This is a genomic window from Mameliella sp. MMSF_3455 (genome assembly GCF_030733205.1).
Taxonomy (GTDB): Bacteria; Pseudomonadota; Alphaproteobacteria; order Rhodobacterales; family Rhodobacteraceae; genus Antarctobacter.
The window spans coordinates 1-54,806 of record NZ_JASHJL010000024.1 but is presented as its reverse complement, the minus strand read 5'-3'; the positions used below and the strand labels follow the sequence as shown (position 1 = coordinate 54,806).

55 protein-coding genes, 1 pseudogene and 1 riboswitch (1 of these 57 running past the window's edge) are annotated in these 54,806 nt (G+C 66.2%); of the genes and pseudogenes, 35 read left to right on the top strand and 21 right to left on the bottom strand.

The window, feature by feature from the left end:
• The 7 genes from cbiE to RBB42_RS17310 all read left to right on the top strand — a co-directional run.
• Positions 1-926 carry the 3' portion of a precorrin-6y C5,15-methyltransferase (decarboxylating) subunit CbiE gene (cbiE, locus tag RBB42_RS17340; RefSeq protein ID WP_305970629.1) on the top strand. It extends 274 nt beyond the left edge of the window, so only the last 926 of its 1,200 coding nucleotides appear in the window; its start codon lies off the left edge, out of view; the stop codon is at positions 924-926.
• The gene (locus tag RBB42_RS17335) at positions 923-1,291 is read left to right on the top strand and encodes a cobalamin biosynthesis protein (RefSeq protein ID WP_305970658.1); all 369 of its coding nucleotides are present in this window, start codon (positions 923-925) and stop codon (positions 1,289-1,291) included. The genes cbiE and RBB42_RS17335 overlap by 4 nt, the downstream gene beginning before the upstream one ends.
• Positions 1,288-2,082 carry a precorrin-4 C(11)-methyltransferase gene (cobM, locus tag RBB42_RS17330; protein WP_305970628.1) on the top strand — a complete coding sequence of 265 codons (795 nt, stop codon included), beginning with the start codon at positions 1,288-1,290 and terminating at the stop codon, positions 2,080-2,082. The genes RBB42_RS17335 and cobM overlap by 4 nt, the downstream gene beginning before the upstream one ends.
• Entirely contained in the window at positions 2,075-3,433 is a 1,359-nt protein-coding gene (locus RBB42_RS17325) for a cobyrinic acid a,c-diamide synthase CobB (RefSeq protein WP_305970627.1), read from the top strand. The genes cobM and RBB42_RS17325 overlap by 8 nt, the downstream gene beginning before the upstream one ends.
• Positions 3,430-4,164: a uroporphyrinogen-III C-methyltransferase gene (gene cobA, locus RBB42_RS17320; RefSeq protein ID WP_305970626.1), complete on the top strand. Its 735-nt coding sequence runs from the start codon at positions 3,430-3,432 to the stop codon at positions 4,162-4,164. The genes RBB42_RS17325 and cobA overlap by 4 nt, the downstream gene beginning before the upstream one ends.
• Entirely contained in the window at positions 4,157-4,897 is a 741-nt protein-coding gene (gene cobF / locus RBB42_RS17315) for a precorrin-6A synthase (deacetylating) (protein ID WP_305970625.1), read from the top strand. Before cobA ends, cobF begins: the two co-directional genes overlap by 8 nt.
• A 183-nt stretch (positions 4,898-5,080) precedes the next feature.
• Positions 5,081-6,640 carry a trypsin-like peptidase domain-containing protein gene (locus RBB42_RS17310; protein ID WP_305970624.1) on the top strand — a complete coding sequence of 520 codons (1,560 nt, stop codon included), beginning with the start codon at positions 5,081-5,083 and terminating at the stop codon, positions 6,638-6,640.
• A 20-nt stretch (positions 6,641-6,660) separates the two neighbouring features.
• Here the strand turns inward: RBB42_RS17310 and RBB42_RS17305 are convergent, their stop codons facing one another.
• Genes RBB42_RS17305 through RBB42_RS17285 form a run of 5 tightly spaced genes read right to left on the bottom strand, consistent with a single transcriptional unit; the run spans position 6,661 to position 10,090 of the window.
• Positions 6,661-7,305 (bottom strand): energy-coupling factor ABC transporter ATP-binding protein, encoded by a 645-nt coding sequence (locus RBB42_RS17305; protein WP_305970623.1) that lies wholly within the window; start codon positions 7,303-7,305, stop codon positions 6,661-6,663.
• Positions 7,302-8,090: a cobalt ECF transporter T component CbiQ gene (gene cbiQ, locus RBB42_RS17300; RefSeq protein ID WP_371931757.1), complete on the bottom strand. Its 789-nt coding sequence runs from the start codon at positions 8,088-8,090 to the stop codon at positions 7,302-7,304. The genes RBB42_RS17305 and cbiQ overlap by 4 nt, the downstream gene beginning before the upstream one ends.
• Complete coding sequence (locus tag RBB42_RS17295) at positions 8,087-8,668, bottom strand: NikL family nickel/cobalt ECF transporter subunit (RefSeq protein ID WP_305970622.1); 582 nt, start codon at positions 8,666-8,668, stop codon at positions 8,087-8,089. Before RBB42_RS17295 ends, cbiQ begins: the two co-directional genes overlap by 4 nt.
• Positions 8,665-9,282, bottom strand: coding sequence for a cobalt transporter CbiM (cbiM, locus tag RBB42_RS17290; protein WP_305970621.1), 618 nt, complete (start codon positions 9,280-9,282; stop codon positions 8,665-8,667). Before cbiM ends, RBB42_RS17295 begins: the two co-directional genes overlap by 4 nt.
• A 4-nt stretch (positions 9,283-9,286) precedes the next feature.
• Positions 9,287-10,090, bottom strand: coding sequence for a DUF4198 domain-containing protein (locus RBB42_RS17285; RefSeq protein WP_305970620.1), 804 nt, complete (start codon positions 10,088-10,090; stop codon positions 9,287-9,289).
• Positions 10,091-10,214: 124 nt separating this feature from the next.
• Positions 10,215-10,417, bottom strand: a riboswitch (cobalamin riboswitch).
• Between the two features lie 129 nt (positions 10,418-10,546).
• Here RBB42_RS17285 and RBB42_RS17280 point away from each other — a divergent pair.
• From RBB42_RS17280 to RBB42_RS17270, 3 genes are all read left to right on the top strand, one after another.
• Entirely contained in the window at positions 10,547-11,236 is a 690-nt protein-coding gene (locus tag RBB42_RS17280) for a D-lyxose/D-mannose family sugar isomerase (RefSeq protein ID WP_305970619.1), read from the top strand.
• Positions 11,237-11,301: 65 nt separating this feature from the next.
• On the top strand, positions 11,302-12,306 hold the full coding sequence (locus RBB42_RS17275; protein WP_305970618.1) for an aldo/keto reductase: 1,005 nt from the start codon (positions 11,302-11,304) through the stop codon (positions 12,304-12,306).
• Positions 12,307-12,337: 31 nt separating this feature from the next.
• The gene (locus RBB42_RS17270) at positions 12,338-13,033 is read left to right on the top strand and encodes a fumarylacetoacetate hydrolase family protein (RefSeq protein WP_305970617.1); all 696 of its coding nucleotides are present in this window, start codon (positions 12,338-12,340) and stop codon (positions 13,031-13,033) included.
• Between the two features lie 21 nt (positions 13,034-13,054).
• On the opposite strand, the gene RBB42_RS17265 is transcribed toward RBB42_RS17270, so the two are convergent.
• From RBB42_RS17265 to RBB42_RS17250, 4 genes are all read right to left on the bottom strand, one after another.
• On the bottom strand, positions 13,055-13,492 hold the full coding sequence (locus RBB42_RS17265; RefSeq protein WP_305970616.1) for a PACE efflux transporter: 438 nt from the start codon (positions 13,490-13,492) through the stop codon (positions 13,055-13,057).
• Positions 13,493-13,649: 157 nt separating this feature from the next.
• Positions 13,650-15,005: an oxygen-independent coproporphyrinogen III oxidase gene (gene hemN / locus RBB42_RS17260; protein ID WP_305970615.1), complete on the bottom strand. Its 1,356-nt coding sequence runs from the start codon at positions 15,003-15,005 to the stop codon at positions 13,650-13,652.
• Positions 15,006-15,056: 51 nt separating this feature from the next.
• Complete coding sequence (locus RBB42_RS17255; RefSeq protein WP_305970614.1) at positions 15,057-15,749, bottom strand: NnrU family protein; 693 nt, start codon at positions 15,747-15,749, stop codon at positions 15,057-15,059.
• A gap of 613 nt (positions 15,750-16,362) precedes the next feature.
• Positions 16,363-17,250: a LysR family transcriptional regulator gene (locus RBB42_RS17250; protein ID WP_305970613.1), complete on the bottom strand. Its 888-nt coding sequence runs from the start codon at positions 17,248-17,250 to the stop codon at positions 16,363-16,365.
• Between the two features lie 100 nt (positions 17,251-17,350).
• Here RBB42_RS17250 and RBB42_RS17245 point away from each other — a divergent pair, with 100 nt between their 5' ends.
• Positions 17,351-17,668, top strand: coding sequence for an SDR family NAD(P)-dependent oxidoreductase (locus RBB42_RS17245; protein WP_305970612.1), 318 nt, complete (start codon positions 17,351-17,353; stop codon positions 17,666-17,668).
• A complete protein-coding gene (locus tag RBB42_RS17240; RefSeq protein WP_305970611.1) occupies positions 17,634-18,092 on the top strand; it encodes an SDR family oxidoreductase in 459 nt (152 codons plus the stop codon). Before RBB42_RS17245 ends, RBB42_RS17240 begins: the two co-directional genes overlap by 35 nt.
• A gap of 162 nt (positions 18,093-18,254) precedes the next feature.
• Here the strand turns inward: RBB42_RS17240 and RBB42_RS17235 are convergent, their stop codons facing one another.
• Genes RBB42_RS17235 through RBB42_RS17225 form a run of 3 tightly spaced genes read right to left on the bottom strand, consistent with a single transcriptional unit; the run spans position 18,255 to position 22,740 of the window.
• Positions 18,255-19,622 carry a class-II fumarase/aspartase family protein gene (locus RBB42_RS17235; RefSeq protein ID WP_305970610.1) on the bottom strand — a complete coding sequence of 456 codons (1,368 nt, stop codon included), beginning with the start codon at positions 19,620-19,622 and terminating at the stop codon, positions 18,255-18,257.
• A gap of 5 nt (positions 19,623-19,627) precedes the next feature.
• Positions 19,628-20,608, bottom strand: coding sequence for a TAXI family TRAP transporter solute-binding subunit (locus RBB42_RS17230; protein WP_305970609.1), 981 nt, complete (start codon positions 20,606-20,608; stop codon positions 19,628-19,630).
• A 38-nt stretch (positions 20,609-20,646) separates the two neighbouring features.
• Complete coding sequence (locus RBB42_RS17225; protein ID WP_305970608.1) at positions 20,647-22,740, bottom strand: TRAP transporter permease; 2,094 nt, start codon at positions 22,738-22,740, stop codon at positions 20,647-20,649.
• A 126-nt stretch (positions 22,741-22,866) separates the two neighbouring features.
• Between RBB42_RS17225 and RBB42_RS17220 the strand changes: the two genes are divergently transcribed.
• The 4 genes from RBB42_RS17220 (at position 22,867) to RBB42_RS17205 (ending at position 26,847) form a co-directional block, all read left to right on the top strand.
• Complete coding sequence (locus tag RBB42_RS17220; RefSeq protein WP_305970607.1) at positions 22,867-23,589, top strand: GntR family transcriptional regulator; 723 nt, start codon at positions 22,867-22,869, stop codon at positions 23,587-23,589.
• A 650-nt stretch (positions 23,590-24,239) separates the two neighbouring features.
• The gene (dusA, locus tag RBB42_RS17215) at positions 24,240-25,259 is read left to right on the top strand and encodes a tRNA dihydrouridine(20/20a) synthase DusA (RefSeq protein ID WP_305970606.1); all 1,020 of its coding nucleotides are present in this window, start codon (positions 24,240-24,242) and stop codon (positions 25,257-25,259) included.
• A 5-nt stretch (positions 25,260-25,264) separates the two neighbouring features.
• Positions 25,265-26,080: a sulfite exporter TauE/SafE family protein gene (locus RBB42_RS17210; RefSeq protein ID WP_305970605.1), complete on the top strand. Its 816-nt coding sequence runs from the start codon at positions 25,265-25,267 to the stop codon at positions 26,078-26,080.
• The gene (locus RBB42_RS17205; protein ID WP_371931759.1) at positions 26,077-26,847 is read left to right on the top strand and encodes a phytanoyl-CoA dioxygenase family protein; all 771 of its coding nucleotides are present in this window, start codon (positions 26,077-26,079) and stop codon (positions 26,845-26,847) included. The genes RBB42_RS17210 and RBB42_RS17205 overlap by 4 nt, the downstream gene beginning before the upstream one ends.
• Positions 26,848-26,982: 135 nt before the next feature.
• Here RBB42_RS17205 and RBB42_RS17200 read toward each other — a convergent pair whose 3' ends face one another.
• The 3 genes from RBB42_RS17200 to ccmI form a co-directional block, all read right to left on the bottom strand.
• Positions 26,983-27,219, bottom strand: a complete 237-nt coding sequence (locus RBB42_RS17200; RefSeq protein WP_305970603.1) for a DUF1289 domain-containing protein — start codon at positions 27,217-27,219, stop codon at positions 26,983-26,985.
• A 16-nt stretch (positions 27,220-27,235) separates the two neighbouring features.
• Entirely contained in the window at positions 27,236-27,736 is a 501-nt protein-coding gene (gene ruvX / locus RBB42_RS17195; RefSeq protein ID WP_305970602.1) for a Holliday junction resolvase RuvX, read from the bottom strand.
• A 187-nt stretch (positions 27,737-27,923) separates the two neighbouring features.
• The gene (ccmI, locus tag RBB42_RS17190) at positions 27,924-29,159 is read right to left on the bottom strand and encodes a c-type cytochrome biogenesis protein CcmI (protein ID WP_305970601.1); all 1,236 of its coding nucleotides are present in this window, start codon (positions 29,157-29,159) and stop codon (positions 27,924-27,926) included.
• Positions 29,160-29,328: 169 nt separating this feature from the next.
• Between ccmI and RBB42_RS17185 the strand changes: the two genes are divergently transcribed.
• The 9 genes from RBB42_RS17185 to rarD all read left to right on the top strand — a co-directional run bounded on the left by RBB42_RS17185 (position 29,329) and on the right by rarD (position 37,993).
• Positions 29,329-30,573 (top strand): sarcosine oxidase subunit beta family protein, encoded by a 1,245-nt coding sequence (locus tag RBB42_RS17185; RefSeq protein WP_305970600.1) that lies wholly within the window; start codon positions 29,329-29,331, stop codon positions 30,571-30,573.
• A 106-nt stretch (positions 30,574-30,679) separates the two neighbouring features.
• On the top strand, positions 30,680-30,922 hold the full coding sequence (locus tag RBB42_RS17180) for a hypothetical protein (protein WP_305970599.1): 243 nt from the start codon (positions 30,680-30,682) through the stop codon (positions 30,920-30,922).
• A gap of 117 nt (positions 30,923-31,039) precedes the next feature.
• The gene (locus tag RBB42_RS17175; RefSeq protein WP_306043734.1) at positions 31,040-31,369 is read left to right on the top strand and encodes a sarcosine oxidase subunit delta; all 330 of its coding nucleotides are present in this window, start codon (positions 31,040-31,042) and stop codon (positions 31,367-31,369) included.
• 61 nt (positions 31,370-31,430) lie between these two features.
• Positions 31,431-34,451, top strand: a complete 3,021-nt coding sequence (locus RBB42_RS17170) for a sarcosine oxidase subunit alpha family protein (protein ID WP_305970597.1) — start codon at positions 31,431-31,433, stop codon at positions 34,449-34,451.
• A complete protein-coding gene (locus RBB42_RS17165; protein WP_305970596.1) occupies positions 34,444-35,016 on the top strand; it encodes a sarcosine oxidase subunit gamma in 573 nt (190 codons plus the stop codon). Before RBB42_RS17170 ends, RBB42_RS17165 begins: the two co-directional genes overlap by 8 nt.
• A 72-nt stretch (positions 35,017-35,088) precedes the next feature.
• Positions 35,089-35,505 carry a hypothetical protein gene (locus tag RBB42_RS17160; protein ID WP_305970595.1) on the top strand — a complete coding sequence of 139 codons (417 nt, stop codon included), beginning with the start codon at positions 35,089-35,091 and terminating at the stop codon, positions 35,503-35,505.
• A 93-nt stretch (positions 35,506-35,598) separates the two neighbouring features.
• Positions 35,599-36,198: a superoxide dismutase gene (locus RBB42_RS17155; protein ID WP_305970594.1), complete on the top strand. Its 600-nt coding sequence runs from the start codon at positions 35,599-35,601 to the stop codon at positions 36,196-36,198.
• A gap of 273 nt (positions 36,199-36,471) precedes the next feature.
• Entirely contained in the window at positions 36,472-36,996 is a 525-nt protein-coding gene (locus RBB42_RS17150; RefSeq protein ID WP_305970593.1) for a DUF3592 domain-containing protein, read from the top strand.
• An 82-nt stretch (positions 36,997-37,078) separates the two neighbouring features.
• Complete coding sequence (gene rarD / locus RBB42_RS17145) at positions 37,079-37,993, top strand: EamA family transporter RarD (RefSeq protein WP_305970592.1); 915 nt, start codon at positions 37,079-37,081, stop codon at positions 37,991-37,993.
• On the opposite strand, the gene RBB42_RS17140 is transcribed toward rarD, so the two are convergent.
• Complete coding sequence (locus tag RBB42_RS17140; protein ID WP_305970591.1) at positions 37,936-38,487, bottom strand: LOG family protein; 552 nt, start codon at positions 38,485-38,487, stop codon at positions 37,936-37,938. The genes rarD and RBB42_RS17140 overlap by 58 nt on opposite strands.
• 128 nt (positions 38,488-38,615) lie before the next feature.
• Here RBB42_RS17140 and RBB42_RS17135 point away from each other — a divergent pair, with 128 nt between their 5' ends.
• Together RBB42_RS17135 and RBB42_RS17130 are read left to right on the top strand one after the other, a co-directional pair.
• Positions 38,616-40,616, top strand: a complete 2,001-nt coding sequence (locus RBB42_RS17135; protein ID WP_305970590.1) for a LysM peptidoglycan-binding domain-containing protein — start codon at positions 38,616-38,618, stop codon at positions 40,614-40,616.
• Between the two features lie 236 nt (positions 40,617-40,852).
• Entirely contained in the window at positions 40,853-42,670 is a 1,818-nt protein-coding gene (locus RBB42_RS17130) for an ABCB family ABC transporter ATP-binding protein/permease (RefSeq protein WP_305970589.1), read from the top strand.
• Positions 42,671-42,711: 41 nt separating this feature from the next.
• On the opposite strand, the gene RBB42_RS17125 is transcribed toward RBB42_RS17130, so the two are convergent.
• Positions 42,712-43,341, bottom strand: a complete 630-nt coding sequence (locus RBB42_RS17125) for a chloramphenicol acetyltransferase (RefSeq protein ID WP_305970588.1) — start codon at positions 43,339-43,341, stop codon at positions 42,712-42,714.
• A 155-nt stretch (positions 43,342-43,496) separates the two neighbouring features.
• Between RBB42_RS17125 and RBB42_RS17120 the strand changes: the two genes are divergently transcribed.
• The 3 genes from RBB42_RS17120 to RBB42_RS17110 all read left to right on the top strand — a co-directional run bounded on the left by RBB42_RS17120 (position 43,497) and on the right by RBB42_RS17110 (position 47,152).
• The gene (locus RBB42_RS17120; protein ID WP_305970587.1) at positions 43,497-45,647 is read left to right on the top strand and encodes a malate synthase G; all 2,151 of its coding nucleotides are present in this window, start codon (positions 43,497-43,499) and stop codon (positions 45,645-45,647) included.
• Between the two features lie 97 nt (positions 45,648-45,744).
• On the top strand, positions 45,745-46,170 hold the full coding sequence (locus RBB42_RS17115) for a GlcG/HbpS family heme-binding protein (RefSeq protein WP_305970586.1): 426 nt from the start codon (positions 45,745-45,747) through the stop codon (positions 46,168-46,170).
• Positions 46,171-46,375: 205 nt separating this feature from the next.
• A complete protein-coding gene (locus RBB42_RS17110) occupies positions 46,376-47,152 on the top strand; it encodes a gamma-glutamyl-gamma-aminobutyrate hydrolase family protein (RefSeq protein ID WP_305970585.1) in 777 nt (258 codons plus the stop codon).
• A 235-nt stretch (positions 47,153-47,387) separates the two neighbouring features.
• Here the strand turns inward: RBB42_RS17110 and RBB42_RS17105 are convergent, their stop codons facing one another.
• Positions 47,388-49,625 (bottom strand): xanthine dehydrogenase family protein molybdopterin-binding subunit, encoded by a 2,238-nt coding sequence (locus RBB42_RS17105; RefSeq protein ID WP_305970584.1) that lies wholly within the window; start codon positions 49,623-49,625, stop codon positions 47,388-47,390.
• 3 nt (positions 49,626-49,628) lie between these two features.
• Complete coding sequence (locus RBB42_RS17100) at positions 49,629-50,084, bottom strand: (2Fe-2S)-binding protein (protein ID WP_305970583.1); 456 nt, start codon at positions 50,082-50,084, stop codon at positions 49,629-49,631.
• Between the two features lie 90 nt (positions 50,085-50,174).
• Here RBB42_RS17100 and RBB42_RS17095 point away from each other — a divergent pair, with 90 nt between their 5' ends.
• Positions 50,175-50,756 carry a TetR/AcrR family transcriptional regulator gene (locus RBB42_RS17095; RefSeq protein ID WP_305970582.1) on the top strand — a complete coding sequence of 194 codons (582 nt, stop codon included), beginning with the start codon at positions 50,175-50,177 and terminating at the stop codon, positions 50,754-50,756.
• Positions 50,757-50,770: 14 nt separating this feature from the next.
• Here the strand turns inward: RBB42_RS17095 and RBB42_RS17090 are convergent, their stop codons facing one another.
• Complete coding sequence (locus RBB42_RS17090) at positions 50,771-51,595, bottom strand: GNAT family N-acetyltransferase (RefSeq protein WP_305970581.1); 825 nt, start codon at positions 51,593-51,595, stop codon at positions 50,771-50,773.
• A 91-nt stretch (positions 51,596-51,686) separates the two neighbouring features.
• Entirely contained in the window at positions 51,687-52,436 is a 750-nt protein-coding gene (locus RBB42_RS17085) for an SDR family NAD(P)-dependent oxidoreductase (RefSeq protein ID WP_305970580.1), read from the bottom strand.
• A 123-nt stretch (positions 52,437-52,559) separates the two neighbouring features.
• Between RBB42_RS17085 and RBB42_RS17080 the strand changes: the two genes are divergently transcribed.
• The 4 genes and pseudogenes from RBB42_RS17080 to RBB42_RS17065 form a co-directional block, all read left to right on the top strand.
• Complete coding sequence (locus RBB42_RS17080; protein WP_305970579.1) at positions 52,560-53,513, top strand: MBL fold metallo-hydrolase; 954 nt, start codon at positions 52,560-52,562, stop codon at positions 53,511-53,513.
• 32 nt (positions 53,514-53,545) lie between these two features.
• On the top strand, positions 53,546-53,710 hold the full coding sequence (locus RBB42_RS17075) for a hypothetical protein (protein ID WP_305970578.1): 165 nt from the start codon (positions 53,546-53,548) through the stop codon (positions 53,708-53,710).
• 108 nt (positions 53,711-53,818) lie between these two features.
• Complete coding sequence (locus RBB42_RS17070; RefSeq protein WP_305970577.1) at positions 53,819-54,268, top strand: methyltransferase family protein; 450 nt, start codon at positions 53,819-53,821, stop codon at positions 54,266-54,268.
• Positions 54,269-54,630: 362 nt separating this feature from the next.
• Positions 54,631-54,806 (top strand): annotated as a pseudogene (locus RBB42_RS17065) (Re/Si-specific NAD(P)(+) transhydrogenase subunit alpha); the annotation flags it as partial.

Here is a 54,806-nt window from a genome sequence, read left to right as displayed (position 1 = left end):
CGAGACGGTTTGGGCCGGGTGAATGGCGGGCGCTTCCGGGGGTATCCTGTTTTGCGCTGGCCGCGGCGCGGCTGGGCTGGGCATTGGACAGGACGCTGTGTCTTGGGCATCACGCGGCGCCGTTGACACGGCTGCGCCCCTATCTGGCCCCGGGTGTCCGGATGATCCTCACCCTGCGTGATGGCGAGGCTGCGGCGGATCTGGGCAGATACCTGGCCGGGGTAGGTTTCGGTACCTCGCATATTTGGGTGATGGAGGCCTTGGGCGGTCCGCGGGAACGTGTGACCAAGGTGCGGGCCGAGGCTGTGTCCGGGGAATTCTCACACCCGGTGGTGGTGGCTGTCGAGGTCGCCGGAGAAGGGGCGGCACTGTCCCGTGCCTCGGGTATCGATGATACGTTTTTCGACAGCGATGGCGTGATGACCAAGCGCCCTGTGCGGGCATTGACGCTGTCGGCCCTGGCGCCGAAACCCGGGGAACGGCTTTGGGACATCGGCGGTGGGTCCGGCAGCATCGGGATCGAGTGGTTGCTGAGCCATCCGTCGACCCAAGCCGTCGCGATCGAGCCGCGCGCGGATCGGATTGCGCTGATCACTGCCAATGCGGCGGCTCTGGGCGTGGACCGGTTGCAGGTGGTCGCGGGCCATGCGCCGCAAGCTCTGGCAGGACTGGATGCGCCGGACGTGGTCTTTGTCGGCGGCGGACTGAGCGCGGCGCTGCTGGACTGGTTGTTCACTCATCTGCCCGGGGGAACGCGGTTGGTGGCCAACGCGGTGACACTGGAAAGCGAGGCGCAGCTGATCGCGGCCCATGCGGAACGAGGAGGGGACCTTTTGCGGATCGAATTGGCACAGGCGGCAGCTCTGGGGCCGCGCCGGGGCTGGAAAGCGGCCTACCCGGTTGTGCAGTGGAGTGTGACACTGTGATCGTCGCGGGGTTCGGTTTCCGCAGCGCGGTCTCGGTACAGGCGCTCGCCGAGGCGTTGTCCCTGGCGGGGTCCGGGCAGACGGTCTCGGCGCTGGCCACGGCAGCGGACAAGGCGACATCGCCGGCATTCGCGGCCTTTGCGCGGCAAGTTGGGTTGCCGGTGATCGGGATTGACGCCGCCACGCTCTCAGCGCAGGAGGTGCAGACGCAATCGGAGGCCAGCACGGCGGCGCGCGGCACAGGTAGCCTGGCCGAGGCGGCGGCGCTGGCCGCGGCCGGGCCGGGGGCGCGGCTGATCGGGCGCCGGGTGGTCTCGACCGACCGCATGGCCACCTGTGCGCTGGCAGAAGGAGAGGGCGCATGACAGTACATTTCATCGGGGCAGGGCCGGGTGCGGCCGACCTGCTGACCCTGCGCGGGCGCGGCCTGATCGCGGCCTGCCCGGTCTGTCTCTATGCCGGGTCACTGGTGCCCGAGGCGGTTCTGGCGCATTGTCCGCCGGGCGCGAGGATCGTGAACACGGCGCCGATGGACCTTGATGCCATCGTTGCGGAAATCGCTGCGGCCCATGCCGAGGGCAAAGACGTGGCGCGGCTGCATTCCGGCGACCTCTCGGTCTGGTCGGCAATGGGCGAGCAATTGCGGCGGCTGGATGCCTTGGAGATTCCCTATGACGTGACGCCGGGCGTGCCCTCCTTTTCGGCGGCGGCGGCGGCGTTGGCGGTGGAGCTGACGGTGCCGGAACTGGCGCAATCGCTGGTGCTGACGCGCACGCAGGGCCGCGCCTCGCCCATGCCCGAGGGGGAGAGCCTTGCGAATTTCGCCCGCACGGGGGCGACACTGGCGCTGCATCTGTCGGTGGGGCAACTGGAAAAGGTCCAGGCAGAGTTGCTGCCGGGCTATGGCGCGGAGTGTCCCGTGGCCGTCGTCTATCGTGCCAGCTGGCCCGACCAACGGGTGATCCGTTGTACGCTGGGCACCCTAACAGAGGCTGTGGATGAGGGGATTTCGCGCACTGCGCTGATCCTCGTCGGCGCGGCCCTGGGCGAGGGACCGCGGGCGGAAAGCCGGCTTTATGCGGCGGATTATGACAGGCGCTACAGACCGCAGAGCGCCGAAAGTCCCTGGGCGGAGTGGCAACATGGCGATGACTGATCTTCCCCCCGGCCTGATGATCTCGGCCCCTGCGTCGGGCACCGGCAAGACGACCGTCATGCTGGGGCTGCTGCGTGCCTTGCGCGACGAGGGGCTTGCGGTGCAGCCCTTCAAGTCCGGCCCCGACTATATCGACCCGGCCTTTCACCTTGCGGCCAGCGGGCGGGCGTCTTTCAACCTGGATACCTGGGCGATGGATTGCGGTCTGCTGGATGCGGTCGCGACGCAGGCGGATGGCGCGGATATCTGCATCGGCGAGGGGTCGATGGGGCTCTACGACGGGGTGGCGACGCGCGGGCAGAGCGGGTTCGGGTCCTCGGCAGAGACCGCCCGGCGCATGGGCTGGCCCGTGGTGCTGGTGGTCGACGTCGGCGGACAGGCGCAATCGGCGGCGGCCACAGCAATGGGGTTCCGGGACTACATGCCCGATCTGCCCTTTGCCGGGGTGATCCTGAACCGCTGCGCCTCTCCGCGGCATGAGCGGCTGACGCGCCTGGGCATGGAAAAGACCGGGATCACGGTGCTGGGCGTGTTGCCCCGGCGCGGCGATCTGACCTTGCCGGAACGGCACCTTGGCCTGATCCAGGCGGTCGAACACCCTGACCTAGAGGCGGCGATCGCGGGTTATGCCGATTTCCTGCGCGAACATGTCGATCTTGCGGCGATCCGTGCGGTGGCGGATGGGCAGTCGGACGCCCCGGCCGCCGGGCTGCGCCCGGCAGCGGCCCGCCCGCCAGCCACATCCGATTTGGCCCGCCCACCAGGGCAGCGCATCGCGCTGGCCCGCGATGCGGCTTTTTCCTTTACCTATCCGCATTTGCTGGAAGGGTGGCGGACTGCGGGGGCCGAGATCCTGCCGTTTTCGCCCCTCGCCGACGAGGTCCCGGACGAAAGCGCCGACTTGGTCTGGTTGCCGGGCGGCTACCCAGAGTTGCACGCCGAGCGGCTGGCCGCGGCAGAGCGGTTTCGGGCGGGATTGCGGGCCTTCGCCGAGACGCGGCCCGTGCATGGCGAATGCGGCGGGTACATGGCGCTTGGCGCGGCATTGGTGGACAAGGAGGGCGTTTCGCATCAGATGGCGGGCCTTTTGGGACTGGTGACCTCTTACGAGAAGCGCAAGTTCCACTTGGGATATCGCCGCGCGGTGCTGGAGGGGGAGATGACGGGCTTTGCACCGGGGACCGCCCTGCGCGGGCATGAGTTCCATTATTCCACCATCCTCGAGCAACCCGACGCCCCCTTGGCGGCGGTGGCGGATGCCGATGGCAACCCGGTGCCAGAGACCGGCTCTCGAAAGGGACATGTCACCGGCACCTTCTTTCACCTGATCACGGCGGAGGTCCCGGCATGAGCGGTTTCGTCAGTTTCGTGGGCAGCGGTCCGGGCGATCCCGAGCTTCTGACGCTCAAGGCCGTGGACCGGCTCAAACGCGCCGATGCGGTGCTTTTCGATGACCTGTCCTCGGGGCCGATCCTGAGCCATGTGCGCCCCGGTGCTGACCTGATCGGCGTTGGCAAGCGGGCCGGGCGGCCCTCGCCCAAGCAGAACCATGTCAGCCAGTTGCTGGTGGAGTATGCGCAGGAGGGCGGACGGATTGTCCGTTTGAAATCAGGGGATTCCGGGCTGTTCGGGCGGCTTGAGGAAGAGCAGGTTGCGCTGCGCGCGGCGGGGATCGACTATGAGATCATACCGGGCATTCCCTCTGCCGTGGCGGCGGCGGCGGCCTGTGGCATCCCTCTGACCCGGCGGTTGACCGCGCGCCGGGTTCAATTCGTGACAGGCCACGATGCCAGCGGCGCATTGCCCCCGGACCTGGACCTCAGGGCGCTGGCCGATCCCGGTGCCATGACGGTGGTCTTCATGGGCAAGCGGACCTTTCCGAAACTGGCAGAAGCCTTGATTTCCAATGGCTTGCCAGAGACGACCCCGGCGATTCTGGCCGAGGCGGTCTGTACCTCCGAACAGAGCCTGTACCGGGACACGATGGCGGGCCTGTCGGCGCGACTGGCGGGAGAGGTCGGGACCAAGCCGGCGCTGATCCTTTACGGGCCGATGGCCGAACTGGGGGTGGGGTTTGACTGAACTCTGGCTGGTCGGGATCGGGACAGGCAACCCCGACCATCTGACCTTGCAGGGCCAGCGCGCATTGCGTGAGGCCGCGACCGTTCTGATCCCGAGAAAGGGGGCGGCCAAGGAGGACCTCGCCGAGGTTCGCCACGAGATCTTGCGGTGTGCGGGTGCCAAGGCGCAAGTTGCGCCATTCGATATGCCGGTCCGGGATGAGCGCCTGCCTTACCAGGAGCGGGTGGCACGCTGGCATGACGCCATCGCCGACCGCTGGATCGCGGCGCTGGAGGGGGCGCCGGAGGGGCCCGTGGCGCTGCTGGTCTGGGGTGATCCGGGGCTATACGACAGCACGCTGCGCATTGCCGAACGGCTGGGCGATGATGTGAAAGTCAAGGTATTTCCGGGGGTTACGGCGCTTCAGGCGCTGACGGCGGCACATGCGATCCCGTTCAACACGGTGAATGGCGCCGTGGTCGTGACCACCGGGCGGCGTTTGCGGGATCACGGATGGCCAGAGGGCGCCGAAACGGTGATCGTCATGCTGGACGGCGAGTGTTCGTTCCAATCCCTTGATCCGCAAGGCATTTCGATCTGGTGGGGCGGGTTCCTGGGGATGGAGGAACAGGTGCTGGAGGCCGGGCCGCTGGCGGACACCGGCCCTAGGATCGTGGAGACACGGGCCGAAGCGCGGGCGCGGCACGGCTGGATCATGGACACCTACCTGATGCGGCGCGAGGGGCGGACCTGAGGCGCCGGGCCTTGTACGTTTTGTACAAAACGTACATCGAAATCAGCATTTTGTACAAAGCGGCAAGCACTCGTTAACTCTTGTCGCCGGGGCGTGCTGTGCGGGCGGGGAAATCCGGACTGGGTGGCCGGGAAACTCTTGCTAGACTGCAGGGCGAATCCCGCGCCCGGAGTGTATTTTTCGATGTCCATTGCCCGCCTGATTGCCGCCGCCTCGATCCTTGCCCTCGGCAGTGCCGTTCAGGCGCAGGACTTGATGCTGTTCCCGCCCGAGACCTTTGGGCAGGTGGTCGCGCCACGAAAGGAAACCTTGCTGGACGCACAGCTTGAGGCGCAGGTGGGGGCCTACAACAACGAGTTCGTGTCCAGCTATGGCGACAGCTCGATCTTTGTCCGAACGGGCCGCGCCGTGGGAATGTTGCAGATCCTGACCAATGTCGGTCACGCGCCCTGCACCGCCTTCCTTGTCGAGGGCAACAAGCTGGTGACCAACCACCATTGCGTGCCGGGTATCCTGAAACATCCCAGGATGGTCGAGAAGGGCGCGACCAGTATCGCGGCGGTGCAGTTCCACGCGGGCTTTCTGCGTGACGGGATCGAGGACGGGGTCAAGAGCTTTCACGTCAACCCGGTGCCGCTGGAGACCAGCGAGGCGCTGGACTACACGGTGCTGCAGGTGCTGGGCGATGCCAATGCCGAGTTCGGCGCGCTGGACCTCTCGGCGGCGGTGCCCAATGACCGCGATCCCTTCTGGGTGATCGGCCACCCGATGGGCGAGGCGCAGCGGATCAGCCGCGAGAAATGCCAGGCGGACAGCCCGGCGGTTGCGGGGAACAGGCTGCGCCATACCTGCGATACGCTGCCGGGGAATTCCGGTTCTCCGGTGATCGACGCAGGGTCGCAGAAGGTGATCGGGCTGCATCACGCCGGGAGCCGGGCGGGGGATGTGAATTTCGCCGTACCGATGGCCGATATCCTGGCGCAGTCGGAGGTGTTGAAGGCGGTAGCCAAGGCGCCGGAGGTGCCGGAAGCCAAGGATGGCGCCGACAGGGACGCGGAACGCGCGCTGGCGGCAGCACTCGCGGAACTGGAGAAGTTGCGCGCGGAAAAGGCGGAACAAGACGTGGCCGTGCAGGCCAAACCCGTCGAGGCCGCCGATCCGGTTCCGGAACCGGAGGACAGGCGCGAGATCCTGCGCCAGTCGCAACTGCACCTGAACACGCTGGGGTGTGATGCGGGTACGCCGGACGGGATCATGGGGCCGCGCACGCGCGAGGCATTCCGCCGTTTTCTGGCGGCGACGGATGCGGCGCTTGAGGTCGGTGATCTTGGAACGCCGCAGGCGCTGGAGGCCATCAAGGCGCGGTCGGGCAGAATCTGCAGGCAGGTGGCCGCAGCGGTCCCGGAACCGGGGGCCGGCGCACCGAGGGAACCGGCCCAGGCCACGCCGCCCGCGCCGGTCTATTCGATGGTCGGAACCTGGAGCTGGTCCGCGACATGCCCGCTTGGTACGGCCACGGGCCGCACCGTTTACCGGTCGGCGGGGGGCACTGCCTTTACCGGTACGATCAGCGGTACATCGGGCACCGGAACCACGCGGGGTGCACTGAACGGGCGCAGATATTCGGCCACGGAGACCTTTGGCTGGGTCACCAGTAGCGCCAACGGCACCCTGTCCAAGGATGGCCGGGCCCTGACCATGAGCGTATCGAACGGCTGCAGGGTCACGGCGCGCAAGAACTGACGTGGCGCGATAGCCTGCGACTAGACCGGCACCAGCTTGCCGTCGGTCAGTTCCAGCGCGCAGGGCGCGATTCTTTCCCGGAAGGCCGGGTCGTGTGACACCAGCAGGATCGGCAGGGGCAGGGCGTCGATGATCTCGGTCAGGCGGGCCTGGTTTTCCGGGTCGAGCGCGTTGGTGGGCTCGTCCAGCAGCAGAACCTCGGGCGACATGGCGAGGACCGTGGCGAGGGTGACGAGGCGTTTCTCGCCGCCCGACAGCTTGTGCGTGACGCGGTCGCGCAGGTGCAGAAGGTCGAGCACCATGAGGGTCTGTTCGACCACGGCCAGCGCCTCGTCGCGGGTCTTGCCCAGGTTCAGGGGGCCAAAGGCCACGTCCTCGGCCACGGTCGGGCAGAACAGCTGGTCGTCGGGGTCCTGGAAGACAAGGCCGATGCGGCGGCGGACCTCGTGGAAATCCCTTTCGCGGCTGCGGGCCCGGTCAAAGATGGTCACGGTGCCCGAGCTGGGCCGTTGCAGGCCGAGGATCATCCGCAGAAGTGTCGACTTGCCCGCGCCGTTGGGGCCGGTCAGCGACAGCCGTTCGCCGGGGCCAAGGCGCATCGAGGCGCCCGCCAGCACCGGGGGCTGGCCGGGATAGGCAAAGTGCAGATCGTCCAGTTCGATCATCGCAGCGTCAGTTCCAGTGTCAGCAGCAGGGCAAGGGCGCCGGCCAGAACCAGCGCAAAGAGCGCATCGGCCCGGGTACAGCGGAACTCTTGCAAAAGCACGATCCGGCCCGAGAATCCACGGCATTTCATCGCGCCCAGCAGGCGTTCGGAACGTTCGATGGCGCGCACCATCATCATGCCGACGAGATAGCCGAAGCTGCGGTAGCTGTGCCAGTTGGTGCCGGGGCGAAAGCCGCGCACCTTCATCGCGGCGCGCAGGCGCAGGTATTCCTGGCGCAGCACCTCGACGTAGCGGATGGTGAACATCAGCAGGTGCACCAGGGTTTCCGGGGCCTTCAGGCGATAGAGCGCGTGGCCCAGCGTCACCGGCTCCATCGTGCCGACAAGGGTGATGAGGGCAAGCACCACGGCGTTGGCGGTCAGGCCGATCTGGATTGCGCGGGCGAGGCCCTGCCAGGAGGCGGGATAGCCCCAGAGGGTAAAGATCGGGTCGCCGGGCACGGTGAAGGGCAGGAGCGCCAGCATGAAGAGGATGAAGCCGTCGACCATCGCGACACGTTTCAGCGTCTTGCCGGGCGGCAGGCGTGAGAGGGCCAGCAGGGTCAGGGACAGCGCCAGCGCGGCGGAAAGCGCGATCAGGCTGTCGAGGGCGACCACGAATACGCCGTAGGCGACGGCGGAGAGGATGCGCACCCGCGGGTCGAGCGCCGCGATCGGGCCGGGGCCGCGCCGGGGGCCGTCGCCGGGCAGGGCGGCGCTGGTGTTCGACAGGATATGCGTCACGCCCCGGCCTTGGTTTTCAGCTGGCGGCGGGCGGCGATGTAGAAGCCCAGCCCGAACAGCCCGAGGATATAGCCCATGCCGCCGAGGATGGTCTGCAGGTCGTTCTTTTCGCGGTAGGCGGCGATCTCGCGGCGCAGGGGGCGCATCTCGTCGCGGACGATGCGGGCGATCTCGGCCCGGTCGGCATCCGACAGCGCGACGCCGGGCGCGGCCGGGGCGGTGGCGGCGGCGGGCGCCGCGGGTTCGGGCGCGGCGACGCCGAGGATGCGGGCGACCTCTTCGGCGGGCATGGTGACTTTGGCCAGGTGCCCGGCGCCGAGATCGGCGCGGAAGGTGTGGGCGACCGGCTCTGTCGGCTCGAAGATGAAGAAGCCGTTGGCGTCGGTCACGGTCTCGCCCAGCAGCGCGCCGTCGGGACCGTAGACCTCGACCGGCTGATCGGTGGCCATGTCGCCGTTGGAAAACCCGATCTCGCCCTCGATGGCGCTGCCCGAGGGAAAGACGGCGGCGATGACCTTGTGCGCCAGCGCAGGGGCGGGCAGGGCCAACAGGGTCAGGAGAAAGGCCAGCCGGATCATGCCTGGACGTCCTTCATCGACAGGAAGAGATCGGGTTTGACCTTGCGCGCCAGGAGGACGGCAAAGCCGGTCAGGAGGCCCTCGATGACCATGATCGGCAGGTGGGCGACAAAGACCAGATGCGCCACGGCAAGGAATTCGTCGCCCGAGAACATCAGCGACAGGGCGACGAAGAGCGTCGTCAGGGCGGTGGCGCAGGCGCCGCCGATGCCGCCCCAGATCGCTGCCCCGACTGGACCGCCGCGCAGGATCAGCGGGCGGAAGAGCAGGCCGACGATCACCGCCGCAAGCGCGATGTTGACGGTGTTCACGCCCAGGACGGTCAGCCCGCCAAAGCCGAAAAACACCGCCTGCAGCAGGAGGCCGACGAAAAGGGCGGGGAAGGCGGCCCAGCCGAGGATCAACCCGGCCAGACCGTTGAGGATGAGATGCACCGACGACGGACCTACGGGCACATGGATCAGCGAGGTCACGAAGAAACTGGCCGAGAGCACGCCAGCCGCCGGGATACGGTCCAGCGGCAGGGCGCGCAGGCCCAGGGCGATGCCCCCCGCCGCCGCAACGGCGCCGCCGATGACGACCGGGTTCGAGAGGGCTCCGTCGACGATGTGCATGGGGTTACTCCAGTTCCCAGGCGCGAATCCACAGGACCGCGTCCTGGCTCAGTTCCTTGCCTTCATGTTCGGTCACCGGACCGGTCCCGAGGGCGGCAAAGCCCCAGTAGCCTGCCTTGGGGATGCCGAAGGTGAAATAGCCGTTGGCATCCGAGATCGCCACGACGGCCCCGCCGGGCGGCGGGCTGGCCACGGGGGCGGTGGCGGCGGATCCGTCCATGTCCGGTTCGGCGGCCATGTACTCGATCTCGATTTCCGCGCCGGCGACGGGTTCGCCATCGGCCAGCACCTGCCCGGTGAAAGTGGACCCGGCGATCACGTTGTAGGGCTTGATCAGCGGCAGGATCTCTGTCGGCAGGCCCACCGGTTCCATCCAGTCGGTCGGCAGCGTGTTGCGGTTCAGCACGGACTTGGTGAACTGCTGGATGTAGGTGTCCTCGGATTCCTCGAAATAGGGCTGGGGCACCGTCACCAGCACATAGTCGCCCGAGCGTTTCACCGGAACCGAGCCCAGGAAGGCGGCGGCGGAATTGCTGGCGCCGGTAAAGGTGATCGGCTGGAGCGTGTCCATCAGGTCGGTCTTTTCGCCGCGATGGATGACATAGAACTCCTGCGGGCGATCGAGGTCCATGACATGACCGTTTTCGAAGGGGTGCCAGAACACCAGCTTGACCGGCACGTCGCCGGGGCGGTCGATCAGGGCGTCGGTGGTATATTCCAGCAGGAAATGCGCGGGCGCCGCGGTGGGCAGCGCCATCATGGCCGCGATAAGGGCCTGTTTGCCATGGGTAAAAAAGGGCACTGTCATCGTCCTTGTCCAGTCTGCGCCATCCCCGGCGCAATGCGGTGTGCAAACGTGGGACAAGGCGGCCGGAGTCCGGACAGGACACAGGCCAGACGCTCACCCCGACGTCCGGTGGAACCGTGGCCATGCGGGCCACGGGTGTCCGGCAGGTCTCCTGACTCGCGGGTCGGTGCCTGGGCCTGCCTTCCCGGATTGCTCCAGTGGCGTCTTGGCCCGGCTCTCCGCTTACAGTTGCGGGGGCAGTTGCCGGATTGGCGCGGATGCGCCGCACGGCATTCCCTCTTTCCCCCGGAAAGTCGCCTTTCCGGGACCGGTCACGTCACCGTGTGTGACAGGTTCGCCAATGCGGGGCAATGGTCAAAGTGACGGGCCGGGGGCCTCTTTCGGTTTGACGGTTGACGGGGCGCGGCGGGCGGCGGATAGCTGTGGACGACCGCTATCGCTAACGGAGGGCAAGGCATGAAACGCTCGCGCATCAACGCCATCATGACGGAGGCGGACGAGATGATCCGTCGCCACGGGTTCACCCTGCCACCCTTTGCGCAATGGTCGCCAGAGGCCTTTGTCGCGCAGGCGGGCGCGGCGCGGCATGTCATCGACGCACGCTGCGGCTGGGACATCACCGACTATGGCGCCGGGCGTTATGACGAGATGGGGCTGTTCCTGTTCACCCTGCGCAACGGGCTGCTGTCGGACCTGACCTCGGGGCGGGGGATGTGCTACGCGGAAAAGCTGCTGATCTCGAAACAGGATCAGCTGTCGCCGATGCACACCCATGTCATCAAGGCAGAGGACATCATCAACCGCGGCGGCGCGACGCTGGTGGTGGAATTGTACGGGTCTGACGACAAGGGCAATTTCGCCGAGGATCGCGGCGGCACCGTGATGTGCGACGGGATCGTGCATGACTATACCCCGGGCGAAAAGCTGCAACTGGCGCCGGGCGAAAGCGTGACCCTGCGGCCGGGCGACTGGCACGCCTTCTGGGGCGAGGGCGGCGATGTTCTGATCGGCGAGGTCAGCACCGTGAACGACGACGAGACCGACAACATCTTTCGCGAGCCGATCGGGCGGTTTTCCGACATCGAGGAGGACGAAGCGCCGCTGCACCTGCTGGTCAGCGACTACAAGGCCTGGCTGGAGGCCTGAGGCCGGGACTTGCCAAGCCGGGATGCGGGCGCCACTGTCCGCCTGACAGCGGATGAGGGCAGGACATGCTGAGACGTACACTTGGACAGGGTCGGCCGGAGGTCTCGGCGCTGGGCATCGGGGCGATGTCCTTTGCGGGCTTTTACGGCGCGGTGAGCGAGGAAGAGAGCCACGCGGTCCTGGACGCGGCGCTGGACGCCGGTGTCGATCACATCGACACCTCGAACGTCTACGGCATGGGCACGTCCGAAGAGATCATCGGGCGATTCCTGAAACGCTATGCGGGCAAGGGTGGCAGCCCCTTCCGCATCGCGACCAAGGCCGGGATCACCCGCGACCCGGAGACGGGCGTGCGCTGTTTCGACAATTCCGCCGCCCACCTTGAGGCGGAACTGGACAAGAGCCTCGCGCGGCTGGGGCTGGAGCAGGTCGATCTGTTCTATGTCCATCGCCGCGATCCCCGGATCGAGATCGAGGAGGTCACGGCGACGCTGGCCGGGCTGATCCGCAAGGGCAAGATCGCCTCGTTCGGCTTTTCCGAGATCGCCCCCACCAGCCTGCGCCGTGCCGCCGCCGTGCATCCGGTGGCCGCCGTGCAATCGGAGTATTCGTTGCAGACGCGCCTGCCGGAGATGGGCCTGTTGCAGGCCTGCGAGGAACTGGGCACCGCGCTGGTCGCCTTTTCTCCGGTGGGGCGGGGGCTGCTTTCGGATACGCCGCCGACGCCGGAACGGGTGGCGGCGGCGGGGTTTCTCAAGGTCAATCCACGTTTCACCGGTGGCAACCTTGAACGCAACATCGCCGCCAGCCAGCCCCTGCGCGATCTTGCCGCCGAGGCGGGCTATGCCACGGCCACGCTGGCGATCGCCTGGGTCCTGTCGCAGGGCCGGACCGTGCATGCGATCCCCGGCACCCGCAGCCCGGGGCACCTGCACGAACTGGTGCGCGGGGCCTCGATGATGCTGGGCGATGACCTCAAGGCCGAGATCGAGCGCTGCCTGCCGCTGGGCTGGGCGCATGGCTCGCGTTATTCGCCAGAGCAGTGGGTCGGCCCGGAATCCTATGGCTGACCCGGCATTCCCAAACACAAGGACAGTTGAAATGGACTATGTTTTTCCGCCCGCACCGCAGGCCAGTGCCGCCGTCGAGGGCAGCGCGGCGCGCTTTCCGGTGCGTCGCATCTTTTGCGTCGGACGCAACTATGCCGCCCATGTGCGCGAGATGGGCAAGGACCCGGACCGCGATCCGCCGTTCTTTTTCACCAAGCACGCGGGCGCTTTGGTCGAACACGGCGCCACCGTGCCCTATCCGCCCGAGACAGAGGACCTGCACCACGAGGCGGAACTGGTGGTGGCCATCGGAACCGGCGGGCGCGACATCGCCGAGGCGGACGCGCTGTCCCATGTCTGGGGCTATGCCGTGGGCAATGACCTGACCCGGCGCGACCTTCAGGCGGTGGCCAAGAAACAGGGGCGGCCCTGGGACTGGGCCAAGGATTTCGATGCCTCCGCCGTCGTCGGCCCGGTGCATCCGGTGGCCTCTGTCGGCCATCCGGACAAGGGATTCATCCGGCTGATGGTCAATGGCGAGACGCGCCAGGACGGCGACCTGGCCGAGATGATCTGGACCGTGCCCGAGGTGATCTCGATCCTGTCGCAGTCGATGAAACTGGAACCCGGCGACCTGATCATGACGGGCACGCCTGCGGGCGTGGGCGCGCTGGTGCCGGGGGATACCTGCGAGATCGAGATCGAGGGGCTGGGCCGGGTCGAGTTCGCGATCGGCCCGCGCGGCTGAGGCGGCGCAAGGCCTGACCTGTCAGCCTGCGCGGTGCGTCCCATGCCTGTCTGGCGGGGGACAGACCCGGTCGTAGGCCCAGTTGAAGGCGAAGGCGTAGGCCAGGTAGAACCCGGCAAAGGCCAGGTCCATCACCAGCGCCTGCCAGAGCGATATGCCAATGTACCAGGCCATGAAGGGCAAGAGCAGCGCCAGCAGCCCGGTCTCGAACAGCAGCGCGTTCAGAAGGCGCAGGCGCAGCGTCTTTGCCGTGGTGCCGCGCCGGTGGTGCAGGATCCGGTCGAAGCCGGCGTTGTAGAGCATGTTCCACAGCGTCGCGACCGCGGACCCGACAAGGCCAACGGTGCCGATGTCATGGGCCGGCATGTGGAAGGCAATCGTGCCAAGGGGGACGATCAGGCCAAGAGCAAGCAGTTCAAAGCACAGCGCGTGGCGCAGGCGATCAAGCGGGGGGCGCATGGCAACCTCCGGGAAACGGCCGGGCCGTCCCGGGAGTGTTCCAGTGCTGGAGGTCGTCCTCTGCCGTCCAGATGGGCCCGCCCGCCGTGGCGTTCAAGGCTGAGGTCGAAAGAATTGCCGGCCCCCGGCGGCCGCTGCGGACCGCCGGGTGCTGCTGTCAGGAGGCCTGGCTGTAGCGCGCGCCGTCGGGCGTGTAGCCGTCGAACAGCCGCGCCACCATCCGCGTCAGGGCGCGGCCCTCGGGGGGCATGGCCAGGGTGTCGTTTCCAAGCGTGACGAGGTCGCCGAAGCGTTCGGCGGCCAGGGTCATGTCCTCCCGCAGGTTGTCGACATCGGGGCCGAACTCTGCCCGCAGCGCGTCCAGGTCCAGCCGGAAATCGCACATGATCATCTCGATCGCGCGGGCGCGCAGCAGGTCGTCGCCGGTCATGACATGGCCGCGCGTGCCCGCCAGGTCACCGGCATCGATCCGCTGGACATAGGCGGGCGTCGCCGGGGCGTTCTGGACATAGCCCGTGGGCAGGCGCGAGATCGACGAGGCGCCAAGGCCGATCAGCGTGGCGCAGCGGTCATCGACATAGCCCTGGAAGTTGCGGCGCAGGTGCCCGGTGCGCGCGGCCAGGGCCAGCCCGTCGTCGGGACGCGCGAAATGGTCGATGCCGATGCTGTCGAACCCCGCCTCGGCAAAGCGGCGCGCCGCCAGTTCCGCCAACTGAAAGCGTTCCACCTCATGCGGCAGCACGGCCTCGTCGATCAGTTTCTGCCGCTTGGACATCCAGGGGACATGGGCATAGCCGAAAAGCGCGATGCGATCCGGTGCCAGTTCCAGAACCTTGGCCACGGTGTCGTTCAGCCGCGCCGCGTCCTGGTGGGGCAGGCCATAGACCAGGTCGGCGTTGAGCGAGCGGATGCCCGCCGCGCGCAGATCCTCGACACAGGCACGGGTCACGTCGAAGGGTTGCAGCCGCCCGATGGCCTCTTGCACGACCGGGTCGAAATCCTGGATGCCGATGCTGGCGCGGTTCATGCCCTCGGCGGCCAGCGCGGCGATCTTGTCGCGGTCCACCATCGTCGGGTCGATCTCGACCGAGAACTCGCAGTCCGGCGTGGGCGGGATCACCGCCTTGACCGCCTGCGCCAGCCGGTGGATCAGCGCGGGCGGCAGGATCGTCGGCGTGCCGCCGCCCCAGTGCATCCGGCCCATGTGCAGCCCCTTGGGCAGGATGTCCTTCAGCAGGGCCAGTTCCTGTTCCAACGTGCCGATGTAGCTTTCGACCGGGGCCAGCGTCTGGGTGCCCTGGGTGCGGCAGGCGCAGAACCAGCACAGCCGCTCGCAAAAGGGGATGTGGATGTAGACCGAGACGGGCTCGGCAGGGTCCAGCGCGGCCAGCGCCCGTGCCTGTTCGGGGGCGCCCACCTGCGGGGCAAAGACCGGGGCGGTGGGATAGGACGTGTAGCGGGGCACCCGGGCGTCGAAGAGGCCGAGGGATCTGAGGCGGTCGATCTGTTTCATGCCTTCCCCATGCGCCTTTTGCGGCGCGCGCACCTTGCGCGAGATCAAGGTTCAGGCAGGAAAGGGAGAGGCGCCGATCAAGAGGCCATGCAGGTGCAGGCTGCCTTGCCAGAGCGCCAGCCCGACCAGTGCGCGCAGACCCATTCGCCGGCCATTGGCGCGCATCCAGTCCGGGCGGAGCAGCGGCGCGGGCGAGAGTATGGCGGTGGCCTCGAAAAAGGCCCGGGCCTCGGGGCCGAGGCCGCTTCGTGCCCGGGCATCGAAAGCCGGGATCGCGGCCAGGGCCATGACCAGGAAGGCGCCGAACAGGATCACCTGCGCGAGGTCGCCATTGGGCAGAAGGTGCGCCCCGGACCAGAGCGCCAGCGCGAGGAACAGCGGGTGACGCGACACCGCGGCAAACCCGGGGGTCCGGGGATCGAAACCGGCGCCGCGTTTTCCGCCAAGGGTATAGGGTTGGCGCAGTCCTGCGCCGCAGGTTGCCAGGACAAACGCCAGCGGCAGGGCCAGGTTCGGCGCCCAGCGTGTCCAAGGCGCTTGCGGCCAGAGTTCGACATGGGGCGCCCGGATCGCCGCCGAGATCACCCAGGCCAGCAGGACAAGCGACAGGAGCCCGTACCCGGCGAGATAAGCCCTGCGTCCGATCACGTGCGCCAGCCGTTCCCGCAAGCCGCCGGTGCGCGGCAGCAGGTGGCTGCCGATGAACAGGACCAGTGCCAGCGCGTATTCCGTCCAGTCAGTCATGTGGGCTCTGCCTTGCTGCCGCGACACTTGCCCCGGGTTAGGACCTGAAACCGTGGTTGACCAGCCCCCGGTGCGGATCTGCGGTTCGGAATCGACCCAGGGTGGGGCAGCGATCCAAGGCAATCTTCATGCCGGATGTGCCTGTCCTGCAAACAGGGATTGGGTTGAGCCTTGTTCAGATGCCTTTGGGGAGCGGTGGTGTCCTGTTCGAGAGGAAGTGCCAGCCGGCAGCAATCCAGAATCGTAACCCTGGGTAAACCCGGGGAAGTCCCGGGAAAACCAAACCGCCAGGACGAAAACGCCGCACCGCGATAGGGGCCTTACCTTGGGCCTCATCCCAGCCGCCTGAGACCTGTCGAACGCGCAGGACCAGGGAGGCAGAGATGCGCGTGAAGCCGATCAAGCAGCGGGCGCATTGCGCCTGCGTCAATCCTCGGGTCCGGCGTCATGCACCCCTGTTCAGCGCACGGGCATAGCAGCGCAGGCGGCAGCACGTGCGGACATCCAATGTCGTGATGTCATTGAGTTTCGGCAAGCGGGTGATTTGGCGGTCCGGCTGGTCCGTCCAATGTCCGACCTGAGGTCGTTGTGATGCTCAGGTGTCGCAATGCCCCTACGACGCGAAGGATCGCATGGCCAACCAATCAAGGAACACTCGCAGCCTCGGGGACAGCTGGCGATCCCGGGGGTAAAGCGCGACGACCGGCGAGGGCGCGGGTGCGTAATCCGCGAGCACCTCGACCAACCGGCCCGCCGCTATATCGGCAGCCAGGTGATAGCGCGGCACCTGGATCAACCCGAGACCGCGCCGGGCAACTTCCACCATGGTCTCTGCCCCCGTGGTCGTGAGCGCGGCTGGCAATGGCCGGGTGACCTCGCGGCCATCCTGGATGAAGCTGAGATCCAAGGGCGCGCCGGTCTTGGACGACAGGAAGGCCACCACCCGGTGGCCCTCCAGATCGTCAGGCGTCCGCGGTATGCCGTGCCTCTCGAGGTAGCCCGGCGCGGCGGCCACGGCTTCGGGCAGGTCTCCGAGGCGACGCATGATCAGATCGCTCTGTGCCGGTTGGCCCACCCGGACCACGCAATCGACCCCTTCCCGGATCAAGTCGACCAGACGGTCCCCCTCGGACATCACCAAATCGAGGGCCGGATAGGCGGCGAGAAACGCGGGCAGTTCCGGCAGCAGGAAGTGTCGCGCCAGGGTGCCGTGGACGTCGACCCGCAAGCGGCCCTGTGCCGCGCCGCCGGCAAAGGCGGCCTCGGCGTCTTCCACCTCTGCAACGATCTTCAGGCACCGTTGATGCCAGGCCGCGCCGTCCAGCGTCGGGGCCACCGTTCGCGTCGTCCGGTCGAGGAGGCGTACGCCAAGGCGGGCCTCCATGCGCTTGATCACCTCCGAGACCGTGGAGCGCGGCAGGCCGAGGCTTTCGGCGGTGCGGCGGAAACTGCGGGTCTCGGCGACGCGGATGAAGACGCGCATCTCGTCGAATTTGTCCATTGTTCGCCACTCACGAATTCTGATGTCGATAAAGGGGTAATTATCCAGATCTGACAACACCCCATCTGTGTCTCACGGACTTGCGAACAGGGAATGCGACATGACCGATCACTCTCCAAAGACAGCCCTTGTCACCGGCGCCTCGCGCGGAATCGGTGCCGCCATCGCCGAACGCCTCGCCGCAGATGGCTTTGCCGTGGTGGTGAACTACGCCGGAAACGAAGAGGCCGCGTCCGACGTGGTGGCGCGGATCGAAGCCAAGGGCGGGCGGGCCGTTGCCGCCCGGGCCGACGTGGCCGATCCCACGCAGGTGGCGCAACTCTTCGACCGTGCCGAGGCGGCCTTTTGGCGTCCCGGACGTGCTGGTTGCCTCGGCCGGGATCATGCAACTGGCTTCGCTTGCAGAGAGTTCGGATGATCTCTTTGACCGCACCATCGACACCAACCTCAAGGGCACGTTCAACACTCTGCGCGAGGCGGCCCGGCGGATGCAGGATGGCGGACGGATCATGACCCTGTCGAGCTCTGTCGTCGGCGCGAAGCTGCCATCCTATGGTGTCTATGCCGCCACCAAAGCCGCGGTGGAAGTGATGGGCGACATCCTGTCGAAGGAACTGCGCGGGCGGAACATCACCGTCAATTCCGTTGCTCCCGGACCGACGGCGACCGCTCTCTTTCTTGATGGCAAGACCGATGCGCAGATCGAAGCGCTGTCCAAGGCCAACCCACTGCAGCGTCTGGGCCAGCCGGCGGACATCGCGAATACCGTGTCCTTCCTCGCCGGTCCTGATGGAGGCTGGATCAACGGCCAGACCCTGCGTGCCAATGGTGGCATGGTGTGAAAGAGGCGCTCATGCCCGAAATCGCCCCGGTCAACGGCGCATCACGCGGGTTCGGCGCCAAGACCGCGCACTGACCGCAACCGGTCAGACCATCTGCGCCCCTATGCGCGGGACACTAGAGCGCATTGGCCCAAAGGGCCCGGAAATACCCGTCCATGCCGCTCAGTCCACGGCGACACGCGCTCTTTCAGGCCTGCTTTCAGGTGTGTCAATGCGTGCTAGAACCAGATCGATCATTTCCTGAGCGTATTCGATCTGTTGAGCAAGAATGTCCGCCTGGCCGGGCAGGCAGGCCCTGGCTTCGGCGGTCAGCGCCTCCTCGAAGCGGGTGCCCGTAGAGGCCACACGGTGCGATACCCGGTGCAGAATGTCATGGGCCTTCAGGCGACCGAGACGCTCGGACAACTGCATCATCACGGCTTCGGCATGAATGAGGCCCTGGGTCATGTCGAGGTTTCTCGCCATGCGTGGGGCATTGACCTCCAACCCGGACACCAGCTCGTTCGTCAGTGTCACGGCGCCCGCCAGCTGTTGCACCGCCCGGCAGAGGGCCGTGCGTTCGCGGTAGCCGTGGCCGATGCCGCGCTCATGCTCTTGCAGCATTCCCTCGAGCACGACGGTCGGAACATGGCGCGTGTCCCGCGCGGCTTCGAGGATCGCCTCGCAGATCACCGGGTTGCGCTTTTGCGGCATGGTCGAGGAACTGCCGCGGCCCTCGGCGGCAGGTTCCAGCAGCTCGCCGACCTCGGTCGACATCAGGTGCGCTATGTCACTGGCCATCTTTGCCAGCGCCGCAACCAGCGCCGCGACAGCCGAGGCAAGGGCAACCATGCGGTCGCGGCTGACGTGCCATGAAATGTCCGGCTCCCGTAGGGACAGCGCGGCGGCCAGATCCCGGCGCACGGCCATCCCGTGCCCCTGCAATGCGGCAAGGCTGCCGACAGCGCCGCCGAATTGCAGCACCTCGGCGCGGGACAGAGCCTCGGACAGGCCGTCGCGGGCGCGCAGGATCTGGTCAAGCCATACGGCAACCTTGTAGCCGAAGGACACCGGGACCCCATGCTGCAGCTTGGAGCGTCCCGCGATGGGCGTGCGGCGATGCGCAGCGCAGAGATCGGCCAGCAGGTGCGCGGTCCGATCCAGATCATTCAAGATACCCGACAGCGCCTGACGCAGCTGAAGCACCATGCCCGTGTCCATCACGTCCTGCGTGGTGGCCCCGTAATGAACCCATTGACCGTGGGGCCCTGCCGCATCGGCAATCATCGCGACCAGCGGCGCGATCGGGTACCCCACCGCCAGCGATCCGGTCCGGAGCTTGGCAAGGTCAAGCTTGCCCTGATCGCAGGCCGCCCGGATCGGGGCGACCGCCTGGCCGGGGATGACACCGAGGCGGCCCTGGACCTCTGCGAGGGCCGCCTCGAACTGCAGGTAGGCATCGACCGTCCCGGCCTCGCCAAAGATCTTGGCGCAGCGCTGGTAACCTTCGCTGCCACAAAGAAGACCCGGATCGGTCGATGCAAGCGTCATTGTCGTCAGCCCTCGGCGCCCGGTGCGATCGCGTCCGGGATCTCGACGCCGATTTCCGTGTAGTAGCGCGCGGCGCCCGGATGCAGCGGGATGAAGGTGTTTTTCAGGATGTTCTCAGCCAGCGTCTGCTTGGCCGCCGCGTGGGTCGAAATCATCCGGGCGTTGTTCTCCAGCACTGCGCGGGTGATCTGATAGGCAATGTCGTCGGACATCGAGGCATCTGCGACGACGAAATTCCACATGGCGACAGTTTGCAGGTCGCTTGCTGGTGTCTTGTATGTACCCTCCGGGATGCTGAAGCTGACCGCGTAGGGATTCTCATCCAACAGACGCGCCTGTGTGGCCGCGGACATGCCGAAGATCATCACGTCCTGCGTGTTTTCGAGTTCGGAGAGCGCCGGATGCGGGATCCCGCCAGCAGTCACGATCGCGTCGAGACGGCCATCTGCAAGCTGGCTCGCCTGATCCCCAATGCCGCCGTATTGCAACGACACGTCCAGATCCATGTTGTCCAGCCAACGGGTCCAATATGTGCCGCCGGTGCCGGCGCGGGGACCGGCGCCGACCCGCTTGTCCGCCAGGTCATCGATCGAGTCGATGCCACTATCGGCCAGGGCAATCATCTGAAAGGGCGTCGGATACATGGCGAACAGCGCGCGCAACCCGTCGTAGTCCTGACCCGGTGCCAGTTCCAGCGCACCGTTCATGGCCTCGAAGGCCGGGCCCGAGGTGGTCATCGCCAGTTCGGTCTGTCCGGCCTGCAGGAGAACGAGGTTCTGCGCAGGGCCCTGGGTCTGGCGGGTCGAGGTCGGGATGCCGACCACGTCGCTAAGGATCTGGGCCACGCCTTCTCCATAGACGGCGTAGACGCCACCCGGGGACGCGGTCGAGATTGTCATGGAAGCCGGGGCGTCCTGTGCGGAAGCCGGCAATACCCCGGCGGCGAAGAATGCCGCGCTGGCGATCAGTCTGGTTGCGATGGTCATGAGTTTTCTCCTCTTGCAAACTCGGTGAAGTGAAGGGGTCAGGCGGTTTGATGGGATTTGCGGTGCGAGCGTCGTGCCCAGAGCAACAGGCCCACCGTGATGCCGAGGCCCGCAATGTCTGTCGGCAGACTGGACCAAAGCAGCAGCAGCGCCGCGATCCCGGCTATTACACGCATCGGCGGCCCCAGGGGACCGAACAGCTGACCTTCGCCGGCGACGGCGATCAGCCAGATCGCCACCAGCGCCGTGGCAAAGACATGGGCCGTCTCGATCCAGCTGCCCAGCATCAGGATCTCGGGGCTGGTGTAGAACATGAAGGGCAGGACAAAGGCCGCGATGCCGAAGCGCATGGCCCGGATCGAGGTTGGCCACGGCTTGCCCCCGGCGATTGCCGCACCGGCAAAGGCTGCAATCGCGACCGGCGGTGTGATCGCCGAGATGACAGCGCAGTAGAACACGAACAGATGCGCGGCCAGCGCCGAAATCCCCATTTGCTGCAGGGCAGGGGCCACGACGGCCGCGGCAATGGCATAGGCGGCGGTGGTCGGCATACCCATGCCGAGGATGATCGAGATCATCATCGCCAGCACGAATGCCAGGGCCTGACTTTCGCCCGCTGCCGCCAGCAGTACCGAGGAAAAGCGCCCCCCGAGCCCGGTCAGCCCCAACACCCCGACAACGATGCCCGCGCAGGCCATCACGCTGATCAGCTGCAACGACTTGCGCGCGCTGTCAGAAAGCCCCTCGTAGGTGGTGGTGCCGAGCGTGCGCAGAACGCGGGGCAGGGCGGGGGCCTGTCCGCGCAAGACGGCCAGCCCCAGCATCATCACGGCGCTGGTCACGAAGGCGATGGCCCCGGCGTAGTTCACCTGCAAACCGCTCATCGGCAACGCCACGAAGAGCACCAGCGGCAGGGCCAGCACACGGGACTGGAAGCCGATCTCGCGGCACATCAGCACCAGCAGGGTCGAGGCCAGCCCCCATGTGCCCGCCGCGATGATCGAATAGCCGGACAGCAGCAGGTAGAGCAGCACGACCAGCGGAAGCAGGAAGAACACATCTGCCACCAGGTCACGCGGCTTCGGCAGTTCCCTGCGCGGCAACCCGTTCAGGCCCAGACGCACCGCCTGCAGGTCGACCGTCATGTAGATTGCGATGTAGAACAGCAGGCAGGGCAGGATGGCGGCGGTGACGATCTCGGAATAGGGGATGCCGGTGATCTCGGCCATGATGAAGGCCCCGGCCCCCATGACCGGTGGCGCAAGCTGGCCGCCCGAGGAGGAGGCCGCCTCGATCCCGCCAGCGCTTTCGCGCGGGTAGCCGACGCGGCGCATCATCGGAATCGTGAAAGTGCCGGATGCCACGACATTGGCCACCGCAGAGCCGGACACCGTCCCGAACAGCAGGCCCGAAAAGACGGACACCTTGCCGGGACCGCCGCGGGTTGCACCGAACAGCGTCATGGCAAGCCGCATGAAATAGTCACCCGCGCCAGAGGCCTGCAGAAAGACGGCAAAGGACACGAAGAGGATGATGTAGCGCGATGAGGCCGCCACCGTCATGCCAAAGACCGCATCCTGGCTGTAGACGAAGGAAAAGAAGTTGTCGGTCTGAAAGCCCGAGTGCCGCAGGATGCCCGGCATCCAGGGGCCGACGAAGACATAGGCCACGAAGATCAGAGCGATCACCGGCAGGACCAGCCCCGCCACGCGGCGGGCGAACTCCAGCACCACGATGGTCCCTGCGATGCCGCACAGCATGTCGGCGGTGGTGGTGATGACCCCGGTGCGCATGATCAGCTGGTCGACATTGATAGCAATATAGGCCGAGCATCCCAGCGCGGCCGCGATCAGGATCCCGTCGGGCACCGCGACCAAGCGGCCGCGTTCACGGCGCCAGGCCTTCAACCCGACAAAGGCGATCACCGCGCCGAGGTTGACGTGCAGCACGCGATAGACCCATTCGTCGATGGACCAGAAGTTCAGAACCGCCAGGTGGAACAGCGCGTAAAGAGCCGATACCGCGGTCAGCAGCAAGGCGATCCTGCGCGGCAGTTGCCGGTCCAGTCCCTCGGCATCGAGCTCTTCTGCTGCGGTTGGTTGGCTCGACGGAACCGCGTGGTCATCGGTCATGGTATTTTCCTCCCTTACCAACTTGTTCGGACAAGTTGACATGTTCGGATAGGTTGGGTAGAGTCGCGAGACGTGTCAAGCGCCTAATTTCAATGGTTGCGCAACCTGTTGAAAGGAAATGTAAAAATGAAAAAGCGTTACCCTGAAGTGGCGGCGAGACTGATGGCAGACCTGCGAGCGGGCGCCTTCCGCGTCGGTGAGGCCCTGCCGAGCGAGGCCGCCTTGTGCACGCGCTTCGGTGCCAGCCGGTCCACCATTCGCAGCGCGCTGACCGAGTTGGCGCGGCTGGGCATGATCGACCGCAAGCAGGGCGCGGCGACGCGGGTCATCAGCAGCGAGCCGCCGCCGACCTACGTGCACTCCATGACCGCCACCGGGGATCTGCTGCAATTCGCGGGCGCCTCGAGGCGTGAGGTGCTGAGCGTGAGCCGGGTCGTCGCGGACGATGCTTTGGCGCAGAGACTGGGGGACCGGCCCGGACGGCGCTGGTGCCTCATCCGCCAGACCCGGCATGTCGACGGGCTGGAGGCTCCGGTGGGCTGCACGGATGTCTTTCTGAACGAGACCTACGCGGATATCGCGGAAGAGGTGCAGGACTATTCCGGCCTTGTCTACACGCTGCTCGAGGAACGGCACGGGGTGATCATCCGGGAGATCCGCCAGTCGATCAAGGCACGGCCGGTGCCCGAGTCCTTGGCCGACCTCCTGCAGGTGGCGCCGGGCAGCCATGCCCTGGAACTGCGGCGTCAGTATCTCGACGGCGGGGCGGAGAACCAGATCGCCACGGTCAGCATCTTGCCCGCGGATCGCTACTCTTACGAGATCACGCTGCGTCGCGAAAGGATGTAGCAGGATTGCCGGCAGACGGATCTTGATGCGTTCATGCTGTTGGGGGCCATCGCGCTGACCGCTGGCAGGACCTCCTTCGATGCATCGCGCCACGGTCGATTCGAACGGGCGGCGCAGCGGTTTGCTCTCAAAAAAAGGCGGCCGTGTCGGCCCGTCGAAAGGGCGCAATCTGAACTTCGCCCCGGAATTCGGACACTGATGCAGCTATGATTTGCGGTCTGCCGATCTCCGACGAGAAACGGAGTCCGCGACCGCCCGGTCGAGAGCGCCTTTGCCCTTCAGATTGCGCTCGGTCATTTTCATCCAATGTTCTGCCGCCTGGCGGCTCGGGAACGTGTCGCCGAGGGTGAGGATGATCTTGCCGCGCTATTTCTTGGGGATCACCGCAGTGAAGCTCTTTGCGCCGTCTTTCTTCTGGCGCGCCATGATGGTACCCATCCGGGTCTTCTTTCGGGACATCTTTGCCGATGGTCGGCAGATCGAACCGGGAGGCGCGCGGCGGGTGGACCTTTGTCCAGGGGGGCGATACCTCGCCGGCGCTCCCGGCGGAGAGCGGTGTAACAATTCGGGTGTCGGTGCAACATTTGTTGCACCACCCCCGCAAACGGGGCCAAAAGGCCCACAAATCCAAGACGACGGGTCAGGTGACCATGAGTGCAGAGCCAGATAGACAAGGGGTTTCGGACGTCCACAGGGCCGCGCGGCTAAGCGTGGCTCCCATGATGGACTGGACCGACAGGCATTGCCGCTATTTTCACCGGCTGATCTCCGGCCGCGCGCTGTTGTATACGGAGATGGTGACTGCGCCCGCGCTGGTGCGCGGCGGGGCGCTGCACCTGCTGGACTTCGATGCCGCGGAACATCCCGTGGCGCTGCAGCTTGGCGGCTCGGACCCGCAGGAACTGGCGCAGGCGGCGAAACTGGGCCAGGCGGCAGGCTATGACGAGATCAATCTGAATTGCGGTTGCCCCTCCGACAGGGTGCAATCGGGCACTTTCGGCGCTGTGCTTATGAAACATCCGCAGACGGTGGTCGACTGTGTCAGCGCCATGCAGGATGCGGTGGGTGTCGAGGTGACGGTGAAATGCCGCATCGGCGTGGACGACCAGGATCCCGAAGAGGTGCTGCCCGAATTCCTGGCCCGGCTGGGCGCCGCGGGCTGTTCGCGCATCATCATCCACGCGCGCAAGGCCTGGCTGCAGGGGCTCAGCCCCAAGGAGAACCGCGACATTCCCCCGCTGGACTACGATCTGGTGCAGCGGATGCGGGGCCTGTTCCCGCACCTGCACCTTTCGGTCAACGGCGGCATCACCGATCTCGACCAGGCCGCGGCCTTCCTTGATCAGGGGCTCGATGGGGTCATGGTGGGCCGCGCCGCCTATCACCAGCCCTGGGACATCCTGGGCACGGCGGACGCGCGGATCTGGGGGCGGGGGGACGACCAGAGCGCCGAGGACGTGGCCCGCGCCATGCTGCCCTACATCGAGGCGCACCTGGCGGCGGGCGGCAAGCTGCACCAGGTCACGCGGCACATGCTGGGCCTCTTTTCGGGCCGTCCGGGCGCGCGGCGCTGGCGGCAAGTTCTCTCGACCGGGGCGACGCGCGAGGGCGCGGGACCGGAGCTTGTCGAAGAGGCGCTTACACATATCGGACCAGCAAAGGCGGCCTGAACAAGATGGATCTTTCGGTACTTCTGCCCCTCGTGGGTATTCTCGTGGTGGCGGCGGGCTTTGCCGGTATCCTTGCGGGGCTTTTCGGCGTGGGCGGCGGGATCATCCTGGTCCCCGCCTATTTCTACGTCTTCTCGGCAACGGGGTTCGACGGGCCGCAGTTGATGCAGATCTGTCTGGCGACCTCGCTGGCCTCGATCATCGTGACCTCGACCCGTTCGGTCATGGCGCATAACAAGCGCGGCGCGGTAGACTGGGAGATCCTGAGGACTTGGGCACCGGGGATCGCTTTGGGTGCGGTGCTGGGGGTCTTGATCGCCGCCGGGTTGCGGTCGGATGCGCTGGCGGTGATCTTTGCGGTGCTGGCGACGATCGTGGGCATCTACCTGGCCTTCGGGCGCAAGGACTGGCGCATCGCGCCACAGATGCCGGGGACGGTGACACGGGCCATCCTGTCGCCGGTGCTGGGCTTCCTGTCGGTGCTGATGGGGATTGGCGGGGGCAGTTTCGGCGTGCCGCTGATGACGCTCTACAGCGTGCCGATGCACCGTGCGGTGGCAACGGCGGCGGGCTTTGGCCTGCTGATCGCGGTGCCCTCGGTGCTGGGTTTCCTCCTCGTGCAGGTCGACGGCGCGCCGCCCTGGACGCTGGGCGCGGTCAACGGGCCGGCTTTCCTGATCACCATCTGCATGACAGTCCTGACGGCCCCGCTGGGGGCAAAGCTGGCCCATGCGCTGGACGCGATGGTGCTCCGGCGGATCTTCGCGGTCTTCATCCTGATCGTCGCGGCCAACATGATGCGCGAGGCGCTGTGGGGCTGAGCGTGCTCGAAACGCGCGGCTGGACCCGTTTCGCCGCCGACCCCGCGACGCGGGCCTGGGCGGCAGCGGCGCATGAGGCGGGCCGCGCCGTGCTGGCCGACCCGGCACAGCGCGCGACCTGGCTGCAATGCGAGGGCACCTGGTTCGTGGGCGTCGATGCCCTGCCGACGGCGCCGGATGGCAGTATCGGAGGTGTTCCCCTGGCCGGGGCCGCGCCCGAGGCTCTGGCACCGCTGCCCGACTTGCACCCGGCACAGCTCTCGATCACTTTTCCGGGCTACCCGCGCCCCCGCGCGGGGGAAAGCGAGGCCGGGTTTCGGTATCGTCTGAAACGCGACGCGGCCCATGTGGACGGGGTACTGGCCGAAGGCGCGGCGCGCCGCCGCCGTATCCGCGAACCCCACGCCTGGATTCTGGGCCTGCCGCTGACCGAGGCGGATGCCGGCGCCAGCCCTCTGGTCGCCTGGGAGGGCAGCCACCTGGTCATGCGGGACGCCCTGCGCGGCGCCCTGGCGGGCCACCCGCCCGAGACCTGGGGCGAGGTGGATGTGACCGATGCCTACCAGGCCGCGCGGCGCCGCTGTTTCGAAACCTGCCGCCGGGTCGAACTGCCCGCCGCGCCGGGCGAGGCGCTCCTGCTGCATCGGCTGACCCTGCACGGAATTGCCCCCTGGGCCGAGGGTGCCCAGGCGCCACCGGAAGGCCGCATGGTGGCCTATTTCCGCCCCCGGATCATGGGCGGTGCGGAGGCCTGGCTCTCCAGGTGAGTTCCACGCCAGGCCCCCGGGCTTCTTCTCTGCAAAAATACTCCGGGGGGATCGACCGAAGGGAGATGGGGGCAGCGCCCCCTCCCATGCCCGAAACTGGCCGCCGACGAAGCGGCTGCCCAATTGCGCTGGCGCTCAGTCCCGGGATTTGATCCGCGCCGCACGCCCGCCGCGCCGCTTGCGGAGGCGTCCGGCGCGATCGGGAAGGTCCTCGAGAACCTCGCGGCGCTCGTCCTGGCTCATGCTGGACCACATCGAGATTTCGCGTGTGGTGCGCAGGCAGCCGGTGCAAAGCCTTTCCTGCGGATGGATCACGCAGACCTTGATGCAGGGGCTTTGGACCTCGTTGCGGGACCAGATATCGTCTTTCATGCCCACGTGCTCCGGCCTAGTCGTCGGGTGCGTCCGCCGCACCCGGCTGTGGGTTCAGGTACCGCATCCGGTCCAGTGCTCCTTGCAGGATATAGGCGGCGGCGACGTGGTCGATGACCTCGGAGCGACGTTTTCGTGTCGTATCCGCCTCCAGCAGGGCCTTTTCCGCCGCCACGGTCGACAGGCGTTCGTCCCAGAAGGTGATCGGACCTTTCCAGAGGCCGGCGAAGTTGCGGGCGAAGGCGCGGGTCGATTGGCAACGCGGTCCCTCGCTGCCATCCATGTTGCGCGGCAGGCCCAGCACTACGCCGCCGATGTTGCGCGCCCGCAGGATCTTGACCAGTGCCGCCGCGTCGACGCCGAATTTCTTGCGCTTGATGGTTTCCAGAGGGGTCGCGACCGAGCGGAAACTGTCGCTGACCGCGACCCCGATGGTCCGTGTCCCCAGGTCCAGCCCGGCCAGGGCCACCATTGGCGGCAGGTCGGCGGTGAATGTGTCGATGGTGTCGTGGATCATCGGTGCGGCACTCCGTGGATGACGGCAACCCGGTTGAGCGCCTTGCGGCGCGCAGGTTGTCTCGCCTGCGGCCTCTGGCCTCCGGTTCGGGGCAGGGGGCGCTGCCCCCGTCGCGCGCGGCGCGACTCCCCCGGAGGTATCTTCAGGCCCAAAGAAGGCCGGGGCGCGCAGGGAGCAGATAGGGAGGTCAATCGGCGACCCCGGCGCGTTCTGCGGCTCTTTTCAACAGTTCGAGAGCTTCGGGGCTTTGGGCAAAGACGGTCTGTGCCTCCGTGTAGATTGCCCCGGCGCGGTCGGTTTCCCCAATGACACCCAGCGAAGAGATCAACCGTGCCCAATCCTCGACCGGGCCGCCCTCTTCGGCGAGGCGGCTGGAGAGCTGGCTCACCATGCCGCGGATCATCTGCTGGCGTTCCTCCGGTGTCATGTCCCGGGCGGCGTCGATGTCGGCGGCGCTGGGCCCGCGCGGCGTGGCGGCGGCGAGCTGCGGCATCTGGAAGTTCTGGACGCCGGCCATGAAGGCGAGGTCCTCGATCTGGTCACTGATCGGCTGCACCCAGGGGTCCTGCGCGCTGCTTTCGCGCAGCAGCTTGTTCCACATGCGGAAGCCGACGTCGGGGCGCCCCACCTGGGCCATCATCAACCCGCCGTAATAGCGCGCCACACCATTGTCGGGATCGCGCGAGAGGGCCTGTTCCAGCACGGCTTGCGCCTCGGGCGAGACGTAACCGCCGGCGGCCAGGATCATCATGTCCGCGAGATCGGTAAAGTCCTTGGCGGTGACCGCGTCGCCCTTGAGCCGGATGATCTGGCTCTGCGCCTTGTAGGCGGCCGAGAAATTCCCCAGCGCCGCTTCGGAGCGGGTCAGCAGCACATGGCCCTGGATGTCGTCCGGGCGCGCCTCTACCGCCTGGCGCAGCCGTTCGACCAGCGCCAGGTATTGCGGTGTGGCGTCGGGCGCGGCCTGGGGGGGAATGCGCGCCTCCATCGTGGCCTGCGAGGGGCGGCTTTTCAGCGCCTCCTCGGCCCGGGCCAGCCGCGCCTTGAGCGGCACGTCGCCATATCCCGCCGCGCCGATCTGGGCGTAGAGACCGAAGGCCCCGCCCACAACGACCAGCGCGATGACCGCCGCCAAGACAAATCCCAGCGCTCGGGGTTGCTCGGCCCGGTCGCCGCGCGCCTGCATCTTGGCGTCCGCTGCCAGGAGCCGGCGCGAGATCTCGACCCGCAGGCGTTCTGCTTCTTCGGCGGGGATCTTGCCGCGGGCCGCGTCCGCCTCGATCTCTTTCAGCTGGTCGCGGTAGACCTCGAGGTCGTAGGCCTCTGCCGGGCCCGTGGCGCGCCGGCCGCGCAAGAGGGCCAGATTCAGGGCGCCGGCGCAAAGCAGGGCCAAGGCGGCGGTCACAATCCAGAATACGGTCATCGGCCTCCCTTTCTACTGTCCCACTTAAGACGCTGCGGGGCCGGAAAAAAGGGCAAAAGCCCGTGATGGTGCGCCATGTCGCAATCGGATGCTATTGCGACGGTTACATCCGTTGAATCCATGTCGTTCCGGTAAAATGCTGCTGAACGGACTTGCCGGATTCGAGCCCATGAAACGTTATTCTGCCTTTGCCATTGCCAGAGAAGCCCTTTCCGGCCACAAGAACTGGGAACGCGCCTGGCGCAACGCCCAGCCCAAGCGCCGCTACGACGTGGTCATCGTCGGCGCCGGCGGGCACGGTCTGGCAACGGCCTACTACCTTGGCAAGAACTTTGGCATCACCAATGTCGCGGTGATCGAGAAGGGCTGGCTGGGCGGCGGCAACACCGGGCGCAACACCACGATCATCCGATCGAACTACCTTCAGGATCCCTCTGCCGCGATCTACGAAAAGGCGCGCGCGCTCTATGAGACGCTCAGCCAGGACCTGAACTACAACGTCATGTTCAGCCCCCGCGGCGTCATGATGCTGGCCCAGACCGAGCACGAGGTGCGCGGCTACCAGCGCACCGCTCATGCCAATGCGCTGCAGGGTGTCGAAACGCGGTTCATCACGCCCCGCGAGGTCAAGGAGATCGTGCCGATCATCAACCTCGACGGACCGCGCTACCCCGTGCTGGGCGCGCTCTGGCAGGAGCGGGCGGGAACCGCGCGGCATGACGCCGTGGCCTGGGGCTATGCCCGTGCCTGTTCCGCGATGGGCATGGACATCATCCAGAAATGCGAGGTCATCGGCGTGCGCCAGGAGGGCGGGCGCGTGACCGGCGTGCAGACCACAAAGGGCGACATCGCGTGTGAGAAACTGGGCATCGTCGTGGCCGGGCATTCCGGGGATCTTGCCGCCATGGCGGGGTTCCGGCTGCCGCTGGAATCGGTGCCGCTGCAGGCGCTGGTGTCAGAGCCGATCAAGCCGATCATGGATTGCGTCGTCATGGCCAATACCGTGCACGGCTACATGAGCCAATCCGACAAGGGAGAGATGGTGATCGGCGGGGGCACCGACGGGTACAACGCCTATACCCAGCGTGGCAGCTTTCACCACATCGAGGAAACCGTGCGCGCCCTGATCGAAACCTTCCCTATGGTCTCGCGGCTGAAGATGCTGCGGCAATGGGGCGGGATCGTGGATGTGACGGGTGACCGGTCCCCAATCCTGTCGAAGACCCCGCTGGAGGGCTGTTTCATCAACGCCGGCTGGGGCACGGGCGGCTTCAAGGCGATCCCCGGCTCGGGCTGGGGTTTTGCGGAACTGATGGCCAGGGGCCACTCGCCGCTCTGCGAGGAGTTCTCCATGTGGCGTTTCGGCGAGGGGAAATTCATCGACGAATCCTTGGCGGCAGGGGTGGCGCATTGATGTGCGTGCTACCGATCATGTCTGAAACCGCGCGGAACCCCGTGGGGGGGCAGGTCGTTCTTTGGTCAGATCGTAGAAACGAGATGACAATCAAGGAGGCTTCGCCATGTCCGACGCCACGCATAATAACACGACAACCACAACCACGACCCGTGACCGGGGCGGGAACAGCGCGCTGGCGTTCATCGTCGGCATCCTTGTCGTCGTCGTGGCCCTTCTGGGTTATGTCGTCTTCTCGGGCGGTGTCCCAACGGCCTCGGGTGACGACGGCGCAGATCTCAACATCACCGTGCAAAGCGAAGATGGCGCAGCGCCCGCGGCCGACCCGAAAGGGGGCGGCGACAACTGATCCGTCCATCAGGACCCTAATTTTTCCGGGGGCCGAGGCGCGTCTGCGCTTCGGCCCCTTTGCCTGTTCAGGCATCACATCCCGCAACGACTCTATGCTGCAAGAGGAGACCGGACATTGCTAACTTTCCAATGCCCCTATTGCGGCGTCCAAGCCGATGAAACCGAATTGCACGCGGGCGGCGAGGCGCATCTGACGCGGCACGGTCCCGGTTCCTCGGACAAGGACTTCGAGGCCTACCTCTTCATGCGGCAAAACCCCAAGGGTGTGCATTTCGAACGCTGGCGGCACGTCAACGGCTGCGGCAAGTGGTTCCACGCCGCGCGCTGCACCATGACCCTGGAGGTCTTCGGTGCCTATCCCGCCCAGACCACGGAACCGCCGAAGAGGATCCTCGACGTGATCACCTCCAAACGCCCCGGCTGGACGTGGAGAGAACTGTCCTGATGTTTCTTCTCTCTGAAAATACTCGCTTTCCAACGGCCAATACAGTGTGGAGGCCTGAGACATGAGCACCCGTCTCGCCACAGGCGGCCGCCTGATCGATCGCAGCAGCGACATTCGTTTCAGCTTCAATGGCAAGTCCTTCCGCGGCCACGAGGGCGATACCTTGGCCTCCGCGCTCTTGGCCAATGACCAGGTGCTGGTGGGCCGCAGCTTTAAGTATCACCGCCCGCGCGGTGTCGTCGCCTCGGGCGCCGAGGAACCCAACGCGCTGGTGAACCTCGGGCAGGACAACACGCACGAACCCAACCAGCGCGCCACCACGACGGAACTGTTCAACGGGTTGCAGGCCACCTCGCAGAACCACTGGCCCTCGCTCGACTACGACATCGGCGCGCTGAACGGGCTGTTCGGCCGTTTCCTGACGGCGGGCTTCTACTACAAGATGTTCATCCACCCGCGGCCCTTCTGGAAGCATCTGTACGAACCCTTCATCCGCCAGTCGGCAGGGTTGGGCCGTGCGCCGGATCCGGAAACCCGCGACCCCGACACCTACGAACACTTCCATGCCTTCGTCGACGTGGTGGTGATCGGCGGCGGCGTGGCGGGGCTTCAGGCGGCCAAGGCGGCGGCGGACACAGGCGCCAAGGTGCTGGTCATGGAGCAGACGGCCCATTGGGGAGGCCGTGCGCCGGTCGATGGCGGGGCTATCGACGGCATGACCCCCGGGGACTGGATAAAGAAAACCGTCGAAGCCCTTGATGGAATGGAAAATGTCACCCTGCGCACCCGTTGCATGGGGGCGGGCGTCTATGACCACGGTTACCTGCTGGGCTACGAGCGTCTGACAGATCACGCCCCTTTCATGAAAGGCCCGCGTCACCGCCTGTGGCGCGTCCGCGCGAAACAGATCATTACCGCCACCGGCGCCATCGAGCGGCCCCTCAGCTTTGCGGGCAACGACATTCCCGGGGTCATGCTGGCCTCGGCGGTGCGCGACTACCTGGTGAATTTCGGCGTCGCCGCAGGCAAGAAGACCGTCGTCGTCACCAACAACGACGATGCCTATCGCACCGCCATCGCCCTGAAGCAGGCGGGGGTGCAGGTGCCGGCGGTGATCGACGCGCGCCAGATGGGGGGCGGTGTGCTGATGGAAGAGGCCAGGGCCCTGGGCATCCGCGTCGAAACCGGCCGGGCCATCGCCAAGGTCAAGGGCGGCAAACGTGTCACCGGCGTGGCGGTCTGCTCGATGGCGGGTGGCGGCGCCATGCTGTCGGAAATCAAGTGCGATGCCGTTGCCATGTCCGGCGGCTGGTCGCCGGTGGTGCACCTCTGGTCCCATTGTGGGGGCAAGCTGACCTGGGACGAGGAACGCGCCTTTTTCCGTCCCGATCCCGAGCGCGCACCGACCAGCCATGACGGTCGGCCCTTTGTCACCGTGGCGGGCAGTGCCAATGGCGAAATGCACCTCAGGGATGTTCTGGAAGGCGCTGACAAGGCAGGGAAAAATGCCAGCAAGGCCGCCGGCCGAAAACCCCGCCGCTTTGCCCCGCCCAAGGGCGAGAGCGCAGAGGAGGCGCCGCTGCGTCCCGTCTGGCTGATGCCGGAAAACGCATGGGACGACTTGCGCATGAAGTCCTGGCTGGACTACCAGAACGACGTCAAGGTCTCGGACGTGCAACTGGCCGCCCGCGAGGGCTATGAGAGCGTCGAGCACACCAAGCGCTATACCACCCTGGGCATGGCGACGGATCAGGGGAAGCTCAGTAGCATCAATGGTTTGGCGACCCTTGCTGCATCTCTGGGTGAAGAGATCCCGCAGGTGGGCACCACCACCTTCCGCCCGCCCTATACGCCGATCAGCATGGGGGCGATTGCCGGTGAGGCGCGCGGCGAGATATTTCAGCCGATCCGCAAGACGCCGATGCACGACTGGCACGAGAAACACGGCGCCGCATGGGAACCCGTCGGACACTGGCGCCGTCCCTACTGCTATCCGCAAAAAGGTGAGGACAAGCACCAGGCGGTGCACCGCGAGGTGCTGGCCACCCGCGACAGCCTTGGCCTGCTGGACGCCTCGACCCTTGGCAAGATCATCGTCAAGGGGCCGGATGCCGGTCGCTTCCTCGACATGCTCTACACCAACATGATGAGCACCCTGAAACCGGGCCGCTGCCGCTACGGGTTGATGTGTACGGAAAACGGTTTCCTGACCGATGACGGCGTGGTGGCGCGGATCGACGAGGAGACCTTCCTTTGCCACACCACCAGTGGCGGCGCCGACCGCATCCATGCCCATATGGAGGAATGGCTGCAGACCGAATGGTGGGACTGGAAGGTCTATACCGCCAACGTGACCGAGCAATACGCCCAGCTTGCCGTGGTCGGCCCAAATGCGCGCAACCTGCTGGAAAAGCTGGGCGGCATGGATGTCAGCAAGGACACGCTGCCCTTCATGGCCTGGGCAGATGGCACGCTGGCGGGGTTCCCGGTGCGTGTCTACCGGATCTCCTTCTCGGGCGAACTCAGCTACGAGATCGCCGTGCCCGCGAACCTCGGCCGCGCCTTCTGGGATCGTGTCGTCGAGGCCGGGCAGGAATGGAACATCACGCCTTATGGCACCGAGGCGCTGCACGTCATGCGGGCCGAGAAGGGGTTCATCATGATCGGGGATGAGACCGACGGCACGGTGATCCCGCAGGACCTTGGCCTGCATTGGGCGATCTCGAAGAAGAAAGAAGATTACCTCGGCAAACGCGCGCAGGAGCGCAGCCACATGGCCGATCCGAACCGCTGGAAGCTGGTGGGGCTGGAAACCGTCGACGGCTCTGTCCTGCCCGATGGCGCCTATGCCGCGGCACCGGGCAGGAACGCCAACGGCCAGCGCAACACGCAGGGCCGGGTGACCTCGACCTACCATTCGCCGACGCTGGGCAAGGGGATCGCGATGGGCCTTGTCCACAATGGCCCCGACCGTATGGGAGAGATCATTCCCTTCGTCAGGGACGATGGCGAAACCGTGGTCGAGGCGAAGATCGTCAGCCCCGTTTTCTTTGACCCCGAAGGAGAGAAGCAGAATGTCTGACCCGGTTCTGCCGCTCGGCGGCGCACAGTATGAGGGGCTGGTGGACGTCCGCGAAGCGGGGCCGCAGGGCATGATCGCCCTGCGCGGCGACCTGGCGGACGAGCGTCTGCAAGAGGCCGTGACACAACTGACCGGGCTGCCCATGCCCGGTGTGCGCGGTGCGCAGGTCATGGGCGAAAGCGGGGTGCTCTGGATGTCGCCGGATGAACTGCTGGTGCTGGTGCCATACCGGCAGGCACCGCGCGCTCGCGCGCAATTGGCCGAGGCCCTGCAGGGGCAACATGCCTTGGTCGAGAATGTCTCTGACATGCGGGCCATGTTCCGGCTGCGTGGCACACAGCTGCGCGACGTGCTGGCCAAGCTGGCGCCTGTGGACTTTGCCCGTGACGCCATGCCGGCGGGCGAGTTGCGCCGCACCCGGTTCGCCCAGGTGGCGGCGGGCGTCTGGCTGGTGGACGATACCACGGCGCAGGTCTTCTGCTTTCGCTCGGTTGCGGACTACATGTTCAAACTGCTCTGCGCCGCCGCCGATCCCGACGCATTCGTAGGCTTTCACGCCGGGTGACCGGGCAGGGCGGTTGCCTTGGCGGACGGCTCTGCCGATAGTGGCAGGGCTCACCCCCGAAACGGAGCCGCCATGCGCCGCCTCATCCTGTCCGCTCTTGTCCTGGCCGCCTTCTCCGGAGGCGCAGCGGCGGAAAAGACGGCTTATCATTGCCGCATCGACGGCACGTCCGAACGCCAGTGGATCCAGCCGGTGATCTTCATTGCGCTGGACAGGGCGATCGACCGGGTGGTCGTCTCTGACGCCTCGATCCTCGTGTTCAACGACGGCGTTCCGGTCGAGGGACGGCTGGTCAGGGACAACCGCTCACGGGTGACCGTCTCGTGGGAGCTGGAGGTGCGCTCTTCCGGAAACCGCCGGGTGCTGCTGGATTATCGCGCGACCTTCCTCAAAGCCAGCGGAAGGGTCAACGTGACGGCGCAAACCCGTGGCAAGGATAGACTTTTCAACAGGGCGGGGAATTGCTTGCCGACAAAACTTTCGCCTTGAAGTCACCTTTGGGCGACGAGGCAGGGTTGACCTTCGGCGGGAAGGGGGACACCTATTGGGGCAATGAACCGCCACATCACGAAGGGGTGAACCATGTCTTTCGAACTTCCCGATCTTCCCTATGCGCACGACGCTCTGGCCAGCCAGGGCATGAGCCAGGAGACGCTGGAATACCACCACGACATCCACCACAAGGCCTATGTCGACAACGGCAACAAGCTGATTGCCGGCACCGAGTGGGAAGGCAAGAGCCTCGAAGAGATCGTCAAGGGCACCTATGACGCGGGCGCGGTGGCACAGTCCGGCATCTTCAACAATGCCTCGCAGCACTGGAACCACATGCAGTTCTGGGAAATGATGGGCCCCGGCCCGAACGCCATGCCGTCCGAGCTTGAAGCCGCGATCAAGGACAGCTTCGGCACCGTCGACGAATTCAAGTCGCAGTTCTCCGCCGCAGGTGCGGGCCAGTTCGGCTCGGGCTGGTGCTGGCTGGTCAAGGACACCGACGGCGGCCTGAAGGTCACCAAGACCGAGAACGGCGTGAACCCGCTGTGCTTTGGCCAGACCGCGCTGCTGGGCTGCGACGTGTGGGAGCACTCCTACTACATCGACTTCCGCAACAAGCGTCCGGCCTACCTGACCAACTTCCTCGACAACTTGGTCAACTGGGAAAACGTGGCCTCGCGCATGTGAACCGGATCGCGGGGCGCCGCGTCCCGCCGATTGGAAAAGACGCCCTCGCAGGTTGCTGCGGGGGCGTTTTTCGTTTGGTGGCCGGGGCATTCCCACGATTCCCAAACGCGTCACGAGATCCTATGATGCGGGTATCTTTGTCATGGGCGCGCGGAAGTGTGCGGGCCCTCAGCCGCATTCCGGAAAGGTCTTTCCAACCATGCGTACACCCGGGGCTGGCGTGGCTCATCCGCAGCGCAATCCGGCATCGTCCGGTCGGACAGGGGGCGCAGGATGTTGCGCAATCTGATCGTTCGGGCGAACCAGACCCAGCAATTTCTGTGGCGCACCCATCCGGATGGGCGACGGCAGGTGTCCTGGCGGGTCTGGGTTCTGATCTTTGTCACGCCGGTGCTGTTCCTGGCGGCGGCGGCACTGCTGGCCTACGACAGCCTCAGCTTCACCTCGCGCGCGGACCGCACGATAGGCGAAGTCGTGCGTGTCTACGAGTGGGAGGACTGGACCCCCTGGGCGGGCAACCAAACGGTCTATGGCCCCGTCTTCCGCTATGAATTCCGCGACGGCGAGATGACCGAGGCCAGCCTGGGACAATCCTCCGCCAACTGGGGGTTCGAGATCGGATCGCGGCACCAGATCCTGTTCAATCCCGATACCAAGGGCAATGTGAAACTGACCGTGTTCGAACACCTCTGGGCGCTGCCGCTGACGATCCTCTGCATCGGGCTGATCACCCTGGTCCCGGCGCTTTTCGGGGCCTGGCGGGTGCGGCGCTGGCTGCGCGGCGGGGCAGGCGGCTAAGGCAGGGCGCGCCGTCACCGGGGCGTCGGCTTGCAGTGGCCTGCGCGGCTCTGTAGGGCAGGGGCACTGACCGGAGACCATCATGCCCCCCCAGACCCAAGGCATCCTCCTGATGATCGGCGCATGTTCGATCTGGGGGCTCTCGCCGATCTACTACAAGCTGCTCTTGCACGTCCCGCCGCTGGAACTCCTGGCGCATCGCACCTTCTGGTCGCTGGTGGTCTTTGCCGGGCTGCTGGCGGTGCAGGGACGCCTGCGTGAGCTGCGCGGGGCGGTTGGGCGGCCAAGGGCCGCGCTGATCACCGCCATCGCGGCGCTGATGATCACCGCCAACTGGTTCCTCTTCATTTTTTCGGTGCAGATCGGGCAGGTGCGAGAGACCTCGCTGGGCTATTACACCTTCCCGCTGGTCGCCGTCCTTCTGGGCGTGATCGTTCTGCGCGAAAGGCTGTCGGCGCTGCAATGGGTTGCCGTGGGGCTGGCCACGCTGGCGGTGGCGCAGCTGACCTGGGGACTGGGCGCCGCGCCCTGGATCGCGCTGATCCTGGCCACGACCTTTGGCATCTACGGCATTGTGAAGAAACGGCTTTCCGCCGGTCCCGTCGTCTCTGTCACCGGCGAGGTTCTGCTGCTGGCGCCTTTTGCCCTGGGCTGGTTGGCGGTGCTGGAATTGCAGGACAAGGCCATTTTTGGCGATGACCTGTATACCTCGGGCCTGCTGGTCTTTTCCGGCCTGTTGACGGCGCTGCCTCTGGTGCTCTTCTCGGCCGCCGCGCAGCGGGTCAACATGACCACGCTGGGTGTGCTGCAATACCTCAACCCGACGCTGCAATTCCTCTGCGCCGTGGTCATCTTCAAAGAGCCGCTGACCCCGTTCCATCTCGTCGCCTTTGGCCTGATCTGGACCGCTCTGGCGATCTACTCGGCCTCGGGCTTTGTTCAGGACAGGGCGCGCCGCAAGAGCGTCATGACCTCCTCGGCCGAACCGCCGCTCTGAACGAATTCCAGCAGCGTGGGATCGGCAAAGCCGGTGTCAACGACATGCTGCATCAACGCCTTCAGCGGCGCCCAGTAGCCGGCCACGTCCAGCAGGATGATGGGCTTCGCATGCAGTCCCAGCTGGCGCCAGGTCAGCACCTCGAAGAACTCGTCCAGCGACCCGGCGCCGCCGGGCATGACCACCACCGCGTCGGCGTTCATCAGCATGACCTTCTTGCGCTCGTGCATGGTCTCGGTGACGACGAAACTGGTGAGATCGGTCTTGCCGACCTCCAGTTGCATCAGGTGGGTTGGGATCACGCCGAAGGTCTCTCCGCCGGCGGCCTGCGTTGCGCGCGCGATCAGCCCCATCAGTCCCACGTCGCCCGCGCCGTAGACCAGACGCCAGCCTTCGTGCGCCAGCGCCTCTCCCAATGCGGTGGCCTCGTCCGCATAGTCGGGATTTCCCCCCTTGCGGGAGCCGCAGTAGACGCAGATGGACATTGTGGGCATTTCAGGCTCCAAGGCTTGCAGAAAAAACGACTTTTGACGCTTCGTAGCCTGTGGTTTATAAACGCTCAACCGTCCTGTGGCTCCGCTGAGGGACCGAGGCCGCAGGCGCTGACATTCGGAAGGCTGCCATGAGCAAGATCGCATTCTACTTGGCCCTCGCAAGCGCCGGCACCGCCGGAGCCATCTCTGTCATGGTCGCCACCGGCATGATCGACCCGCCCTGGGGCGGCATTCCCGATGGGCCGGCGCCCGATCCCGTGGTCGCCGCGCCGGATGCGCCGCCGGTCCCCAATTTCGATGGACCAGACACGCCGCTCGCCGCCTCGACCGTTGCCAGGCCCGCCGCAGATCCGGTGAAAAGCGACGATCCGGTGCCCGCGCCCACGGCCTCGGTGGACAAGCCCGATCCCGCCACCCGTCCGGTCGAGACCTTGGATGGCCCGGACCCGGCAGACCCGGCGGAGGCGACCGATCCTGTCACGCCGCCGCTGGAGACCGCCGATGCCCCAGCCCCCGCAGAGGCGCCGGACCCACCGGCCCCGACCCCGGCGGAAGGAGCAGAGGCCGCGGCGCCGGGTGTTTCGATCGCCGCCGTCGACCCCGATGGACCCGAGCCGGATCAGACCGTGCCCGGCCCGGCCCCGGGCGATCCCCCCGACGAAACCATTGCCGCAGCCGCCCCGGTGGCAGAGGCTCCCGATCCGGACAGGCCCGAAGCCGAGGGGCCCGACCCCGAGGCACCGGAGGTGGCGGGCGCGCTCTTGCCGCTCTTCGATCCCGACGCGGCCCCGGTTCAGGAACTGTTGCTGGACGGGGACGAGGCGGTGATCCGCCCCAACTTTGACGTTGTGCGTGCCGAAACCGACGGTTTCTCGTTGATCGCGGGCGGCGGAGAGCCGGGCGCCCTGCTCGAGGTGATCGTGAACGGCGAGCCGGTCGAAGAGCTCAAGATCGGCGGCGACGGCAAATTCACCACCTTCCTCAACCTGCCGCCGGACGAAGGCGCGGTCATCACACTGCGCCAGACCGCCAAGGAGCGCGTCGTCCTGTCCGAGGGCGAGGTCATCGTCGCGCCGCGCCAGGTGGCCGCCGCCGACCTGACACCGGAACGCCAGCCGAAAACGCCCGCGGCGACAGGCCCGATCCTTGAACGGGAACCGGATGCGGACGCACCGGCGGGTGATGTGCCGCTGGCCACCGCAGACCCCGATGCCGGCTCCGTAGATCCGGAGGGCGTGCCGCCCGCGCCGGGCGATCAACTGGCCCGTGTCGATCCGCAGCCCGAGGTTGGCACCGGTCCCGATCCGCTGGGCGCTCCAAAGTGGAACGGCGCCCCCCAGCGCGGCCCTCTGCCTGGGACCGACCCGCAGCCTGCCATCGCCGGCGCCCCGCCGCGTCCCGGCGGCCTGCCGAGCTCGCAGGCTCCGGTGGACAGCCAGGACCCGACCGTTCCAAGCGCCCGTGTGCGCGACCCGGCCAGCCCCGAAGGCGCGGCGCCCGTCGCCGGGACCGCCGTGCCGCGTAGCGGGGACGACCCGGCGATCACCGCGCGGGCCGAACCGGACGCGGGCGACGCGCCCCCGACTGCGCCGCCGCCCGCCGTCCTGCTGTCCTCGCCGCGCGGGATCGAGGCGCTGTCGACCGCGCCGATCGCACCGGGCGACGTGGCGCTCGACTCGATCAGCTATGACGACGAGGGCGACGTCTTGCTCTCGGGCCGGGGCAAGACGGCGTCCTTTGTGCGGATCTACCTGGACAACACCCCGGTCACCACCTCGCGCATCCGCGAGGATGGCCGCTGGCGGGTGCAACTGCCGCAGGTCGACCAGGGCACCTACGTCCTGCGCGTCGACCAGATCAACGAGCGAGGCCAGGTCATCGCCCGCGTCGAAAGCCCCTTCCTGCGCGAAAGCACCACGGTGCTGGAAGGGGTGGTTTCGAAGGGGACCGGGCCGGTGCGCAGCGTGACGATCCAGCCGGGCAACACGCTCTGGGGCATCTCGCGCCAGCGCTACGGCGACGGGATGCAGTACGTCCGCATCTACGAGGCCAACCGCGACCGCATCCGCGATCCCGACCTGATTTATCCCGGCCAGATCTTCGACCTGCCGCAGACGGTGACCGACTGACGCGAATGCAGCGCCGCGCGCGTGACGGGGCGGGCAGGGGGCGCTGCCCCCTCGGCCTGCGGCCTTCACCCCCGGAGTATTTTCCGAGAGAAGAAGCCGGAAGTCGCGATCCTGTTCCGGGTCGGGCCGTTCGGCGGGTGGAACTGGGTGGCTGCACGAGACACCGCAAGCGTGGGCACCGCTTGCAGAACCGGGCGCCGCGGCCTAGGTGATAGGGCCAAACAGGAAAGCCTTTCATGCCCCCCGACAGTTCCACCGACGCCCAGATCGCCCGCGACGAACGCCGGTCCGGCTGGCGTACGATCCGCCGCGTCGGCCCCTATCTCTGGCCCGAGGGGCAGACATGGGCCAAGCGCCGGGTGGTGATCGCGCTGGGGTTCCTGATCCTGGCCAAGCTGATCGCCGTGGCCACCCCCATCCTGTACAAACAGGCGGTCGACACCCTCTCGGGCGAGGTTTCGGACCTGATGCTGGGGGCGGTCGGCCTGACGCTGGCCTATGGCATGGCGCGCCTGATGACCGTCGGGTTCCAGCAGTTGCGAGACGCGGTCTTTGCCAAGGTGGGCCAGCGCGCCTTGCGGCGGCTGGCGCTGGAGACCTTCACCCATATCCACCGCCTCTCGATGCGTTATCACATCACCCGCAAGACCGGCGGGCTGAGCCGCATCATCGAGCGCGGCGTGAAGGGGGTGGAGTTCCTGCTGCGCTTCCTGCTGTTCTCCATCGGGCCCTTGATGCTGGAACTGCTGCTGGTGGCCGGGGTGCTCTTTTTCCTGTTCGATGTCTGGTATCTTGCCGTCGTGGTCGGGGTCGTCGCGCTGTACGTCGCCTTCACCTTCAAGGTGACCGAGTGGCGGGTGAAGCTGCGGCGCGAGATGAACAAGCAGGACACCGACGCCAACCAGAAGGCGATCGACAGCCTGCTGAACTTTGAAACCGTCAAGTACTTCGGCGCCGAAGAGCGCGAGGCGGCCCGCTACGATCGCGCCATGCAGGGCTATGAGCAGGCGGCGATCAAGACGGCGACCTCGCTGGCGATGCTGAACGTGGGGCAGTCGCTGATCATCACCTCCGGCCTTGTCGCCGTGATGGTCATGGCCGCCGTGGGGGTGCAGAACGGTGCGCTGACCGTGGGCGATTTCGTCATGGTCAATGCCTACATGATCCAGATCACCATGCCGCTGAACTTTCTCGGCACGGTCTACCGCGAGATCCGACAGGCGCTGGTGGACATGGGAGAGATGTTCGACCTGCTGGAACAGCCGCGCGAGGTGTCCGACAAGCCCGGCGCGCCGGAACTTGCGGTCTCGGGCGGGGTGGTGGAATTTGACGGGGTGCGCTTCGGCTATGATCCGACGCGCCCGATCCTAAAGGGCATCGACGTGGCCGTGGGCGCGGGCGAGAATGTGGCGCTGGTCGGGCCCTCGGGCTCTGGCAAGTCGACGATCGGGCGGCTCTTGTTCCGGTTCTATGACGTGGACGGCGGCGCGGTGTGCATCGACGGGCAGGATCTGCGCGACGTGACCCAGGACAGCCTGCATGCGGCCATCGGCGTGGTGCCGCAGGACACGGTGCTGTTCAACGACACGATCCGGTACAACATTGCCTATGGCCGTGACGGCGCCAGCGACGTCGAGATCGTGGAGGCCGCGAAAGCCGCGCAGATCCACAGCTTTATCGAGAGCCTGCCCGAGGGCTATGACACCCAGGTCGGCGAACGCGGGCTGAAGCTCTCGGGTGGCGAGAAACAGCGGGTGGGCATTGCGCGCACCCTGCTCAAGGATCCGCCGATCCTGCTGCTGGACGAGGCGACCAGCGCGCTGGACACGGAAACCGAAGCCAGTATTCAGGATGCCCTGCGCCGCGCGGGCGAGGGGCGCACGGTCATCACAATTGCGCACCGCCTGTCCACCATTGCCGATGCCGACCGGATCGTTGTCCTGCAAGAGGGCGAGGTGGTCGAACAGGGGACGCATGACGCGCTTCTGGCGCAGGGCGGGCGCTATGCCGCGCTCTGGGCGCGCCAGCAGGCCAGCGAGGAGGAGGCGGCCTGATCAACGGGCCGTCCCGTCCCGGGATCACCCGTTCCGCCGCCTCATCCGGCATCCAGCGCCGTTTGCACGCCTTCAAAGAACCCGCCCAGGTGTTCGCCATCGACCAGCGCGTGATGCACCTGGATGCCCATCGCCATGCGCCAGCCGTTGCCCTCGGGCACGATCTTGCCCCAGGCCACCCGGGGGATGCAGTCGTCCGCATGGGGCATGGCATTGTCCAGCGCGGTGAAATCCAGCCAGGGCAGGCAGGACATGTAGGCCACGCCGTCCATCCCCTCGGCATTGCCGGCCAGCGTCGCGCGATTGCGGGCCTCTTCGATGGCCGCCTTGGCGCCCGCGTCGAAACGCGCAAAGTCGGGGTCGAAGGGCACATAGGAAAAGTTGAACCCGCCATCCGGGCGCGGCACCGGGGTCGACAGCATCACCCTGTCGTGCCGGACCACGCTGTCGCCGCGGAACCGCATGTTGAGTTCCGGCACGCCGTGCAGGCCGCAGCCGATCGCATGCAGGCTGGCGCGGAACAGAGAGTGTCCCGCCGGTTTTCGCTGCTTCATCAGATGCGTTGCGTCCATCCGCACGGTCACCGCGTAATGCGGCTTTTTGAAACCGCGGAACCATTTGAATTGCGCCGTGCGCGGCCAGGTATCGAGGTCGACGGGGTGTTCGGCCATCTTTGAAACTCCCTCTGGTACGTTCTGAACCGATGCCGGTTTCAAAGGGCAATTGAAACTGCTTCTGGCCGTTGACAGAAATCCTTATAGCGTCGCTTGTTGCCTATCGGAAACAAGATGCTAGGCTCGCCGCCAAACACCAAGAGAGGTATACTATGGTCGACCGAGTGGAACGCGCCGGGCTGAAAGTCGATGAACGACTGGCCAGCTTCATCGAAGAGCAGGCCCTGCCGGGCACGGGCATCGGGGCCGAGGGGTTCTGGCAGGCGCTGTCAGAGATGGCGCATGACTTCGGCCCGCGCAACCGCGCCCTGCTGGACAAGCGCGAGGCGATCCAGAAGCAGATCGACGACTGGCACAAGGCGCGCGCCAACCAGCCGCATGACCACGAGGCCTACAAGGCCTTCCTGACCGAGATCGGCTACCTGCTGCCCGAGGGTGATGATTTCGAGATCGAGACCGCAAATACCGACCCCGAGATCGCCACCGTGCCCGGCCCGCAGCTGGTGGTGCCGATCACCAATGCCCGCTACGCGCTCAATGCCGCCAATGCCCGCTGGGGCAGCCTTTATGACGGGCTCTACGGCACCGATGCGATGGGCTCGCTGCCGCCGAAGGGCGGGTATGAGAACGGCCGTGGTGCCCGGGTGATCGCCCGCGCCCGCGTCTTCCTGGACGAGGCCTTTCCGATCGAGGGCGTCAGCCATGCCGACGCCCGCCGCTATCACGTCCAGAACGGCGCGCTGCTGGTCGACGATCAGCCGCTGATCGACCCGTCGAAATTCCGCGGCTACCGCGGCCACCCCAAGGCGCCCGAGGCGGTCCTGCTGTGCAACAACGGGTTGCACGTCGAACTGGTCTTTGACCGCACCCATTTCATCGGCGCCCGCGACCAGGCGGGGCTGGCGGATGTGCGTCTGGAGTCCGCCGTTTCGGCGATCATGGACTGCGAGGATTCCGTTGCCTGCGTCGATGGCGAGGACAAGACCCTGGCCTATGCCAACTGGCTGGGCCTGATGCAGGGCACCCTGTCCGAGACCTTCGAGAAGGGCGGCAAGACCGTCACCCGCAAGCTGATCCCGGACCACGAGTTCCTTGGTGCGGACGGCGCCCCCTTCACCGTAAAGGGCCGCGCCCTGATGCTGGTGCGCAACGTCGGCCACCTGATGACCAACCCGGCAATCCTCTTGCGCGACGGGTCCGAGATCTTCGAAGGGCTGATGGACGCGATGGTGACCGTGCTGATCGCGCGCCACGATCTGCAACGCACCGAAGGGGGCCTGCGCAATTCGCACACCGGGTCGGTCTATGTCGTGAAGCCCAAGATGCACGGGCCGGAAGAAGTGGCATTCGCCGACGAGGTCTTCACCTTTGTCGAAAAGGCGCTGAACCTGCCGCAGTATACTGTCAAGCTGGGCATCATGGACGAGGAGCGCCGCACCTCGGTCAATCTCAAGGAATGCATCCGGGCGGCAAAGCACCGGGTCGCCTTCATCAACACCGGATTCCTCGACCGTACCGGCGACGAGATCCACACCTCGATGGAGGCGGGGCCCTTCAGCCGCAAGGATTTCATCAAGCGCAAGGGCTGGATCGGCGCCTACGAGGCGCGCAACGTGGATATCGGGCTGGAATGCGGCCTGTCCGGCAAGGCCCAGATCGGCAAGGGCATGTGGGCCATGCCCGACAAGATGGCCGCCATGCTGGAGGCCAAGATCGAACACCCCAAGGCGGGTGCCAACTGCGCCTGGGTGCCTTCGCCCACCGCCGCCACGCTGCACGCGCTGCATTACCACAAGGTCGATGTCTTTGCCGTGCAGAAGGCGCTGCGCGCCGGTGGCCGCCGCGCCCATGTGGACGCGGTGCTGGAGATCCCGCTGGCCACCTTCCGCAAGTGGCGTCCCGAACAGATCCGGCGCGAGGTCGAGAACAACGCGCAGGGGATCCTGGGCTACGTCGTGCGCTGGATCGACGCCGGGGTGGGCTGTTCCAAGGTGCCCGACATCAACGACGTCGGCCTGATGGAAGATCGCGCCACCTGCCGCATCTCGGCCCAGCACATCGCCAACTGGCTGCACCACGGCGTTGTCAGCCGTGACGAGGTCATGGAGATCATGAAGCGCATGGCCGAGGTCGTGGACGGCCAGAACGCCGATGACCCGTCCTATCAGAAGATGGCGCCGGGCTTTGACGGGATCGCCTTCCAGGCGGCATGCGATCTGGTCTTCGAGGGCCGGGTGCAACCCTCCGGCTATACCGAGCCGGTGTTGCACAAGCGGCGGCTGGAACTGAAGGCGGCGGGCTGACTGGCCGACAAGGGGCGCGTGGTGCCGGGGGCTTGCCCGGGCACGGCGCGCCTTTGCCGGAACAAATGAAATTCATGCGGAACAGGGAAAGACAGTCATGGCCATTTCGCTGAGACGGGCGCGGACGATCATCCGCAAGACATTTGACGCAGGCAAGGAGGACGGCATGAAGCCGCTGTCCGTCGCGGTGCTGGATGCGGGCGGCAACCTGATCGCCTTCGAACGCGAGGACGGGGCCAGCCCCGGTCGCTTTCAGATCGCGCAGGGCAAGGCCTATGGCGCGGTGATGCTGGGCATGCCGGGCTCTGCCCAGATGGCGCGGGCCGAACAGCAGGCCTATTTCATCTCGGCGGCCAACGCGGCCTTCGGTGGTCAGCTGGTCCCGGTTCCGGGCGGCATTCTCGTGCGCGACGCCAAGGGGCGGACGCTGGGCGCCGTCGGTGTCACCGGCGACACCTCGGACAACGATGCCAAGGCCGGCAAGGCCGGGATCGAGGCCGCTGGCCTGATCGCCGAAATCTGAACCGGTCCGGGGCGAGCGCGCGCCGGGTGCTCTCGCCCCGAACTTCTGTGGCCGTGGCGGTCCGGTTCCACCGGTGTGATGGTCCTGCCCAAGCTTCGTGCAAATTGCGCGCCCTGTGTGCGGCCGCAGGCCGCTCTGTGCGGGGGGACACTTTTCGCGCGGGCGCATGTGGTCTACATATGGTCTGTTCAAAAGGAGCAGACACATGGCGCGTCCCCTCGTCGGCATCATCGGCAACCAGTACCTGATCAACGATCAGTACCCGACCCATGCGGGCGGCACGATGAACTCCGAGGCGGTCTCCGAAGTGTCGCACTGCCTGCCGGTGGTGATCCCCTCTGACCCGAGGCTGGTCAGTGTCGAGGAACTGCTCGAGGCCTTTGACGGCTTCGTGCTGACCGGCGGGCGGCCCAACGTCCACCCCGAGGAATACGGCGAGGAATGGACAGAGGCGCACGGCCAGCCCGACCGCAACCGCGATGCGATCACCCTGCCGCTGGTGCGGGCCTGCGTGCAGCGCGGCCAGCCCTTCCTCGGCATCTGCCGTGGCTTTCAGGAGGTCAACGTGGCGATGGGCGGCTCGCTCTACCCGGAGATCCGCGACCTGCCGGGCCGGATGAATCACCGGATGCCGCCCGATGGCACGCTGGAAGAGAAATTCGCCCTGCGCCACAAGGTGTCGCTGACCGAAGGCGGGCCGTTCCACCAGTTGTTCGGCTCGGCCGAGGTGATGACCAACACGCTGCATGGGCAGGGTATCAAGGCCGCCGGGTCGCGCATCGTGATCGACGGCTTCGCCCCGGACGGCACGCCAGAGGCGATCTATGTCAAGGACGCGCCGGGCTTTACCCTGTCGGTGCAGTGGCACCCGGAATGGAACGCGGCCAGCGATCCGGTCTCGCGCCCGCTCTTCGAGGCATTCGGCGCCGCCGTGCATGACTGGGCGAAAAAGGGCACCGAGGGGCTGCGAGTCGCAGGGTGAGGCCCGTCAATCCCGTGACAGATGACGAAAAAGCCCCTGCCTAAACGGCAGAGGCGGAACTCGTTACTCAAGGCCCGAAAACACGCACCGGGACTGAACTATACTTTAAGTTATATCTTTTCGTTTGCCTAGATTGTGCGGCTGATCTTTTCGTGCAATTAGGAAGACTTGTCTTCTTTCGACGGGAGCAGCGGATGCCCGGCACGGGGCCGGGCATCAGTCCAGTCATCCGGCCTCAGACGTAAAAGTCGAAGGCCTTGTTGAGCGGCAGCTCACGCACCCGTTTGCCCGTCAGGTCAAAGAGCGCATTGGCCAGTGCCGGTGCGGCAGGGGGCGTGCCAACCTCGCCGATCCCGTTCAGGCGCTCCTGGTTTTCAAGGATCTGCACCTGCGTACGCGGCATCTGCGCCATGCGCAGCGGCTCGTAATCGGGAAAGTTCTTCTGCTCCGCGACGCCGCCCGCGAATGTCACCTCTTCTCCGATGGCGGCCGACAGGCCATAGACCATCGCGCCGGTCAACTGCGCCTCGATGATCGACGGGTCTAGCGCCACGCCGGGGTCGGCGGCGATCCAGGCGTCGGTCAGGCGCACCGCGCCGTCCACGTCGCGCACCTCGATCACCATCGCCGTGGGGGTGCCAAAGCTGTAGACCATCGCCAGGCCCCGCCCGACACCGTCCTCTGTCTTGCCGGTCCAGCCGGACATGTCGCGCACCGCCTCCAGCGCGTAGAAGGCGGGCAGCCATTCGTCGCGTGTCAGTTTCAGTCGCATCTCCAGCGGGTCGGCCCCGGCAGTCACCGCCAGCTCATCCATGAAACACTCATGGAAGAACCCGTTGAAGCTGGCCCCGACCGACCGCCAGAAGCCCAGCGGCGGCGCGATGTCCGCCTTGTGGCCCGCGACGCGGTAGTTCGGGATGCCGTAGGGCTGGTTGTAGATGCCGTCGACGATCCCCTTGTCCGGCCCGCCGGGGGCAAAGCCGACCCAGCGTTTCAGCGCCTGTTCCGCGATCGAGGGCGAGGCGACCCTGGCGTCGAAGGCCACCGGCGCGCCGTCCGCCACGGCCCCCGTGATCCGCGCGATGGCGGGCGGGCGATAATAGTCGTGGGTCATGTCCTCTTCGCGCGACCAGGTGACATTGACCGGCGTGCCGGGCATGGCCTTGGCAACCTTGGTCGCCACAACCGCGTAGTCGAACTCGCCCCGGCGGCCAAATCCGCCGCCCATCAGCGTCACGTTCACCTCGACCTCGGCCGGATCGCCCCCGGCCTCGGCGGCACAGGCATCGCGCAAGAAGGTCGGCCCCTGGTTGCCGCACCACAGCCGCAGGTGCTGGCCGTCGAACCAGGCGGTGGCGTTCATCGGCTCCATCGTGGCATGGGCGAGGAAAGGCACGCGGTATTCCGCTTCGACCGCCGTTGCGCCTGCGGGCAGGCGGTCCGGGTTGCCATCGTCGCGCAGCACGGAATCCGGTTCGGTGTCCAAGGCCGCCTCGACCGCGGCCACCATCGCCTCGGTGCTCTCGGGGTAGGGGGCGGGTTCCCACTCGACCTCGATGGCGTCCACGGCCCTTTGGGCCAGCCAGGTATTGGTGGCGATCACCGCCAACCCGTCGCCGAGGTCCACCACCTTTTCGACGCCGGGCATGCGGCCAGCCTCGAAGGCGTCATAGCGTTTCATGCCGCCGCGCGTGGGTGACTGGCGCACCGCAGCAAAGCGCATCCCGGGCAGGCGCGTGTCGATGCCGAACTGCGCGGTGCCGGTGGACTTGCCCAGCATGTCGACGCGCGGCAGCGAGGTGCCCAGAAGCCGCCATTCGCTGCGCTCGCGCAGTTCGATCCGGGGCGGTTCGACCTCCGCCGCCTCGGCGGCCAGCTCTGCATAGGGAATGGCGGTGCCATCGGGTCCGATCACCGCGCCGTTTTCCGTGCGCAATTCGACTACGCCGACATTCAGGCGCTTGGCGGCGGCGGTCTTCAGCATCTCGCGCGCGGCGGCGCCGGTGGCGCGCATCCGCTCGTAGCCGTCCTTCATGGCGGTGGACCCGCCCGTGACCTGCATGGAAAACACCTTGCCCATGACGCCCATCATCTCGCCCAGCGAATGCTGAAAGGCCGAGGCGTCATAGCCCTTGTGGGTCTGGCCCTCGCCCATCAGCGCGCTGTTGTAATAGGCCTGCGCCGGCGGGCCGTGGATGACGCGCACATCCTCCCAGGCCAGGTCCATCTCCTCGGCGATCAGCGCCGCCCAGGTGGTCATGGTGCCCTGTCCCATCTCGGCGCGCGGCGCGACAAGGGTCACGCCTTCGCCGTCGATCAGGACAAAGGCGTTCAGGCTGGCCTCTCCTTCCGCGGGCTTCAGCGGATTGGGCGCGGGGCGGCTGACGTACCAGGCGCCAAAGGCGGCGCCACCGGCGACGGCCACGGCCCCGAAAAGAAATGTGCGGCGGGCGATCTTGCCGATCCGGGACATGGCTCAGGCTCCTTGCGCGGCGGATTTGATGGCGGCCCGGATACGCGGGTAGGTGCCGCAGCGGCAGAGGTTGCCGTTCATGACCGCGTCGATGTCATCGTCCGTGGGGTTCGGCGTTTCGGCCAGCAGGGCGGCGGCCTGCATGATCTGGCCCGACTGGCAATAGCCGCATTGCGCCACCTGGTGATCCACCCAGGCTTGCTGCAGCCGGTGCAGCGCATCCGGTGTGCCCAGCCCCTCGATCGTCGTGACCTCTCCCCAGACGTCGCCGACCGGCACCTGGCAGCTGCGCACCGCCTCGCCGTCGATATGCACCGTGCAGGCCCCGCAGGCCGCGACACCGCAGCCGAACTTGGTGCCGGTCAGGTTCAGCGCATCGCGCAGTGCCCAGAGCAGCGGGACCTCGTCGGGCAGGTCCACCTCATGCGAGGTGCCGTTGACGGTGAGCGTGGTGGCCATGTCGTTCTCCTGGTCGATTTCTGACAAAATGGGTGAAATATGTCAGAGTGTCAATTGACAGTTTTGCGCAGTTTTGTCAGGACTGATGTCATGATGGATGCAGTCCCAGCCGATCAGGTCAAGCAAGAGGCCATACTCACAGCCGCGCTGGCGGTGATGTGCCAGTATGGCTATCGCCGTACCTCGATGGGGGACATAGCGCAGGCGGCGGGCATGTCCCGTCCCGCGCTCTACCAGCATTTCCAGGGCAAGGAGGACATCGCCCGCCGCATGGTCGAGGTCTATTTCGACACGGCCGCGCGCGCGGTGTCCGAGGCATTGGCGGGCGAGGGCAGCGTCGAGGATCTGCTGGCGCGGGGCTTTGCCGCCAAGACCGGGCCGATGATCCGCAACATGCTGGACAGCCCGCACGGTGCCGAACTGCTGGACATCAAGGACAGCCACGCGCGCGAGGTCGTCGAGGCCGGGACGGCCCGGCTGACCACCGTCTTTGCCGACTGGCTGACGCGCGAGGCGGCGGCCGGTCGCGTGCGGCTGGATGGGTCGCCCGAAGAGGTGGCGGCGCTGCTTCTTGGCGCGCTCGACGGGGTAAAACGCCCGCCCTATGCGCAATTCGAGACGGCCCGCGATAGACTGGCACATGTGCTTGGACGCGGGCTGACGGCGGGCTGACGCGGTCGGGGGCGTTACCCGGCCAGCCGCCCATTGCGCAGCGTCTCTGCGTCGATTGCCAACAGGTCCAGCAATCCGGTGTCCCGAAACCCCAGAGAGCGCGACACGGACAACGAGGCGGCGTTCCCCGTCAGGATGCCGGTTTGGAACCGCCGCACCCCATGCCGTTCCGCCATCGTGAGCATCGCCTTTGCCCCGAGTCGTCTTGCGATTCCGTGTCCGCGCCAGTCCTGTCGCGTCGAAAGAAACCCCCACCAGGCTTCGCCCTGCAGGGACGGGGCGCATTTCGCCTGGGCAAGGGCCGCCGCGAAGCCGACGATCTCGCCAGCCCGCGTTCTGGCGTAAAGGCTGACCGCCGGGCCAAAGGCGCCGCGCAGAAAGGCGGCAGAGGGCAGGAGGATGCCGCAGGCGCGGGTCAGATCGTCAAGCCGGTCGAAGTCCGTGTCCGACGTATCCGGCCCGACCTCCACCGTGGCGAGTCCCGCGGGCAAGCCGCTGTCGCACAGAAAGCCGCGGGCGCCGGCGAGTGCGGATTCATCCGCGCCCCATCGCTGCTGGATTTCCAGCCCAAGCCCGGCGTCCTCGATCGCGGCCCGGCGCGAGCTGGCAACCTCCGGTGTCAGCCGGGTCCCCGGTCCCAGCCCCTGCAACCGGGCCAGCGCGATCTGCAGGCTTGTGTCCTGCGTGTCGGTTCGCAACAGCCCGACCGCGCGCCCGTGAAAGCAATAGTCAGGATCGTCCTGCAGGATCTGCCACAAGAGATGCGCGCGTCGTTCAAGACCCTGTTGTTCCGGGCTGCCAAAATACCTGTTCGGGATGGCCATGCGGGATGTTCGCATGAAACGGCCATCCTGTCACCGACTCCGGGCCGTGGGGCGTTTTGTACAAAATGCTGATTTCGGTGTACGTTTTGTACAAAACGTACAGCCGTCAGATCTCTCCGCCCGCGATCTGGATCGCCTGTCCGTTCACGCTGCCCGAGGCCTCGTGACACAGCCAGACCGCCGCCTGCGCCACTTCCTCGGGCGCGATCAGCCGACCGTGCGGGTTCACGTCCACCATTGCCGCGCGGGCCTCTGCCTCGGACCAGCCGGTGCGCTTCATGATGTTGTCAACGTTCATGGTCACGATGTCCGTATCCACGTAGGCGGGGCATAGCGCGTTGAAAGTAATGGGATTTCTTGCATAATCCGCAGCCAGTGCCCGGATCAGCCCCATCAGTGCGTGTTTCGACGCGGTATAGGTCGGCGCCCCCTTCAGTCCCCTGATCCCCGCGATTGAGGACACAGCAATCACTCGACCCCAGTCGGTCTCAACCATGTTTTTCAGGCATTCGCGGATCGTCAGAAAGGCGCCATCGACATTGGTGGCCATCATGGTCCGCCAGAACTCCATGTCCGTCTTGAGGATCGACCGCCCCTCTGCAATCCCGGCATTGGGCACGCAGATCTGAACCGGGCCGCGTGCGGAGACAGCCTCTTTAACGCCATGAATTATTGAGGTTTCATCCATCACGTCCATCGAGATCGGAAAGATCCTCTCGCTCCGCGCCGCCTCCAACCGCTCGGCGTTGCGCCCGGTGATTGTGACTTGTGCGCCCTCTGCGGCCAGGGCCCGTGCAATTGCCAGTCCGATGCCGCTGCCCCCGCCGGTCACCAGCGCGTGTTTGCCTTCGATCATCTCCGCCTCCGTCTTTGCCCGAAACCCTACCGTGCCCCGGCGCTGTGACAAGAGGTCCGCGAGAGGTTGCTTGGCAATGCTATTCACGCATGCGAATGTGTTTGGGATTTTCGGGAGGATCTCATGATCACACGTTTTGCCCTGACCACGGCGCTGGTGCTGGCGGCCGTCACCGCGCAGGCCAGCGAGGACATCGCCGACAAGTACCCGCAGTCCGAACTCTACGACAAGCCGGTCGAAGTCATCCCGCATGTCTTTTCTGCGATCGGTGCGACGGCACCGCCGACCTATGAAAACTCCGGCCATAACAACAACTTGTCGTTCGTTGTTACCGGTGACGGCGTGGTGGTCATCAACGGCGGTGCCTCGGCGCGGCTGGCCAGGGCGCTGCATGATGAGATCAGGGCCGTCACCGATCAGCCGGTGAAGCTGGTCATTAACGAGAACGGGCAGGGTCATGCCATGCTCGGCAATTCCTACTGGGCCGATCAGGGCGTCGACATCCTTGCCCATGCCGAGGCCATCGAAGAGATCGAGGAAAACGGTGATTTCATCCTGCAGGGGATGAAACGTTACAACCAGGACAAGGCCGAGGGCACCCGGGTCGTTGTGCCGAACATGTCCTTTGACGATGAACACGTCTTTGCCCTGGGCGAAGTCGAATTCCACGTCCTGCACCTTGGTCCCGCGCACGGCCCAGGCGATACGCAGGTCTGGATCCCGCAATGGGGTATCGTGATCGCCGGTGACATCGCCTTTCACGAGCGCATGCCGCCGATTTTCGCTGATACCTGCACCAGTTGCTGGATCGAGACTTTCGACGGCCCCTTCACCGAACTTGGCGCGACCTATGTCATTCCCGGGCACGGGCACCCGACGAACATGGCCCAGGTGACGCGCTATACCACGGACTATCTCAAGGACCTGCGGGCCAAGATCGGCGACCACATCGACGAGGGCGGCGACCTTGCGGATGCCTATTACATCGACCAGTCCAACTGGGCGCATCTGGATACTTTCGAGGAGCTGGCGACCAAGAATGCGGGCCGGGTCTTTGAGGAGATGGAGTGGGAATAACCCGTTTCAGGTATCGGAGGCGAACGCGGTGCTTGGTGATCATCGGGCTCGCCTCCTGCCCGTGGTGGCATGACAAGGGAGAGCGGGAAGATGAAATCATCGGCTGCACGGGCTTTGACGCCGAAACCGCAGCGACCATCCTGCCGGAACAAATGACGCGCGAGGTGCCGGGCCGGATGGACGAAATCCCCGCGTGATGGAAAGAAAAACGTGCTGGTCATGCAGTCGGGGTATCACGGACGGCGCCTGACACGCCGACCAGGATCCGCGGGTCCGGACGAGCAATTGCAGGAGAATGCTTGCTGATGAAATGGATGGACATGCCGCCGGTCTGGTTGGTGGGGGCCTTGGGCCTGGCCTGGGTACAAAAGACCCATTTTGGCTATGGTTTGGGCTTTGGCCCTGTTGTCGCCGATCTCCTTGGCGGCCTGCTGGTCGGGGGCGGGGTGATCCTAATGGCGCTGGCGCTCTACGAAATGCGGCGCCACCGGACCACCGTGATCCCGCACCGGGAAGCGGACCGCCTGGTGACGAGCGGGATCTTCAAACGGTCGCGCAACCCTATCTACCTTGGCGACTCAATGATCCTGTTGGGGATCATCCTGTATTGGGACGCGGTCCTGGCGCTGCCACTTGTGCCAATCTTCGTTTGGGTGATCGAACGGCGTTTCATCGTACCCGAGGAAAATCACCTGCGCCGGAAATTCCGCGCGGCCTTTGCCCGGTACGAAAAGGATGTGCGGCGGTGGATCTGATCGCGGAATGACTGCGAATTCAGCACTCATCCTTTGGTAGAGGTGACCTGTGGTCGCATGCTGCCCCCGGCATGCCGACCACGGCGGTTCCCAGGCCAAGCGTCCGGCACATGATGCAAATGCTAAGTTTCCGAAACCACGAGGAATATTTCGACGGGGTGCCGATATAGAGTGCAGCGGTGGGCAACAATGTTTCGATTCTTTGGTCCGCGGCGCAATAATAGTTGTCCGACTTTAACTTTTGGTCATGGTGTGTTTTACAACCCGCGCTGCCTGTCGCTGCAGAGCCGCATGATTGCGCTGAAATGCGAATTAACGCCTCATCAGGGGCGTAGGAGTACCTGAGAACAAAGGGGAATACCGTGAAGATAGGGACGCCAAGAGAGGTTGAATCTGGAGAGAATCGCGTTGCGATGACCCCGGATTCTGCCCGCCAGCTGCAAAAGCTGGGTTATGAATGTTTGATCGAATCCGGCGCGGGGTCGCGGGCAGAGTTCTCCGATGCGGATTACGAGGCTGCGGGCGTCAAGGTCGTCGG

Coding starts and splice junctions, on each gene's coding strand:
- RBB42_RS17155 (WP_305970594.1), top strand. CDS start 35,599: ATGTCTTTCGAACTTCCCGATCTTCCCTATGCGCACGACGCTCTGGCC.
- RBB42_RS17080 (WP_305970579.1), top strand. CDS start 52,560: ATGATCACACGTTTTGCCCTGACCACGGCGCTGGTGCTGGCGGCCGTC.
- RBB42_RS17230 (WP_305970609.1), bottom strand. CDS start 20,608: ATGACCATCGCAACCAGACTGATCGCCAGCGCGGCATTCTTCGCCGCC.
- RBB42_RS17160 (WP_305970595.1), top strand. CDS start 35,089: ATGCGCCGCCTCATCCTGTCCGCTCTTGTCCTGGCCGCCTTCTCCGGA.
- cobM (WP_305970628.1), top strand. CDS start 1,288: ATGACAGTACATTTCATCGGGGCAGGGCCGGGTGCGGCCGACCTGCTG.
- RBB42_RS17275 (WP_305970618.1), top strand. CDS start 11,302: ATGCTGAGACGTACACTTGGACAGGGTCGGCCGGAGGTCTCGGCGCTG.
- RBB42_RS17070 (WP_305970577.1), top strand. CDS start 53,819: ATGAAATGGATGGACATGCCGCCGGTCTGGTTGGTGGGGGCCTTGGGC.
- RBB42_RS17135 (WP_305970590.1), top strand. CDS start 38,616: ATGAGCAAGATCGCATTCTACTTGGCCCTCGCAAGCGCCGGCACCGCC.
- RBB42_RS17090 (WP_305970581.1), bottom strand. CDS start 51,595: ATGCGAACATCCCGCATGGCCATCCCGAACAGGTATTTTGGCAGCCCG.
- RBB42_RS17200 (WP_305970603.1), bottom strand. CDS start 27,219: ATGAAAGACGATATCTGGTCCCGCAACGAGGTCCAAAGCCCCTGCATC.
- RBB42_RS17270 (WP_305970617.1), top strand. CDS start 12,338: ATGGACTATGTTTTTCCGCCCGCACCGCAGGCCAGTGCCGCCGTCGAG.
- RBB42_RS17310 (WP_305970624.1), top strand. CDS start 5,081: ATGTCCATTGCCCGCCTGATTGCCGCCGCCTCGATCCTTGCCCTCGGC.
- RBB42_RS17105 (WP_305970584.1), bottom strand. CDS start 49,625: ATGTCCCGGATCGGCAAGATCGCCCGCCGCACATTTCTTTTCGGGGCC.
- hemN (WP_305970615.1), bottom strand. CDS start 15,005: ATGAAACAGATCGACCGCCTCAGATCCCTCGGCCTCTTCGACGCCCGG.
- RBB42_RS17085 (WP_305970580.1), bottom strand. CDS start 52,436: ATGATCGAAGGCAAACACGCGCTGGTGACCGGCGGGGGCAGCGGCATC.
- RBB42_RS17100 (WP_305970583.1), bottom strand. CDS start 50,084: ATGGCCACCACGCTCACCGTCAACGGCACCTCGCATGAGGTGGACCTG.
- RBB42_RS17130 (WP_305970589.1), top strand. CDS start 40,853: ATGCCCCCCGACAGTTCCACCGACGCCCAGATCGCCCGCGACGAACGC.
- cobA (WP_305970626.1), top strand. CDS start 3,430: ATGAGCGGTTTCGTCAGTTTCGTGGGCAGCGGTCCGGGCGATCCCGAG.
- RBB42_RS17180 (WP_305970599.1), top strand. CDS start 30,680: ATGTCCGACGCCACGCATAATAACACGACAACCACAACCACGACCCGT.
- RBB42_RS17325 (WP_305970627.1), top strand. CDS start 2,075: ATGACTGATCTTCCCCCCGGCCTGATGATCTCGGCCCCTGCGTCGGGC.
- RBB42_RS17265 (WP_305970616.1), bottom strand. CDS start 13,492: ATGCGCCCCCCGCTTGATCGCCTGCGCCACGCGCTGTGCTTTGAACTG.
- RBB42_RS17165 (WP_305970596.1), top strand. CDS start 34,444: ATGTCTGACCCGGTTCTGCCGCTCGGCGGCGCACAGTATGAGGGGCTG.
- RBB42_RS17295 (WP_305970622.1), bottom strand. CDS start 8,668: ATGATCCGGCTGGCCTTTCTCCTGACCCTGTTGGCCCTGCCCGCCCCT.
- RBB42_RS17185 (WP_305970600.1), top strand. CDS start 29,329: ATGAAACGTTATTCTGCCTTTGCCATTGCCAGAGAAGCCCTTTCCGGC.
- RBB42_RS17250 (WP_305970613.1), bottom strand. CDS start 17,250: ATGGACAAATTCGACGAGATGCGCGTCTTCATCCGCGTCGCCGAGACC.
- RBB42_RS17305 (WP_305970623.1), bottom strand. CDS start 7,305: ATGATCGAACTGGACGATCTGCACTTTGCCTATCCCGGCCAGCCCCCG.
- ccmI (WP_305970601.1), bottom strand. CDS start 29,159: ATGACCGTATTCTGGATTGTGACCGCCGCCTTGGCCCTGCTTTGCGCC.
- RBB42_RS17150 (WP_305970593.1), top strand. CDS start 36,472: ATGTTGCGCAATCTGATCGTTCGGGCGAACCAGACCCAGCAATTTCTG.
- RBB42_RS17225 (WP_305970608.1), bottom strand. CDS start 22,740: ATGACCGATGACCACGCGGTTCCGTCGAGCCAACCAACCGCAGCAGAA.
- RBB42_RS17125 (WP_305970588.1), bottom strand. CDS start 43,341: ATGGCCGAACACCCCGTCGACCTCGATACCTGGCCGCGCACGGCGCAA.
- dusA (WP_305970606.1), top strand. CDS start 24,240: ATGAGTGCAGAGCCAGATAGACAAGGGGTTTCGGACGTCCACAGGGCC.
- RBB42_RS17115 (WP_305970586.1), top strand. CDS start 45,745: ATGGCCATTTCGCTGAGACGGGCGCGGACGATCATCCGCAAGACATTT.
- rarD (WP_305970592.1), top strand. CDS start 37,079: ATGCCCCCCCAGACCCAAGGCATCCTCCTGATGATCGGCGCATGTTCG.
- RBB42_RS17235 (WP_305970610.1), bottom strand. CDS start 19,622: ATGACGCTTGCATCGACCGATCCGGGTCTTCTTTGTGGCAGCGAAGGT.
- RBB42_RS17245 (WP_305970612.1), top strand. CDS start 17,351: ATGACCGATCACTCTCCAAAGACAGCCCTTGTCACCGGCGCCTCGCGC.
- RBB42_RS17170 (WP_305970597.1), top strand. CDS start 31,431: ATGAGCACCCGTCTCGCCACAGGCGGCCGCCTGATCGATCGCAGCAGC.
- RBB42_RS17140 (WP_305970591.1), bottom strand. CDS start 38,487: ATGCCCACAATGTCCATCTGCGTCTACTGCGGCTCCCGCAAGGGGGGA.
- RBB42_RS17220 (WP_305970607.1), top strand. CDS start 22,867: ATGAAAAAGCGTTACCCTGAAGTGGCGGCGAGACTGATGGCAGACCTG.
- cbiM (WP_305970621.1), bottom strand. CDS start 9,282: ATGCACATCGTCGACGGAGCCCTCTCGAACCCGGTCGTCATCGGCGGC.
- RBB42_RS17240 (WP_305970611.1), top strand. CDS start 17,634: ATGCAACTGGCTTCGCTTGCAGAGAGTTCGGATGATCTCTTTGACCGC.
- RBB42_RS17110 (WP_305970585.1), top strand. CDS start 46,376: ATGGCGCGTCCCCTCGTCGGCATCATCGGCAACCAGTACCTGATCAAC.
- RBB42_RS17120 (WP_305970587.1), top strand. CDS start 43,497: ATGGTCGACCGAGTGGAACGCGCCGGGCTGAAAGTCGATGAACGACTG.
- RBB42_RS17285 (WP_305970620.1), bottom strand. CDS start 10,090: ATGACAGTGCCCTTTTTTACCCATGGCAAACAGGCCCTTATCGCGGCC.
- RBB42_RS17210 (WP_305970605.1), top strand. CDS start 25,265: ATGGATCTTTCGGTACTTCTGCCCCTCGTGGGTATTCTCGTGGTGGCG.
- ruvX (WP_305970602.1), bottom strand. CDS start 27,736: ATGATCCACGACACCATCGACACATTCACCGCCGACCTGCCGCCAATG.
- RBB42_RS17255 (WP_305970614.1), bottom strand. CDS start 15,749: ATGACTGACTGGACGGAATACGCGCTGGCACTGGTCCTGTTCATCGGC.
- RBB42_RS17095 (WP_305970582.1), top strand. CDS start 50,175: ATGATGGATGCAGTCCCAGCCGATCAGGTCAAGCAAGAGGCCATACTC.
- RBB42_RS17280 (WP_305970619.1), top strand. CDS start 10,547: ATGAAACGCTCGCGCATCAACGCCATCATGACGGAGGCGGACGAGATG.